The 55929-nt window shown below is 61.0% G+C and carries 55 protein-coding genes (1 of these 55 cut by a window edge); 22 read left to right on the forward strand and 33 right to left on the reverse strand.

The window, feature by feature from the left end:
• On the reverse strand, positions 1–277 hold the beginning of the coding sequence (locus N5D22_RS21350; protein ID WP_279657828.1) for an ABC transporter substrate-binding protein. The gene continues 1016 nt to the left of window position 1, outside the view; 277 of the gene's 1293 nt are visible here — the first part of the coding sequence; it begins with the start codon at positions 275–277; its stop codon lies beyond the left edge, outside the window.
• A 112-nt stretch (positions 278–389) separates the two neighbouring features.
• Here N5D22_RS21350 and N5D22_RS21355 point away from each other — a divergent pair, with 112 nt between their 5' ends.
• The 6 genes from N5D22_RS21355 to N5D22_RS21380 all read left to right on the forward strand — a co-directional run bounded on the left by N5D22_RS21355 (position 390) and on the right by N5D22_RS21380 (position 5948).
• Entirely contained in the window at positions 390–1454 is a 1065-nt protein-coding gene (locus N5D22_RS21355; protein ID WP_279657827.1) for a LacI family DNA-binding transcriptional regulator, read from the forward strand.
• The gene (locus N5D22_RS21360) at positions 1447–3324 is read left to right on the forward strand and encodes a DUF2264 domain-containing protein (RefSeq protein WP_279657826.1); all 1878 of its coding nucleotides are present in this window, start codon (positions 1447–1449) and stop codon (positions 3322–3324) included. Before N5D22_RS21355 ends, N5D22_RS21360 begins: the two co-directional genes overlap by 8 nt.
• Positions 3321–4337, forward strand: coding sequence for a hydroxyacid dehydrogenase (locus N5D22_RS21365; protein ID WP_279657825.1), 1017 nt, complete (start codon positions 3321–3323; stop codon positions 4335–4337). The genes N5D22_RS21360 and N5D22_RS21365 overlap by 4 nt, the downstream gene beginning before the upstream one ends.
• The gene (locus N5D22_RS21370) at positions 4334–5110 is read left to right on the forward strand and encodes a TIM barrel protein (RefSeq protein ID WP_279657824.1); all 777 of its coding nucleotides are present in this window, start codon (positions 4334–4336) and stop codon (positions 5108–5110) included. Before N5D22_RS21365 ends, N5D22_RS21370 begins: the two co-directional genes overlap by 4 nt.
• A 101-nt stretch (positions 5111–5211) precedes the next feature.
• On the forward strand, positions 5212–5472 hold the full coding sequence (locus N5D22_RS21375; RefSeq protein ID WP_279657823.1) for a DUF4160 domain-containing protein: 261 nt from the start codon (positions 5212–5214) through the stop codon (positions 5470–5472).
• Positions 5469–5948 (forward strand): hypothetical protein, encoded by a 480-nt coding sequence (locus N5D22_RS21380; RefSeq protein WP_279657822.1) that lies wholly within the window; start codon positions 5469–5471, stop codon positions 5946–5948. Before N5D22_RS21375 ends, N5D22_RS21380 begins: the two co-directional genes overlap by 4 nt.
• 18 nt (positions 5949–5966) lie before the next feature.
• On the opposite strand, the gene ugpC (N5D22_RS21385) is transcribed toward N5D22_RS21380, so the two are convergent.
• The 4 genes from ugpC (N5D22_RS21385) to N5D22_RS21400 all read right to left on the reverse strand — a co-directional run bounded on the left by ugpC (N5D22_RS21385) (position 5967) and on the right by N5D22_RS21400 (position 10244).
• Positions 5967–7040, reverse strand: coding sequence for a sn-glycerol-3-phosphate ABC transporter ATP-binding protein UgpC (gene ugpC / locus N5D22_RS21385; RefSeq protein WP_279657821.1), 1074 nt, complete (start codon positions 7038–7040; stop codon positions 5967–5969).
• 86 nt (positions 7041–7126) lie between these two features.
• Positions 7127–8002: a carbohydrate ABC transporter permease gene (locus tag N5D22_RS21390; RefSeq protein WP_035225589.1), complete on the reverse strand. Its 876-nt coding sequence runs from the start codon at positions 8000–8002 to the stop codon at positions 7127–7129.
• The gene (locus tag N5D22_RS21395; protein WP_077998606.1) at positions 7995–8882 is read right to left on the reverse strand and encodes a sugar ABC transporter permease; all 888 of its coding nucleotides are present in this window, start codon (positions 8880–8882) and stop codon (positions 7995–7997) included. Before N5D22_RS21395 ends, N5D22_RS21390 begins: the two co-directional genes overlap by 8 nt.
• A 72-nt stretch (positions 8883–8954) precedes the next feature.
• Positions 8955–10244, reverse strand: a complete 1290-nt coding sequence (locus N5D22_RS21400) for an ABC transporter substrate-binding protein (RefSeq protein WP_279657819.1) — start codon at positions 10242–10244, stop codon at positions 8955–8957.
• A gap of 117 nt (positions 10245–10361) precedes the next feature.
• On the opposite strand from N5D22_RS21400, the gene N5D22_RS21405 reads away from it, so the two are divergent.
• The 7 genes from N5D22_RS21405 to N5D22_RS21435 all read left to right on the forward strand — a co-directional run bounded on the left by N5D22_RS21405 (position 10362) and on the right by N5D22_RS21435 (position 17015).
• Positions 10362–11060, forward strand: coding sequence for a TetR/AcrR family transcriptional regulator (locus tag N5D22_RS21405; RefSeq protein WP_279657818.1), 699 nt, complete (start codon positions 10362–10364; stop codon positions 11058–11060).
• A gap of 245 nt (positions 11061–11305) precedes the next feature.
• Positions 11306–12448, forward strand: coding sequence for a Gfo/Idh/MocA family oxidoreductase (locus tag N5D22_RS21410; protein ID WP_279657817.1), 1143 nt, complete (start codon positions 11306–11308; stop codon positions 12446–12448).
• 10 nt (positions 12449–12458) lie between these two features.
• The gene (locus tag N5D22_RS21415) at positions 12459–13622 is read left to right on the forward strand and encodes a dihydrodipicolinate synthase family protein (protein WP_279657816.1); all 1164 of its coding nucleotides are present in this window, start codon (positions 12459–12461) and stop codon (positions 13620–13622) included.
• 24 nt (positions 13623–13646) lie between these two features.
• Complete coding sequence (locus N5D22_RS21420; RefSeq protein WP_279657815.1) at positions 13647–14468, forward strand: sugar phosphate isomerase/epimerase; 822 nt, start codon at positions 13647–13649, stop codon at positions 14466–14468.
• An 18-nt stretch (positions 14469–14486) separates the two neighbouring features.
• Positions 14487–15722 (forward strand): Gfo/Idh/MocA family oxidoreductase, encoded by a 1236-nt coding sequence (locus N5D22_RS21425; protein WP_279657814.1) that lies wholly within the window; start codon positions 14487–14489, stop codon positions 15720–15722.
• 329 nt (positions 15723–16051) lie between these two features.
• Complete coding sequence (locus N5D22_RS21430; protein WP_279657813.1) at positions 16052–16222, forward strand: hypothetical protein; 171 nt, start codon at positions 16052–16054, stop codon at positions 16220–16222.
• Between the two features lie 505 nt (positions 16223–16727).
• Complete coding sequence (locus N5D22_RS21435; RefSeq protein ID WP_279657812.1) at positions 16728–17015, forward strand: hypothetical protein; 288 nt, start codon at positions 16728–16730, stop codon at positions 17013–17015.
• 376 nt (positions 17016–17391) lie between these two features.
• Here the strand turns inward: N5D22_RS21435 and N5D22_RS21440 are convergent, their stop codons facing one another.
• Positions 17392–18489, reverse strand: coding sequence for an acyltransferase (locus tag N5D22_RS21440; protein WP_279657811.1), 1098 nt, complete (start codon positions 18487–18489; stop codon positions 17392–17394).
• Positions 18490–18797: 308 nt separating this feature from the next.
• Between N5D22_RS21440 and N5D22_RS21445 the strand changes: the two genes are divergently transcribed.
• A complete protein-coding gene (locus N5D22_RS21445) occupies positions 18798–19034 on the forward strand; it encodes an acyl carrier protein (RefSeq protein WP_279657810.1) in 237 nt (78 codons plus the stop codon).
• Positions 19035–19047: 13 nt separating this feature from the next.
• Here N5D22_RS21445 and N5D22_RS21450 read toward each other — a convergent pair whose 3' ends face one another.
• The 4 genes from N5D22_RS21450 to N5D22_RS21465 all read right to left on the reverse strand — a co-directional run bounded on the left by N5D22_RS21450 (position 19048) and on the right by N5D22_RS21465 (position 23321).
• A complete protein-coding gene (locus tag N5D22_RS21450; protein ID WP_279657809.1) occupies positions 19048–21006 on the reverse strand; it encodes a MacB family efflux pump subunit in 1959 nt (652 codons plus the stop codon).
• Positions 21007–21009: 3 nt separating this feature from the next.
• On the reverse strand, positions 21010–22233 hold the full coding sequence (locus tag N5D22_RS21455) for an efflux RND transporter periplasmic adaptor subunit (protein WP_279657808.1): 1224 nt from the start codon (positions 22231–22233) through the stop codon (positions 21010–21012).
• A 22-nt stretch (positions 22234–22255) separates the two neighbouring features.
• A complete protein-coding gene (locus N5D22_RS21460; protein ID WP_279657807.1) occupies positions 22256–22552 on the reverse strand; it encodes a hypothetical protein in 297 nt (98 codons plus the stop codon).
• Between the two features lie 127 nt (positions 22553–22679).
• Positions 22680–23321 (reverse strand): hypothetical protein, encoded by a 642-nt coding sequence (locus N5D22_RS21465; RefSeq protein ID WP_279657806.1) that lies wholly within the window; start codon positions 23319–23321, stop codon positions 22680–22682.
• 202 nt (positions 23322–23523) lie between these two features.
• Here N5D22_RS21465 and N5D22_RS21470 point away from each other — a divergent pair, with 202 nt between their 5' ends.
• Both N5D22_RS21470 and N5D22_RS21475 read left to right on the forward strand, forming a co-directional pair.
• Positions 23524–24255, forward strand: coding sequence for a response regulator transcription factor (locus N5D22_RS21470; RefSeq protein ID WP_279657805.1), 732 nt, complete (start codon positions 23524–23526; stop codon positions 24253–24255).
• On the forward strand, positions 24252–25514 hold the full coding sequence (locus tag N5D22_RS21475) for an ATP-binding protein (RefSeq protein WP_279657804.1): 1263 nt from the start codon (positions 24252–24254) through the stop codon (positions 25512–25514). The genes N5D22_RS21470 and N5D22_RS21475 overlap by 4 nt, the downstream gene beginning before the upstream one ends.
• Before the next feature lie 2 nt (positions 25515–25516).
• Here the strand turns inward: N5D22_RS21475 and N5D22_RS21480 are convergent, their stop codons facing one another.
• From N5D22_RS21480 to kduI, 9 genes are all read right to left on the reverse strand, one after another.
• Entirely contained in the window at positions 25517–26641 is a 1125-nt protein-coding gene (locus N5D22_RS21480; protein WP_279657803.1) for a glycoside hydrolase family 88 protein, read from the reverse strand.
• Between the two features lie 156 nt (positions 26642–26797).
• On the reverse strand, positions 26798–28078 hold the full coding sequence (locus tag N5D22_RS21485; RefSeq protein WP_279657802.1) for a TRAP transporter large permease: 1281 nt from the start codon (positions 28076–28078) through the stop codon (positions 26798–26800).
• Complete coding sequence (locus tag N5D22_RS21490; RefSeq protein ID WP_279657801.1) at positions 28079–28600, reverse strand: TRAP transporter small permease; 522 nt, start codon at positions 28598–28600, stop codon at positions 28079–28081. It lies immediately after the preceding gene.
• A 69-nt stretch (positions 28601–28669) separates the two neighbouring features.
• Positions 28670–29647 carry a TRAP transporter substrate-binding protein gene (locus tag N5D22_RS21495; protein WP_279657800.1) on the reverse strand — a complete coding sequence of 326 codons (978 nt, stop codon included), beginning with the start codon at positions 29645–29647 and terminating at the stop codon, positions 28670–28672.
• Positions 29648–29787: 140 nt separating this feature from the next.
• Positions 29788–30666, reverse strand: a complete 879-nt coding sequence (locus N5D22_RS21500; protein ID WP_279657799.1) for an amidohydrolase family protein — start codon at positions 30664–30666, stop codon at positions 29788–29790.
• Positions 30663–31799, reverse strand: a complete 1137-nt coding sequence (locus N5D22_RS21505) for a D-galactarolactone cycloisomerase (protein WP_279657798.1) — start codon at positions 31797–31799, stop codon at positions 30663–30665. Before N5D22_RS21505 ends, N5D22_RS21500 begins: the two co-directional genes overlap by 4 nt.
• Before the next feature lie 24 nt (positions 31800–31823).
• A complete protein-coding gene (kdgD, locus tag N5D22_RS21510) occupies positions 31824–32735 on the reverse strand; it encodes a 5-dehydro-4-deoxyglucarate dehydratase (RefSeq protein ID WP_279657797.1) in 912 nt (303 codons plus the stop codon).
• Between the two features lie 113 nt (positions 32736–32848).
• Entirely contained in the window at positions 32849–33592 is a 744-nt protein-coding gene (gene kduD / locus N5D22_RS21515; protein WP_279657796.1) for a 2-dehydro-3-deoxy-D-gluconate 5-dehydrogenase KduD, read from the reverse strand.
• Positions 33589–34413, reverse strand: coding sequence for a 5-dehydro-4-deoxy-D-glucuronate isomerase (kduI, locus tag N5D22_RS21520; protein ID WP_279657795.1), 825 nt, complete (start codon positions 34411–34413; stop codon positions 33589–33591). The genes kduD and kduI overlap by 4 nt, the downstream gene beginning before the upstream one ends.
• 138 nt (positions 34414–34551) lie before the next feature.
• Between kduI and N5D22_RS21525 the strand changes: the two genes are divergently transcribed.
• The 3 genes from N5D22_RS21525 (at position 34552) to N5D22_RS21535 (ending at position 36554) form a co-directional block, all read left to right on the forward strand.
• Positions 34552–35349 carry an NAD(P)-dependent oxidoreductase gene (locus N5D22_RS21525; RefSeq protein ID WP_279657794.1) on the forward strand — a complete coding sequence of 266 codons (798 nt, stop codon included), beginning with the start codon at positions 34552–34554 and terminating at the stop codon, positions 35347–35349.
• 107 nt (positions 35350–35456) lie between these two features.
• On the forward strand, positions 35457–36194 hold the full coding sequence (locus tag N5D22_RS21530) for a FadR/GntR family transcriptional regulator (RefSeq protein WP_279657793.1): 738 nt from the start codon (positions 35457–35459) through the stop codon (positions 36192–36194).
• 42 nt (positions 36195–36236) lie between these two features.
• Positions 36237–36554, forward strand: a complete 318-nt coding sequence (locus tag N5D22_RS21535; RefSeq protein ID WP_279657792.1) for a cupin domain-containing protein — start codon at positions 36237–36239, stop codon at positions 36552–36554.
• A gap of 8 nt (positions 36555–36562) precedes the next feature.
• Here the strand turns inward: N5D22_RS21535 and N5D22_RS21540 are convergent, their stop codons facing one another.
• The 6 genes from N5D22_RS21540 to N5D22_RS21565 all read right to left on the reverse strand — a co-directional run bounded on the left by N5D22_RS21540 (position 36563) and on the right by N5D22_RS21565 (position 44899).
• The gene (locus tag N5D22_RS21540) at positions 36563–37795 is read right to left on the reverse strand and encodes a Xaa-Pro peptidase family protein (RefSeq protein WP_279657791.1); all 1233 of its coding nucleotides are present in this window, start codon (positions 37793–37795) and stop codon (positions 36563–36565) included.
• A 485-nt stretch (positions 37796–38280) separates the two neighbouring features.
• Positions 38281–40284: an aldo/keto reductase gene (locus N5D22_RS21545; RefSeq protein WP_279657790.1), complete on the reverse strand. Its 2004-nt coding sequence runs from the start codon at positions 40282–40284 to the stop codon at positions 38281–38283.
• Between the two features lie 45 nt (positions 40285–40329).
• Complete coding sequence (gene ugpC / locus N5D22_RS21550; protein ID WP_279657789.1) at positions 40330–41415, reverse strand: sn-glycerol-3-phosphate ABC transporter ATP-binding protein UgpC; 1086 nt, start codon at positions 41413–41415, stop codon at positions 40330–40332.
• A 9-nt stretch (positions 41416–41424) separates the two neighbouring features.
• Positions 41425–42261: a carbohydrate ABC transporter permease gene (locus N5D22_RS21555; protein ID WP_137086249.1), complete on the reverse strand. Its 837-nt coding sequence runs from the start codon at positions 42259–42261 to the stop codon at positions 41425–41427.
• A complete protein-coding gene (locus tag N5D22_RS21560; RefSeq protein ID WP_080840201.1) occupies positions 42258–43118 on the reverse strand; it encodes a sugar ABC transporter permease in 861 nt (286 codons plus the stop codon). Before N5D22_RS21560 ends, N5D22_RS21555 begins: the two co-directional genes overlap by 4 nt.
• A gap of 509 nt (positions 43119–43627) precedes the next feature.
• A complete protein-coding gene (locus tag N5D22_RS21565; RefSeq protein ID WP_279657787.1) occupies positions 43628–44899 on the reverse strand; it encodes a sugar ABC transporter substrate-binding protein in 1272 nt (423 codons plus the stop codon).
• Positions 44900–44991: 92 nt separating this feature from the next.
• Between N5D22_RS21565 and N5D22_RS21570 the strand changes: the two genes are divergently transcribed.
• Positions 44992–45882 (forward strand): helix-turn-helix domain-containing protein, encoded by an 891-nt coding sequence (locus N5D22_RS21570; RefSeq protein ID WP_046800392.1) that lies wholly within the window; start codon positions 44992–44994, stop codon positions 45880–45882.
• A 49-nt stretch (positions 45883–45931) separates the two neighbouring features.
• On the opposite strand, the gene N5D22_RS21575 is transcribed toward N5D22_RS21570, so the two are convergent.
• Positions 45932–46786: a helix-turn-helix transcriptional regulator gene (locus N5D22_RS21575; protein WP_279657786.1), complete on the reverse strand. Its 855-nt coding sequence runs from the start codon at positions 46784–46786 to the stop codon at positions 45932–45934.
• Between the two features lie 123 nt (positions 46787–46909).
• Between N5D22_RS21575 and N5D22_RS21580 the strand changes: the two genes are divergently transcribed.
• Together N5D22_RS21580 and N5D22_RS21585 are read left to right on the forward strand one after the other, a co-directional pair.
• The gene (locus N5D22_RS21580) at positions 46910–48106 is read left to right on the forward strand and encodes an MFS transporter (protein WP_279657785.1); all 1197 of its coding nucleotides are present in this window, start codon (positions 46910–46912) and stop codon (positions 48104–48106) included.
• Between the two features lie 85 nt (positions 48107–48191).
• Positions 48192–49088 carry a LysR substrate-binding domain-containing protein gene (locus tag N5D22_RS21585; protein WP_279657784.1) on the forward strand — a complete coding sequence of 299 codons (897 nt, stop codon included), beginning with the start codon at positions 48192–48194 and terminating at the stop codon, positions 49086–49088.
• Between the two features lie 24 nt (positions 49089–49112).
• Here N5D22_RS21585 and N5D22_RS21590 read toward each other — a convergent pair whose 3' ends face one another.
• The 7 genes from N5D22_RS21590 to N5D22_RS21620 all read right to left on the reverse strand — a co-directional run bounded on the left by N5D22_RS21590 (position 49113) and on the right by N5D22_RS21620 (position 55881).
• Positions 49113–50393 (reverse strand): TRAP transporter large permease, encoded by a 1281-nt coding sequence (locus N5D22_RS21590; protein WP_279657783.1) that lies wholly within the window; start codon positions 50391–50393, stop codon positions 49113–49115.
• Positions 50390–50938 carry a TRAP transporter small permease gene (locus N5D22_RS21595; protein WP_279657782.1) on the reverse strand — a complete coding sequence of 183 codons (549 nt, stop codon included), beginning with the start codon at positions 50936–50938 and terminating at the stop codon, positions 50390–50392. Before N5D22_RS21595 ends, N5D22_RS21590 begins: the two co-directional genes overlap by 4 nt.
• 55 nt (positions 50939–50993) lie before the next feature.
• Positions 50994–51989: a DctP family TRAP transporter solute-binding subunit gene (locus N5D22_RS21600; RefSeq protein ID WP_279657781.1), complete on the reverse strand. Its 996-nt coding sequence runs from the start codon at positions 51987–51989 to the stop codon at positions 50994–50996.
• Between the two features lie 22 nt (positions 51990–52011).
• Positions 52012–52914: an NAD(P)-dependent oxidoreductase gene (locus N5D22_RS21605; RefSeq protein ID WP_279657780.1), complete on the reverse strand. Its 903-nt coding sequence runs from the start codon at positions 52912–52914 to the stop codon at positions 52012–52014.
• Positions 52915–52926: 12 nt separating this feature from the next.
• A complete protein-coding gene (locus tag N5D22_RS21610) occupies positions 52927–53229 on the reverse strand; it encodes a putative quinol monooxygenase (protein WP_279657778.1) in 303 nt (100 codons plus the stop codon).
• Between the two features lie 17 nt (positions 53230–53246).
• The gene (locus tag N5D22_RS21615) at positions 53247–54605 is read right to left on the reverse strand and encodes an NAD(P)H-dependent oxidoreductase (protein ID WP_279657777.1); all 1359 of its coding nucleotides are present in this window, start codon (positions 54603–54605) and stop codon (positions 53247–53249) included.
• 262 nt (positions 54606–54867) lie between these two features.
• Positions 54868–55881: a LacI family DNA-binding transcriptional regulator gene (locus tag N5D22_RS21620; RefSeq protein ID WP_279657879.1), complete on the reverse strand. Its 1014-nt coding sequence runs from the start codon at positions 55879–55881 to the stop codon at positions 54868–54870.
• Between the last annotated feature and the right edge of the window lie 48 nt (positions 55882–55929).

The following is a 55929-nucleotide window of genomic DNA, read 5'->3' on the forward strand; positions in this document are numbered from 1 at the left end:
GCTGGAAGATATCGGCGACATTGCGCCCTGCCATGGATGTCGCAAGCTTGGTCCAGTAATCGGAACCGGCGATCATCTCCCCGCTGACCACCGTTTGCGGATCGGCCTTCTGGTAAAGCGCGATCACCTCATTGGTGCGCTTGTTGCGGTCGGCCGAACCCCACCACACGCAGCGCAGCCGGGTTTCGGCCGCAACCGCGCGGAAACCGCCCGCCGCCGCACCGAGACCGGCCAACGCCGCCGTGACCAAAAATCCGCGCCTATCGATCGTTTGCATCTGCTCCTCCCGCGTTTTGCAAATTTTTCAGATACCACTTAAATTCTTGCAAATTTTCTTAGTTTGCAATATTTGCATCATATTATATTTTTTTGCAAGCGCAGGAGACGATATGAACGATACGCCCGACATCAGCCGCCCGCGCCAGTCGGATATCGCCCAGCGCGCCGGCGTTTCCATCAGCACCGTTTCGCGTGTTCTGGCCGGGGAAAAGGGCATCAGCGCGTCGATCCAGACCAAGGTTCTGGGCGTGGCGGCGGAGCTTGGCTATCCCCTGCGCCCGGTCACCAGCCAGGCTGGCGGCGTGCCGCTGGAGGGAAAGACGATCCTTGCGCTCATGTCGGCCGAACGGGCGACCGGCGATATCGGCGCTTTCTACCATGATATTTTCGACACGCTGCGCAGCCTCGCCCAGACGGACGGTTTCGAGCTGGATATCCGGCTCCTGCACCAGAAACAGATCGACGACGCGCTGACGCAGCGGGTCTGCGAGGTCGACGGCCTTCTCGCCATCGGCCTCGATCCCGAGGAGGAGATCATCCACCGCATCACCCAGGGTGTATTGCAGCCGGTTCTGGTCAACAGCGCCGATCCGTCAATGGCGCTCGACTGCGTTTCGCCTTCCAATTTTTACGGCGGCGCGCTGGCGGCGCGGCGGCTCCTGGACCTTGGCCACCGCAAGGTCGCCTATATCGGCCCCCACCACCGCCACACCATCAGGGAGCGCATGCGCGGCTTCCGCCACACGATCCTCGAGGAAGAGGGAACCACCTATGAGGAATTCCTGCTGTCAACGGCGGAGAGCGGCTTCGGGCAGGCGGGCGAGGCGGTTCGCCAGCTGCGCGCCAAGCACCCCGACATGACCGGCATTTTCTGCATGAATGACGCCATTGCGCTTGGCGCACTGGGTGCGGCGCAGGAGCTTGGCCTCGGCGTGCCGGACGATCTTTCCATCATCGGTTTCGATGACCTGCCTTTTGCCGAGCTGTCCACCCCGCGCCTCAGCACCATCCGCGTCGACCGCCGCGAGATCGCCCGCGAGGCCGTGGAATTGTTGCGGCGCCGGCTGACGGAGCCTTCCGCCAATGCCCGGCAGGTACAGCTCGGCGTGCAGCTGGTGGAAGGCCAGACCGCCGGCAAGGCAAAAAAGACGGGAAAGGCGACAGGCGATGCATGACACCATGAGCAAACTCAATATGGCCAGATTCAATCCGCTGCACGGCAATCCGCTCAAAAGCCGCGCCGATGTGCGGCGGGCGCTGGACGACAGCTTCGCGCCGCTTCTTCCCTATTTTTCGCAGGGCGGCGCCAGGGTGGCGCTCAGCGGGACCGCCGCGCATTTCGACAGGGCGGCGGCCGATCTGGAAGGTTTCGCCCGCCCTCTCTGGGGCATCGCACCGCTTGCGCTGAGCGGCGATCACTTCGACCATTGGCCGCTTCTGGCGCGGGGAATAGCCAATGGCACCGATCCTGCCCATCCCGACTACTGGGGTGACGTCCGCCAGAAGGATCAGCGGCTGGTGGAACTTGCCGCGCTTGGTTTTTCGCTGCGGCTTGCGCCGCAGCACCTCTGGGAGCCGCTGTCCGGCACCCAGAAGGACAATCTGCGCCACTATCTCCTGACGGCGCGCGAGCGTAATTACGCCGATAATAACTGGAAGTTCTTCCGGGTGATGGTCGATATGGCGCTCGATCACCTCGGCATCGACTTCGACCGCAGCCTGACGGAAACATTCAAAACGGAACTGGACGGGTTTTATATCGCCGACGGCTGGTATCGCGACGGCAATTATCGCCGCATCGACCATTACATCGCCTTCGCCATGCATTTTTACGGCCTGATCTACGCGAAGCTCAGCCAGCCTGACGATGCCTATGCCGCGCGCTACCGTGAGCGCGCCCGCCTCTTCGCCGCCGATTTCGCAAGCTGGTTCGACGAGGATGGCGGCGCGCTGGCGTTTGGCCGTTCCATGACCTACCGCTTCGCCTGCGGCGGTTTCTGGGCCGGCCTTGCCTTTGCCGATGAGGAGGCGTTGCCCTGGGGCGAAATCAAGGGGCTTTATCTGCAGCATCTGCGCTGGTGGGCGAAAAAGCCGATTGCCGACCGCGATGGCGTGCTCTCCATCGGTTACGCCTATCCGCAGCTCACCATGTCGGAAAGCTACAATTCCGCCGGTTCGCCCTATTGGGCCTTCAAGGCCTTTCTGCCGCTCGCCCTGCCGGAAAGCCATCCCTTCTGGCAGGCGGAGGAAAAGCTGCCCGCGCCTTCCGCAAAACCGCGTCCGCTCGTTCATCCCGGCATGGTGATGATAAAGGCCAAGGGCAATGTCACCGCGCTTTCCAGCGGACAGGAAAACCTTTCCATGCGCGGCGGTCCGGAAAAATATGCCAAATTCGCCTATTCCTCCCGTTACGGCTTCGGTGTCGAGGTGGACGAACGCGGCTTCAGGACCAATGGTTTCGACAATATGCTGGCCTTTTCCGAAGACGGCCTGCATTACCGCGTGCGCGAAACCAACGATGAGGTTCTGCTGGCGGGTGAAAACCTGCGGGCGACATGGAAGCCATTCCCGGATGTCGAAGTCGAAACCACGCTGGCCACAGCCGGCGACTGGCATGTCAGGCTGCACCGGATCACGGCCGCACGCCCCCTCTCGGTCACCGAAGGCGGGTTTGCGATCAACCGCAACGATGGCGACCGCGATGCCGTGCGCGAGGAGACCGGCCAGGCAACGGCCGATTGCGGCACCGACATATCCGCGATTGTCGATCTCGGCTCCAGCATATCGCGCCACGGCGTGGCGCTGAAGGCGCTGCCCAATACCAATCTCATCAACGCCAAGACCACCGTGCCGCAATTGCGGGGCGAAATTCCGGCCGGTGAAACCCTGCTCGCCTGTGCCGTCTTTGCCGGCGTGGCCGGGCCCGAAAGCGAAAGGGCGCTGGCGACCACACCCGCCTTCCCCGATATGGGCGCGCTCGACCGTCTGTTTGCGGAGCGCGGTGTTCCGGTCAGCAGCATGGCGGCGGCGGGAGAGCCGCAATGAAGAGCCCGCTTCCGCGTCTCAGCCTGGCCATGGACCCGGAACGGACCCAGCATGTGCTGACGGCGCAGGCGCTTGAGAGGCTGTCACAGAGCGTCGAGATTCTCGACACCGGGCGGATCTGCGATTTTCACGACCCCTCCCTGAAAGCGCAGCTCGCGCGGACGGATATTCTGCTGACCGGCTGGGGCTGCCCGGATGTAGGGGCGCGGGAACTCGCCCTGATGCCGCAGCTCAGGTTGATTTCCCATGCCGCCGGCACGGTGAAATATTTCCTGTCGCGGGCGGTGTTCGAACGCGGCATCATCGTCTGCAGCGCGGCGGAGGCAAATGCGCAGCCGGTCGCCGAATTTTCGCTGGCGATGATCCTGCTCGCCGGCAAGCGCGCCTTCGGCTTCCGGCGACTTTACCTGGAGCATCGCAACCGCGCGCCTGTCGAGCAATTGCAGTCGCAGGCCATCGGCAATCTTGGCCTCACGGTCGGCATCGTCGGCGCATCGCGCATCGGCCGACGCGTCATCAATCTGTTGCAGCCCTTCGATCTCAACCTCATCCTTTTCGATCCGCTTCTAAGCGCTGCGGAGGCGGAAAAGCTCGGCGTATCTCTTGTGTCGCTCGAGGAGCTGATGGCCGCCAGCGATGTCATCTCCCTGCATGCGCCCTCCCTGCCGCAGACCCGACATATGATCGGCGCGGCAGCACTTGCCCGTATGAAGGACGGCGCGACCCTGATCAACACGGCGCGCGGCGCGCTGGTGGATGAAGACGCGCTTCTGGCCGAACTGAAAACCGGTCGCATCGAAGCGGTCATCGACGTCACCGACCCGGAAGTGCCGCCGCCGGACTCTCCCTTCTACAGCCTGCCGAACGTCTTCCTCACACCGCATATCGCCGGCGCGACAGGCCTTGAACGCGCAAGGCTCGGTGACATGGCGATTGCCGAGATTGAGCGTTTTTGCCGGGGCTTTGCGCTGCAACAGCAGGTGCGGCCGGAACATCTGGAACTGATCGCATGAGATTTTTCGAGCCCGGCCTCTGCTCCGTCACCTTCCGCTCCCTGTCGCCACAGGCCGTCATCGACCTCGCCGCCGCAAACGGCATCAGGTCCATCGAATGGGGCGGTGATATCCATGTGCCGCCGGGCGATCTCGGCAATGCAAGGGATGTCGGCGAACGGACGGCAAAAGCGGGCCTGACCGTGTCTTCCTACGGTTCCTACATCTTTGCGCCGGATTTTGCGCCTGATGATGTGACCGCCGTACTCGAAACCGCAAGGGCGCTCGGCGCCGGGCATATCCGTATATGGCCCGGCAGCCGCAAACGCCCATCTGCCGATTACTCCCCCGGCGAACGCCGCGCAGCAACGGAGGCACTGGCGACAATCGCCCGCCTGGCGCACGACTATGGCATCACAATCGGCCTCGAATATCACCCCAACTCACTGACGGACACCCTGCCCTCGGCCCTGCAACTCATGCAGGATTTGCCGGTTCCCAACCTCTTTTTCTACTGGCAGCCCGCCCCCGGCCTGCCGCTGAATGACGCGCTGGCGGAAATATCCGCACTCGGTTCGCGCATCTGCCATCTCCACGTCTTCGCCTGGCTCGCCGACGCCAGCCGCCTGCCGCTTCACGAGCGCGCGGATTATTGGCGGGCGTGCGTGGGTGCATTGCCGGAAGGCGACTGGACGAAGACGGCTTATGCGATGCTGGAATTCGTCAAAGGCGACGATGTCGGGCAGTTCGCGGAAGATGCGGCAGTTCTCAGCAACATTCTTTATAGAACATAGAACCCGCCCTCTGAATGCCCACAGACCGGAAATATGCTTCTTTGCCTCCCTTCACATAGTGAAATTTATGCACTATGTTTTATTGGCGCCGTGGGGGCTGCATGGGCAAACTGGTTCAGATCGGAAACATCATCATACGCGTCTACGCGAACGATCATTTGCCGCCGCATTTTCACATCATAACACCGGATGCTGATGCCCTTGTCGACATCGAAACTCTGGAAATCCTGCGCGGCAAGCTATCCCGCAGGGCTGAAACCGAAGCTTTGGCATGGGCGAGAAGCAATGGGAAGCTGATTGCCAATGAATGGAATCGGACGAACCCGCGTTTTCCCATTGTAGGAAAGGGAAAGAAGTCATGACACCACGCATCAAAACCATCCTGCCCAATCCGCCTTGCACGCTCATCATCGACTGGGCGGACGGAAGCCAGTCGACCGCCGATCTGACCGGATGGATAGCGACCGGAGGAGAATTGCTCAATCCGCTCCGTTCGGCAGATATCTGGCAGACTGCGACAGTCGCCGATTATGGTGCGACTGTGGAATGGGACGGAGACGACCTGGCAATCGATGCCCATCACCTTTACCAGATCGCAGAGGACCAGCGGGACTTCGATGTGGAGGACCTGCGCAAATGGCAGGAGGAAATCGGCCTTTCCAATAATGAGGCGGCGGATTTTCTTGGCGTCACTTTACGGACGTGGAACAACTATCGTGCGGGCACGCCCGTAAGCCACGCGGTCAAGATGCTGCTGCGGGCCACCCAGCGCGACCCGCTTCTGATGCATGCGCATTTCCGTCCCCGCCGTCCCGGACGCCCTAAACACGCGGCGTAAGACGGCTGCCCGGCAGCGCTATATCCGTCGCCCATCCGCCCCGAACAGATGCGTCTGCGAAAGATCGAACGCAAAGGGAATGGTCTCGCCGATGCGGATCTGGCGCTGGCCGTCCAGCAGCACGGTGGCGGCTTGGCCGTCAGGCGTGGCGGTATAGACCACCGTTGAGCCGCCGAGATGTTCGACAAGCTGGATCGAAGCCTCACCCAGGGAGGCCGGCGCCTGCGGGTTCACGTGTTCCGGGCGCACGCCGAAGGTGAGCGGTTCACCCTGTTGCGCGGCGACCGGTTTTTCCAGCACGATGCGCTGACCGGCGACCTCGATGGTGCGGTTGGAACTGTCGCCGGAAGCCACTTTGGCGGAGAGGAAATTCATCTTCGGCGAGCCGATGAAACCCGCGACGAACTGGTTGGCCGGGTTGTTGTAGAGATCGAGCGGGCGGCCGACCTGCATGATGCGGCCGTCGCGCAGCACGACGATCTTGTCGGCCATCGTCATGGCTTCCACCTGGTCGTGCGTCACATAGATCATGGTGCTGCCGAGCGTCTGGTGCAGCTTGGCGATTTCGACGCGCATCTGCACGCGCAGTTCCGCATCGAGGTTGGACAAGGGCTCGTCGAACAGGAAGATCTTCGGTTCGCGCACGATGGCGCGGCCGATGGCGACGCGCTGGCGCTGGCCGCCCGAAAGCGCCTTCGGCTTGCGCTGCAAAAGCGGGCCGATCTGCAGGATATCGGCGGCTTTCTGCACCCGTGCCTGGACTTCCGGTTTCTTGTAACCCGCCGTTTCCAGACCGAAGGCGAGGTTCTTGTAGACGCTCATATGCGGATAAAGCGCATAGGACTGGAAGACCATGGCAATGCCGCGCTTGGAGGCGGCGGTTTCGTTGACCCTTTCGCCGTCGATACGCAGATCGCCTTCGGAGATTTCCTCAAGCCCCGCGATCATGCGCAGAAGCGTGGATTTTCCGCAGCCCGAGGGACCGACGAAAACGGTGAACTCGCCCGGTTCGATCTTGAGGTCGATGCCGTGAACGACCGGAAAAGCGCCGAACCGCTTGACGATTTTTTCGAGCGTAATGCTGCTTGCCATGCTGTTTCTCCCGACTGTCGCGCCGCATGCATGGCGGCAGCGACAGTGTTGATTGTCTTAAAATGCGTTCCCGATCCGGGTTCCGTTCAGCGTTTCATTCCGGTCGTGGCGATGCCTTCGATGAGCAGCCGCTGGAAGAACAGGAAGAACAGGAAGACCGGTACCAGCGACAGGTTGGACATGGCGAAAAGCGAGGTCCAGTCCGAGCTGCCGGTGGAATCCACGAAGGATCTGAGGCCGAGCTGCACGGTGTAGGTGTTGATGTCGTTCAGATAGATTAGCGGACCGAAGAAGTCGTCCCAGGTCCAGATGAAGGAAAAGATCGCGGCCGTCGCCAGCACTGGCAGCGACAAAGGCAGCATGATCTTCCAGTAGATGCGGAAGGGCGAGCAGCCGTCCATGACGGCCGCCTCGTCCAGCTCGCGCGGAATGCCGCGGAAGAACTGCACCATCAGGAAGATGAAGAAGGCATCCGTCGCCAGATATTTCGGCACGATCAGCGGCAGCGAGGTGTTCACCCAGCCCATTTCCAGAAACAGGATATATTGCGGGATGAGCACGACGTGATAGGGCAGCATCAAGGTGCCGAGCATCAGCGCGAACCAGAAATTGCGCCCGCCGAAACGCAGCCGGGCGAAAGCGAAGGCGGCGAGCGAGCAGCCGACCACGTTTCCTATGGTAGCGAGCACCGAAATGAAGAACGAGTTCCAGAAGAACTGCCCGAAACTCACCTGAAGCCCGGACCAGCCACGGATATAGCCGCCGAAATCGACCGACGAAGGAATGAGCGAGGAGGAGCCGAACAGCTCGTCCTGCGGCCGGAAGGAACCCGAGATCATCCACAGGATCGGATAGAGCATCGCAAAGGAAGCGATGATCAGGGCCGTGTGCAGCAATACCGATTTCAGCGGCGTGCGTTGCGGGCCTTGTCCCGGCCGAGGAGCGGTAACAGCGTCAGTCATCGTAATGCACCCAGTATTTCGCGCTGAGGAATGAGAAGGCCGTAAACAGCGAGATGATGATCACCAATATCCAGGCAAGCGCCGAGGCATATCCCATGCGGAAGAAACCGAAGGCTTCCTGGTAGAGGTAGAGCGTATAGAACAGCGTCGAATTGATCGGCCCGCCGGTGCCTTCGGAAATGATGAAGGCGGGGGTGAAGGCCTTGAAGGCATCGATCGTCTGGATCACCGCGTTGAAGAAGATCACCGGCGTCAAAAGCGGCAGGGTAATGCGGAAGAACTGCCGCACCTTGCTCGCACCGTCGATTTCGGCGGCCTCATACATGTCCTGCGGAATTTGTCTCAGACCCGCGAGGAAGATGATCATCGGCGAACCGAACTGCCAGACGGACAGGATGACCAGCGTATAGATCGAATAATCCGGATTGGAAATCCAGCTTGGCCCTTCGTAACCGAAGGCCTGCCAGAGGATCATGTTGACGAGACCATCGGAGGCGAAAAGCTGGCGCCAGAGCACGGCAATCGCGACGCTCGAACCCAATAGCGACGGCAGATAGAAGATCGCCCGATAGAGCGTCAGCCCCTTGATGCCGCGGTTGAAGGCGAGCGCGACCAGCAGCGCGAAGATCAGCTTCAGCGGCACCGACAGCAGCACATAGGTAAAGGTGACCTGCATGGCTGCGGCGAATTTGGGGTCGGCCGTGGCGATGCGCACATAGTTTGCCGCCCCCACCCAGTCCGGCGACTGCAACAGGTCGTAATTGGTGAAAGACAGGTAAAGCGACGCGAGCGCGGGACCGAGGGTGAGGCCAAAAAAGCCAATCAGCCAGGGCAGCAGAAACAGGTAGGCGTGAATGTTGCGGTCGAAAATCCGCTTCATGCCGCCCCGCTTCGGGAGAGCCGCGCCACGGCTCTCCTCCACAAGAGTTTCAGATCGAAAGGCCATATGCCATCACTTCCGTTTGATAACGGTTTCAGATTCCTTGACGAGGCGGTCACCGCCCTCTTCCGGCGTGATCTTGCCGAAGCCGATTTCCTCCGCCGTGCGTTTGAGGACGAAGGCGAATTCGCCCGCGCCAGGAGGGGGCGCCGGCGGCAGATCGCCGACACCGGGGGTAATCTCGGCAATATAGTCCACCATCGTCTTGCTGACCTCGTCGAGCTTGCTGCTCAACTGGCTACGCATGGATTCCGAGGCCGGAACGCCGCGCTCGACGCCGAGAATATCGATGCCCTGCGGCTCAGCCACGAGGAAGTTGATGAAGCCGACCGCCTGCTCGATGCCGGCGCTGCCATTGGCGACGCTGATGAGCATGGAAGGTTTCAGATAATGGCCGGAAGGGCCATCCTTCGTGCTCTTCGGATAGGAGCTTATGGCAAGCTTGGACTTGTTGAGCTTCTGATAACCGACGAACTGATTGGAATGGGCGAATGCGGTTGCCGCCTTGCCCGTCGTCAAGGGGTTGGTTTCGATGTTGAGCTGGTCGAGCGCCTGCACATCGGCCGGTACACAGGCACCGCTCTTGCGCAAATCCGCCCACAAGGTGAACCACTTGGTCGCATCGGCAGGATCGAACCCGATACCGCCATCCTGCGTGTAAAGCGACTTGCCGTTCTGGCGCAGCCAGTTTTCGAAGCTTGGCTCCACGCCGCTGGCATCGGCCGTGGCGTAATAACCGGGCTTCGGCTTGTTCTTGCTGAGCTTGGCGGCGTTTTCGGCAAACTCCTCCCAGGTCTGGCCGATCGCCGGCGGCGTCGCACCGGATTTTTCCCAGGCCGCCTTGTCGAAGAAGATGGCGCTTGAATTGACGCCGAGATTGATGCCGTAAAGCTTGCCATCGACCCGGCCGGAATCGATGTTCATCTTGCCGAAATCCTCGATCTTCAGGCTCTTGCCGATATAATCGTCCAGCGGCGCCAGCGCGCCGCGACGGCCATATTCGAAGATATAGCGATAATCCATCTGGATCAGGTCGGGCGCATTGCGGCCCGCAACCTGCGTGGCAAGGCGCGGCCAATAATCGCTCCAGCCTGCGAATTCACCGGCAATATCGAGATCCGGCTTGACCTGCTTATAGGCTGCTATCGCCTTGTTGGTGCGGTCGGCGCGCTCCTGCGAACCCCACCACAACATGCGAAGGCGCGCGGCCTGGGCCTGCGCCGAACCTCCTCCCAGCGCTGCAAGCGACAGGGCCGCAAGCCCCGCTGAAAGCACACTTCTCCTCTGAAGCATCACGGGCATTGGCAACTCCTCCCTATTGACTGCCAATTGATGATGAACGTAAACGGCACTTGCCGTTTTATAACTAATTGGTTACATGGGAACACTGATCGCCAACATTGTCAAGCGGGTGCTGAAATGGAAGAAACGACAAAAAACCAGCCACTCGATCCGGCTCCGGAAAAAGCGCCTGCCCCCAAGCGCAAGCGCGCCACCGCACAGGTGCGAAACCCTGAAAGAACCCGTGCCGCCATCCTGGAAGCCGCCCGCCGCGAGGTGGCCGCCAAGGGGTTGGCAGGGGCTCGAATCGATGTCGTCGCCCGGCGCGCCGGCACCAACAAGCGGATGATCTACCATTATTTCGGCGACAAGGATGCGCTTTATCTCGCCGTTCTGGAAGACGCCTACCGCCATATCCGCCACACCGAAAGACGGCTTGACCTGGCCCGCAAGGCCCCTTCGGAGGGCTTGCGCGAACTTGCGCTTTTCACCTGGCACTACTTCCTCGACCACCCTGAATTCCTGAGCATTCTCGCCACGGAAAACCTCAATAAAGCCCGCTATCTCAGGCAATCCCCGACGATCACGGCGATGCATTCGAATTTCATTTCGGAGCTTGAGGACGTGTTGCGGCGCGGCAGCGACGCCGGTGAATTCCGCGACGGTCTCGATCCGATCGACGTCTATCTGACCATCGCTTCGCTCGGCGCCTTTTATCTTTCGAACCGGTTCACGCTGTCGACGATCTTCCAGCGCGACCTGACCGACCCCGCCGAGCTGGAGCGCTGGGGCCAGCATATCGTCGATACCCTGCTTGCTGCAGTGCGGCCGGTCTGAACCGGCCAAACCGAATTCCTCTTTAACAACAGCGACGACGCGCCATTCGCACTCGCGAAGCGCGTCGTTTTCTTTTGCGGCGCGGTGGAAACACCAAAACCCAACCGTCGTCACGACTTGAATTTTTCCTGTTAAAAACACCTTGACAGATCGCATTCTTCACGACCACAAATAACCAAATGGTTACAAATTACCATGTTTGACGGAAGCGGCTTTCGGGAAGAGGCCGCCTTGGGAGGAAATTCATGAAACGTATCGGCGTCATCATGCACGGCATCACCGGCCGCATGGGTTACAACCAGCATCTCGTGCGCTCCGTTCTCGCCATTCGCGATCAGGGCGGCGTGCTTTTGAAGAATGGTGAAAGGGTCATGCTCGACCCCATTCTGGTCGGCCGCAACGGCGCGAAAATCGAGGAAATCGCGAAAAAGCACAATGTCGCGCGCTGGACGACCGACATCGACGCCGCATTGGCAAACCCTGATGATACGCTGTTCTTCGATGCCGGCACGACGCAGATGCGCGGCAGCCTGCTGGAGAAAGCCATCAAGGCGGGCAAGAATGTTTATTGCGAAAAGCCGATTTCCGACACGATGGAAGAGGCGCTGGCGATTGCGCGGCTCGCCGAAAGCGCCGGCATCAAGCACGGCGTGGTGCAGGACAAGCTTTTCCTTCCCGGCCTTCGCAAGCTCGCCATGCTGCGCGACAGCGGCTTCTTCGGGAAAATCCTCTCGGTGCGTGGCGAATTCGGTTACTGGGTTTTCGAGGGCGACTGGCAGCCGGCGCAGCGCCCCTCATGGAACTACCGTCTGAAAGATGGCGGCGGCATCATTCTCGATATGCTGTGCCACTGGCGTTATGTGCTCGACAATCTGTTCGGTCCGGTGAAATCCGTCAGCTGCCTCGGCGCGACCCATATTCCGGAACGTTTCGATGAGCAGGGCAAAGCCTATAAGGCGGATGCGGACGATGCCGCTTATGCCACCTTCGAGCTGGAAGGCGGCGCCATCGCCCATATCAACTCCTCATGGGCGGTGCGGGTGCGCCGCGACGACCTCGTGACCTTCCAGGTGGACGGCACCCATGGTTCGGCGGTGGCGGGCCTGACAAAATGCTTTACCCAGCACCGCACCAACACGCCGAAGCCGGTGTGGAACCCCGACCAGCCGCAGACCATCGATTTCTACAGGACCTGGCAGGAGGTGCCGGACAATGTCGTTTATGACAACGGCTTCAAGGCGCAGTGGGAAATGTTCGTGCGCCACCTCGTCGACAACGACCCGTGGCCCTATGGCCTCATGGAAGGCGTGAAGGGCGTGCAGCTTGCCGAGCTTGGACTGAAATCCTGGAAGGAACGCCGCTGGCTCGACGTTCCCGCCCTTTCCTGAGGAGGCGACGGTGAGCGAACTCAAGCTTCCGAAGGACGACCGCAGCATTGAAGTCTACAGACTATCAGGCACGCCGGTTGCGGTTGAAAAACGCAGTGCGGCGGATTTCAACCGTGTCGCCTTCGCCGCCGCCCATGTGGTGGCCGACCCCCTTGCCGATAACGATCCGTGGCTGACGCCCGCCATCGACTGGGACGCCACCCTGCGTTTCCGTCACCGCCTTTGGGACCTCGGCCTCGGTGTCGCCGAGGCGATGGATACGGCGCAGCGCGGCATGGGGCTGGCGTGGCCGCAGGCGCAGGAACTGATTTCCCGTTCGCTGAAGGAGGCGGCCAGCCGCAAGGATGCGCTGATTGCCTGCGGCGTCGGCACCGACCATCTGAATGGTGGCGGTTACGACCTGAACCAGATTGTCGACTCTTACCTGGAGCAGCTTGATTTTGTTCAGGGAGAAGGCGGACGCGTGATCCTGATGGCAAGCCGCGCTCTGGCCGCTGCCGCCCGTTCGCCGGATGATTATCTCAAGGCTTATGCCAGAGTTTTATCCCATGCCGACCAGAAAGTGGTGATCCACTGGCTGGGCGAAATGTTCGACCCCGCTCTCGAGGGTTACTGGGGTTCCGGTGACCACATGCAGGCCATGGAAACCTGCCTTGCCATGATCGAGGAGAATGCAGACAGGATCGGCGGCATCAAGATTTCGCTTCTCTCCAAGGAAAAGGAAATCGTCATGCGCCGCCGCCTGCCATCGGGCGTGCGGATGTATACTGGCGACGATTTCAACTATGCGGAACTGATCGCCGGTGACGAGAAGGGCCATTCGGATGCACTGCTCGGCATTTTCGACGCCATAGCACCGGCGGCATCCAAGGCGCTCGCCAGCCTGAAGCGCGGTGCGGACAACGAATTTTTCGATATTCTGGAGCCGACGGTGGCGCTCTCGCGCCATATCTTCAAGGCCCCGACCCGGTTCTACAAGACCGGCGTGGTGTTCCTCGCCTATTTGAACGGGTTGCAGGACCATTTCACCATGGTCGGCGGGCAGGAAAGCACCCGTTCCACCCAGCATTTCGCCGAGCTTTTCCGGCTGGCGGACAAGGCCAATGTGCTCGCCGAGCCGGATCTGGCGACGCAGCGCATGAAGGCGTTTCTGGCCGTCCGTGGCATCGGGTGAAGCAAAACAAGGGGAGATACCGAGATGAGCCTTGAAGGCCTTTCCATCAATTTCGCCACAGTGCGGCAGGGCGGAGACTTCGGCGCAATCGTCGATGCCTGCCTTGCCCATGGCATCACCGCCATCTCGCCCTGGCGCGAGCAGGTGCATGGCGTTGGTCTTACGGAAGCCGCGCGCATTGTCGAACGGAACGGGCTGCGCCTCAGCGGCTATTGCCGGGGCGGCTTTTTCCCCGCGCCCGATGCTGAAGGCCGCCGCCTCGCCATCGAGGACAATAAACGCGCCGTCGATGAGGCAGCCGCCATGAAGGCCGATTGCCTCGTGCTTGTTGTGGGCGGCCTGCCCGCCGGCTCGCGCGACCTGAAAGGCGCACGGCAGATGGTGGAGGACGGCATGGCCGAACTTCTGCCCTATGCGCGGGCTGCCGGCGTGCCGCTCGCCATCGAGCCGCTGCATCCTTTCTATGCTGCCGACCGCGCCTGCTTCAACACGCTGAAACAATCGCTCGATCTATGCGACAGGCTGGGTGCCGGCACCGGTGTCGCCATCGATGTCTATCATGTCTGGTGGGATCCGGAACTGGAGGAACAGGTGGCGCGTGCGGGCAGAAACGGGCAAATTCTCGCCCACCATATCTGCGACTGGCTGGTGCCGACCACCGATCCGCTCAATGATCGCGGCATGATGGGCGACGGTGTGATTGACCTGAAGGCATTTCGCGCCATGATCGAGGCCGCCGGCTTCCACGGCCCGCAGGAAGTGGAAATCTTTTCGCATCGCTGGCAGGCGCGGCCGATGGACGAGGTCCTCGCCACCGTGGTCGAGCGTTTCAAGACTGTTTGTTGATTATCCGGGAGAGAGACGATGCCTGAAAAGGTGAAACGCAAACGCTATGCGCTGGTCGGCACCGGCAATCGCGGCACCACCATGTGGGGCCGCGAACTGCTGGCCGGCTGGAGCGACTATGTAGAGCTGGTCGGCATTTGCGACCTGAACCTGATGCGCGCCGAGCGCGCCCGCGCCATGATGGGATCGAGCGCGCCGCTTTACGATGATTTCGACCGGATGATGCTGGAGCAACGCCCGGAACTGGTAATCGTCTGTACGCCTGACGACACCCATGACGACATCATCATCCGCGCGCTCGAAGGCGGCGCCGATGTCATCAGCGAAAAGCCTATGACCACCACCCCGGAAAAGATCGACCGCATTCGCGCGGCGGAGGCCAAAAGCGGCCGCCGCGTCGATGTTTCCTTCAATTACCGTTTTTCGCCGACGGCGGCACGCATCAAGGAGCTGATCGACGACGGCGCCATCGGCACCGTCACCTCGGTCGATTTCCACTGGTATCTCGACAACCAGCACGGCGCGGATTATTTCCGCCGCTGGCACGCCTTCACCGAGCATTCCGGCAGCCTCTTCGTGCACAAGGCCACGCACCATTTCGATCTGCTGAACTGGTATCTCGATTCCGATCCCGTCGAGGTGAAGGGTTTCGGGCAATTGCTGCATTATGGCAAGAACGGCCCGTTCCGGGGAACGCGCTGTCGCACCTGTCCGCACAAGGGCGAGTGCGATTATTTCATGGACCTCGGCGCCGATCCCTTCCTCGATGCGCTCTATGAAGACCCTTCGAGCATTGACGGCTATATGCGCGATGCCTGCGTCTTCCGCGAGGAGATCGACATACCCGATACGATGAGCGCCTCGATCCGTTATGCCAGCGGCGTGCAGGTCTCCTATTCGCTCAACACCTATATGCCGATCGAGGGCCACCACATCGCCTTCAACGGCCATAAGGGTCGCATCGAGATGCGCCAATATGAAAAGCAGCCGTGGACGGAGCCCCCGGCCGATGAAATCCTGCTGGTGAAAAGCTTCAGCGGCGGTGTCGAGCACATCTGGGTGCCGCATGAGCCGGGCGGCCATTATGGCGGCGACAACCGCATGCGCGACATGATCTTCAAGCCCGGCTCCAACGACCGGCTGCGGCAGCGCGCCGGTTCGCGCGCCGGCGCCATGTCCGTTCTGACAGGCGTGGCGGCGCTGAGAAGCGCCCGCGAAGGCGGCTCCCAGCCGGTAAAATCACTGCCCCTTTAGCTTATTCCGGCCCGTGGCCCATCGAAGCTCGGGCCGGCATTTGCCAAAAAAGAACGGACGATATTCCACAGATTACGCGCTTCTTCCATGCCGGTAAAATGATGGCCGGGGGAAGAAAGAGTGAGTCATGTCCAGTTTTGAATCCTTCGTTCCGCTCATCATCATCGGCGTCAGCCTTGTCATATTCTTCAAATGGGTAGGGCGGGACATGAACCGGGAAGAGAAAAAGCCGCGTTCCCGCCGTTGACGGCGGAAATGCGCCTCCACGCGGCGTGGAGACGGAACCCTTGCCTTTTCCGGAGCGTTTTCCCTACAAAGGAGGACGCGAGATGACAAAGAAAACAAAACCCAAGACGGCCGAAAAAGGACCTTCCAGTCCGAGTGACATTCCGCCCGCCGGCCCGCATGCCAAGCCTTCCCTCACCGACTATGAAAAGACGCCGGGCGCGGGTAGCCTGCCGGATGACGGCGCAAAAGACGTGTCTCCTGGCGGAGGTTGACGACATCTGAAATATCCGGTCGATCCGGACTTGTTTTGGCCACATTACTTTCCTATATGGCGTTCAAGGCAATCGCTGGTGAGCGCAAATGATATTGCACTCGCGGTTGTTTTCGCTTCGGACTTTTGACCACGGATGTACTGGCACTGGTGTTGAGAGCGATATGAGGAAGGTCGGTGCAATATTGCCCCGGCCTTTTTTGTTGCCTGCCACATCCTTCGCCGCCGTCAGCGGAATTAACTTGCCTATCCCCCTTAAACGGCGCACGCTTCCCATCGGTAATTAAAGGGTGTTGCCGCCGTCAGGCCCGTTGCACTCACAGCCCTGTTCCGCCTGCTGACCGGCGGGAACGATCCGGAATTCACGCGACATGCATGGCGGCACGGGCCGGGAGCGGTTTCCCTGGCGTTGCCCGCGTTTCTGGGCGCGAGAACGTCTCCACAGCCTCTCCGGCTGGCGGCGCGACGCATCGGCTTTTGTGGATCCCACAAGAAAGGAGGACGACATGTCTTCCGCATATGAAAATTGCATCATCACCTCCGATGACCTCAAAATGCTCCAGTCCGTGCTGGACGGCCTCGGTTATGATCGCCACACCATGGATGACGAAGTCATTCTCTATAACAATGCAGCCCGCAAGGTGATCCAGCTTTTTCAGGATGGCTTGACCGACCCCACCGATATTTCCGAGGAAATGCTGTTTCTGTTCGGTGTCCACAAGCATGAACGCGTAAAACCGTGGAAACCGCTGCCGCGCTACGCCATCCAGGGCCTGCCGCCACTTTACCGATGATGCGGTCGTCGCTTCCATGGAAAACACGCGAAGCGGCCTTCAAAATCACCGATGAAAATAACGGCTTGGCAAAAGCCGTATATCAGGCAACACTGAAATTGAGCCTTCCGTGCGCGATCAGGCGTACTGGCGGCTTGGGTATGGAATGGCGTGAAGCTGAATTGCGGAGACCGCGACCAGCCTGCGCCAAACCCGACTTGTTCCATACCGGCAAGTTTTGCGTCTGCGTGGAGGGTGAGTATGACGTATGACTGGAGCGGCCGCAAAATGCGCCGCATGCGAGCGGCGAAACTGACCATCATCAGCCTCGTCGCAGCTTTCGTGCTGACGGCCCCGATCTTCGCCCATTATTGAGGTTTGCGGATACGGAGCAGGATCATACCGGCTGGCGGATGTCATTCCGCTTTCTCAGCCGGTTCTTCAGCCATTTCTGAACGGGCTGGTCGTAATAGACCGTCAGCCACCATGACAGGCACGTCGTGCCGATGAGGAAAACAATGCCGGCCGGCAAAGCGAGGTTTTCCCGGTGTACCGCAGGGATCAGAAGCTCCGTCCAGGCCAGAAGCGGAATGTGCAGCACATAGACCGCGTAGGACGCCGTGCCGAGAAACACCGAGACCATTGCCACCCCGCGCCCCGGAACCGTCTTGCTGGCGACGAACAGCAGCAGCGGCCAGACAAGCAGGACAACGGCAAGATCGAAGAACGGCCGAAGCTCGCGCGAGATGGGCACGGCCAGAATGAGGCAGACCAACAGCAGACAAAGTGCGGCCTGCACGGGCTTCAGCGCCGGCACGCGGTTGCGGAAACGGTAAATCAGCACGCCGGCAAAAAACGAAAAGAACACCCGCCCCATGCCGGCATACATTTCATGCCAGCGGAAACCGGCATGCAGACGGCCGAACTCCGCAGCCGCCACCACCAGCACAATCGCGCTGACGGCCAGCACTGCGGCAATCTGTCTCGTCGTGGCCTTCACACCCCAGCGGGCATAAAATGCATTCACCACCAGTTCGTTGAAGAGCGACCATGCCGGACTGACGAGAAACAGCGCACCGTTCAGCGTGAGCGTGAAGGGTGCGGGCAAAAAGAGCAGCCCGGTCACGAGGGCGAAGACAAGCTCGCCGGGATCGACAAGGCGGTGCAGATCGTCAATCGGCGTCGGTAGACCGAGCGTATAAAGACAGATGAAATAGACCGCCATCAAGGCCAGCGCCAGCACATAGAGCGGGTAAAGGCGCGCGAAGCGCGCCTTCATGAAAAAGCCGGACGTGATCGCTCCTTCGCGCAGTTTCCGGCTATAGGCATGCGCCAGCACGAAACCGCTCAGCGCAAAAAACAGATCCACGGCAAGATAGCTCGAGGCCGGATCCCGGCCGAAAAACTGCTCGGCATGGCGATGTACGATGAACAGCGCAGCCACGCCCCTTATACCATCGAGCAATATGAAGCGTTCCGGGGACGACTGGATCATGACGTTGATGCTCGGCGAAATCTGGCTGATTGTTGACGGAAAACGAGCTTTACCGCGTCGCGGTCCATCGCTTCCAGTCACAAACTGGTTAGTGTGGCGAGCACCCGTCATTTTATGGGGCGCTTACTCATGGTCGACACCCTTTCGCAGCCGCGAAAGGCATGCTACGTCCGGGTGTCATCGATGTTCCGACCCTTTGACCCTGCCGCCCCGTCCTCGCAAAATCCAGTGTGATTTCGCAGGGATATCATCCGGCGAGGTTAGGATGGGGCGGATCCGGCGGCAGGCAACTTTCGCGGAGTCTCACCATGTCCACCATTGCAGAACGTATCAGAAAAATCATCGTGGACCAGCTTGGCGCAGACCCTGCCACCATCGTGGACGACGCCAGTTTTGCTGACGATCTCGGTGCGGATTCGCTCGAGACCGTTCAGATCGTCATGGAAATCGAAGAGGAATTCGGGGTGGAAATTCCAGATTCCGCCGCAAGCACGATCCTGACCGTTGGCGACGCCATCCGCTTCGTCGAAAAAAACAAGGCGTGACCGGCGGGGGGATTTACCCCGCAGACAAAGCCGCGACGGGATCGAGCTTCGACGCATTGCGCGCCGGCAGATAACCGAAGACAACACCGATCAGCGTCGAGCAGACGAAGGCGGCGATGATCGACGCCGTGGAATAGACCATGGCGAAATTGCTGCTGAAGGCGGAGAAAAGCGCGCCGAAGCCGAGGCTGCCCAGCACGCCCAGCGTGCCGCCGATGATGCAGACCAGCACCGCTTCGATGAGGAACTGCCGCAGAATATCGGTGCGACGTGCGCCCACCGCCATGCGCACGCCGATTTCCGATACACGTTCGGACACCGAAACGAGCATGATGTTCATCACCCCGATGCCGCCGACCAGCAGCGAAATCACCGCAATGGCGGCAATCAGAAGGGTCAGCGTCTGCGTGGTGCTGGTGATGGTCTGGCGAATATCGTCGGTGTTGAGAATGTAGAAATCCCGTGTGCCGTGCCGCTGGGTCAGAAGCGTCGTCACCGCCTGTTCGGCGATTGAGGCATCGACATCGTCGGCCACCTGCACCGTGATGCTGCGCAGCGACAGGCTGCCGAGAAAGCGTGACTGGACAGCGGTATAGGGCAAATAAAGCGACAGGTTCTGGCTTGAGCCAAAACCGCCCTGCTGCGCCTGCGTGACGCCGACGATGCGGGCCGGCACCTTGCCGATGAGAATGACCTGGCCGACGGGATTGCCATCGAAATCCGCAAACAGCGATTTGCGGGTATTTTCGTCGATCACCACTTCCTGCGCCTTCTGCGCGACGCTTCCGCCATCGAAAAAGCGGCCCTGCGACAGCTTGGTGCCCTTGGCGACGAAATAGCGCTCGCTGACGCCGTTCACCAGCGCATTCGCTTCCTTCGCACCGAAACGCACCGTGCTGGAGGTCGAGACCGTCGGCGTCACCGCCGCGACATAGGATTGTTTGGCAAGCGCTTCGGCATCGGAAATGACGAGCGTAGTGATCTTGCCCGACCTTATGTCGCCGAAATCCTTGCCCGCGAAGATTTCCAGCGTGTTGGTGCCAAGACTCGATATGTTCTGCAGCACCCGCTGCTGCGACCCCTGCCCCAGCGCCACGACGCTGATGACCGAGGCAATGCCGATGATGATGCCGAGCATGGTGAGAAAGGTGCGCAGCTTGTGCGCCCGCATCGACAGAAGCGCCATGCGCAACGCCTCGCGCAGGGAGGAAACGAGACCCGCAAGACTGGAAGACCCGCCGGAAACGGCAGCGGGTTTGGCGTCGTCCTGCGGTACGGGCGTTGCATCCGTCCTGCGGTCGGAAATGATCGCGCCGTCGCTGATTTCGATGATCCGCCCGGCGCGTCTGGCAATCGTCATGTCATGGGTGACGATGATGACGGTGCGGCCTTCGGCATGCAGCTCACCGAGGATGCGCAGCACCTCGTCGCCGCTGGCGCTGTCGAGCGCGCCGGTCGGCTCGTCGGCAAGAATGATCTCGGCATCGTTCATCAGGGCGCGGGCGATGGAAACGCGCTGCTGCTGGCCGCCGGAAAGCTGGCCGGGACGGTGATCGAGGCGTTCCGCCATGCCGAGGCGGCCGAGCAGCCTTGCGGCATTGTGCCTGCGGTCGCCCTGCGTCTTGCCGGCATAGATCGCCGGTATCTCGACATTGCCGAGCGCCGTCAGTTCGGCCAGCAGATGGTAACGTTGGAAGATGAAGCCGAGATTTTCACGCCTGAGCGCCGAAAGCGCGTCGGCATCGAGATTGCCCGTTTCCCGGCCCCTGATGCTGTAGCTACCCGATGTCGGGCGGTCGAGGCAGCCGAGAATATTCATCAGCGTCGACTTGCCCGACCCGGACGCGCCGACGATCGCCACCATCTCACCGGCCTCGATGGTGAGGTCGATATTCTTCAGCACGCTGATCGTGCCTTCGCCGGAGGGATAATCCCGCCGCACGGATTTGAGCGAAATCAAAGGTTCAGCCATGGTTCAAAGCCCCATCGGCGGGCCGCCCGGCCCCCGCATGGCGTTTGCGGTGGTGTCGGTGGAACGCTCGCCGGTCACCACCCGCTCGTTTTCGGCAAGGCCGGAACGCACTTCCGCCGTGACCTTGTTGTTCAATCCGATTTCGACCTTGCGCTCGGAAACCCTGCCATCGGCGCCGGCCACACGCACGGCATAGCTGCCATCGCTGTCCATGCTGCCAAGGGCCGCCGAGGGGACGGTCAGCACGTCCTTCGCTTCGCCGAGAACGATATGAACCTCCGCCGTCATGTAGGTGCGCAGCTTGCCGTCCGGGTTCGGCACTTCGAACACGCCATTATAATAGATCGCCTCGGAGGACGACGTGCTGGAAGAGGACGAGCTGGAGGATGAAGAGGTCGAGGAGCTGAAGCTGGAATCGCTGCGCACCGATTCCGGCGCGGGCTCTATCGAGGCGAGCATCGCGTCGTAACGCTGCTGCGGCTCGCCGAGCACCGTGAAATAGACCGGCAGGTCCGGCCTGACCCGCGTCACATCCGCCTCGGAAATTTCCGTGCGCACCGTCATCCGGTCGAGCTGGCCGAGAATGACGATGGTTGGCGCGGACTGCGTGGCGTTGACGGTCTGCCCTTCCTGGCTGACGATCGACAGAACCGTGCCTTCGATGGGCGCGGTGATCTTCGTATAGCCAAGATTGGCCTCGGCCGTTTCCACCGCGACCTGCGCTTCCTCGATCTGGGCGTCGATGGCTTCGATCTGCGCCTCGGTGACGGCAAGGGCTGCGGTGGCGCTTTCGAAATCGGCGCGGGAGGCGGCGTTCTTCGACACCATCTCCTGCTGACGGGCAAGGCTCTGGCGGTTGAGAACCAGCGTCGCCTGCTTCTCCACCCGCTGCGCCTTCATGTTCGCAAGGGCCGCCTGCGCCGTGCGCAGGCTGTTCGTCTGGGTAACGGAATCGATTTCGGCGATCAGATCTCCCGCCTTGACCGTATCGCCGAGCGCCACCTTGACGGCGGTGATGCGGCCGGAGGCCTGCGCGCCGACGGCGACGAGGCGAACGGGTTTCAGCGTTCCCGTCGCCAGCACCGTCTGCTCGATATCGCCGCGCGTCACCGGTGCGGTGATATAGCCGGGTGTGGCCGCCCGCGTATATTGCGAGGACAGCCAGTAGCCGCCCACAGCGAGAGCGACAACCGCCAGCAATGCGCCTGCCTTGCGTGCCGTTTTCATATTGATGTCCTGTCCAGCCGGTTCACTCGAAGGAAGAAACCGGCGTCATCTCGTGTTTCACGAGGATGAAACCCCTGTCCGCTTCGATCCATTCATAGGCAGAGGCGGATTTTCGCGCCGCGGCCTTGCGGCAGGTGCTGCGAAGATGTCTGGAATCCGTCTTTTCGCGCTGATCCTTCGCGCAGGCGGGCTGACGCCGCTGTTCATCCTGCCGGGATTTGGCCGCCGGCTGTTGCACGGGCTTGTCCTTTGCCACGGCCACCGACCAGGCAAAGCTCAAACCAAAAGCCGTTGCCAGCACCAGATAAAAATATCTCATCATCGTCTTCCTGCTTGAAAATCACGCGGGGGATCGCAGGCGTGCGATCCCCCGGCTCCAGCCGTTGCCGGCTGATTTCCTCCTTTACTGGGGGGCAGATTAAAGGAGGAAACTTCGAAAGGTTGCCTCAGCCTCGTTCCGCCTCGGGAACCGGCGGCCTCATATCGCCATGCGGTGGAGCAAAGCCGCCGCGCGCTGCGGGGCCATGACGCGGGCCGGGAGGCGGAGGCGGCATCAGCGCACGCTCGAGTTCGGCAAGCTTCAGCACCTGCTGCGGCGAAAGCTTCGGTTTCAGCGCCGCAACCGCGTCCTGCAGGGCTTTGGCCTTTTCCGCCTTCTGAACGATGATGCCTGCCAGCTCCTCTCCCGCAAGACGCGGCTCGGGCCTGGCTTTGCCTTCACCCGCCACCGGCGGCGGCGGATTGCGCTCCGGACCGGGGGAAACGAGATCGATCAGCGCCGTGGTATAGGCGCGCCATGGACCAAGCTGTTCCGGCGTGACGCCGAGATAGATTTCGGCCGCCGAAAGCTTCGTCGCCAGCCCGAGAACATCCGGGCCGGGCATTCTGCGCATATGCGGCGGCAGCGGCCTTCCATCCGGACCACGATCCGGGCCGATGTCCGGGCCGAGATCGAGATTGGCGGGCGGCGGCGCAGCCTGTTCGGTCGCCTGGGGTGCGGGCGCATTCTCTTCCGCTGCCTGCGCGGCGGCGGAAACGCCGATAATTGCTGTCGCGATGACGGCGGTGGCCAGTAGCGAGTTTCTCATCTTACCTTCCTTCCGTTTTCCAACATGAAGGGACGATAGGGGCATTGCGTTTCCGGCTTTGGTCCGAATGTTTCCGGGCTGCTTCCGCAAACCGCCTATTTGTAACCGAATGTTGCCAGAGCGGTCCCGGAAAGCTTTCGTTGCAAAAATCCGCCGTTTCTTTTCAGCGCTTATGTATAGTGGCATCAAAAGGTTGGACGATATGACGACAGTTTCGGTGACACATATATTGATCGTCGATGACGATCCGGAAATACGCACATTGCTCGCGAAATATCTCGGCTCGCAGGGGTTCCGCGTGTCGATGGCCGCCGACCGACGTGAGTTCGAGGAAAAGATCGTAAGCTCCGATCCCGATCTCATCGTGCTCGACGTGATGCTGCCCGATGGCTCCGGCCTCGATATCTGCCGCGATCTGCAGGGCCGCCGGCCGCGCACGCCGGTCATTCTCCTGACTGCGTTGAAGGAAGATGTCGACCGGATCGTCGGGCTGGAAATCGGCGCCGACGACTATCTCGGCAAACCCTTCAATCCGCGCGAACTGACCGCGCGCATCAAGGCCGTGCTGCGCCGCGCCACACCGCAGGAGGCCCCCCGCCCCTCATCCGCCGCCTATGGTTTTGCGGATTTCACGGCCGATCCGGAACAACGCTCCGTCATCCGCGCCAGCGGTGAAAAGATAGATTTGACGGGAGCGGAATTCGATCTTCTGAAAGTCTTTCTCGACAGGCCCGGACGGCTGCTTTCCCGCGATCAGCTTCTCGATCTCACGCAGGGCAAGGATCGCGGCCCGTTCGACCGCTCCATCGACGTGCTGATGAGCCGGTTGCGAAAGAAGCTGGACGCCGACACGCAAACGCCGATCTTCAAGACCGTGCGCAATGGCGGTTACCAGATGACGGTTCAGGTCAAAACCCTGCCGGTGCAGCGATGAGCTCGCTTAGAAACCGCATCACGGCGCTGATGATCGTCTCCATCATCGCGGTCATCGCGCTTGCGACTGTCGTGGCCGACCGGACATTGCAGCCGCCGCCGCCCGACGCCACCATCGAGCCGCTGGCCCGCAGCCTCGCCTTTGCCGTGACCATGGCCGAGCGTGACCCCTCCCTGCGGCAGCCCGGTTATTTCCAGATCAAACAGAAACCGCCGGAAGGCGACCTCGACGGCATGCTTTCGGAATTTCTGGAAAAGGCGCTGGCCCGTGTCGGAGAGCCGCGCACCGCCATGGTCATCCGCTCGCCGGGAAACCCTGCCCCCATGGCGGCTATCGCGCTGGAAAAAGGCGGCTGGCTGGTCGCGGAAATTCCGCATATGGGTCCGCCGCCGGGCGGCTGGAAGATTTTCGGCATGTGGATCGGGCTGATCATTCTCGGCAGCGCCGCCGTTTCCATCTTTGCCGCCAGCAAGATCACCCGCCCGCTCGACATGCTGGAAAATGCCGCCGCCAGCATCGGGCCTGACGGTTCGCTGCCGCACCTGCCGGAAACCGGACCGGGCGAAATCCGCGCCACGGCGCGGGCGCTGAACGAACTCGCCACCCGCCTGAAGGCGGCGATGGAAAGCCGCATGCGCCTGGTCGCCGCCGCCGGCCACGATCTCAGAACCCCGATGACCCGCATGCGGCTGAGGGCGGAATTCATCGAAAACGACGAGGAACGGGCCAAGTGGCTTGTTGACCTCGAGGAGCTGGACGCCATTGCCGACAGCGCCATTCTTCTGGTGCGGGAAGAGGTCAGCCAGGACAGCGTCAAGACGATCGACATCGGCACGCTTCTCAGCGAAATCGTCAGTGATATCTCCGATCTCGGTCATGCCGGCGCGCTCGACTTCATCGAGCCGGAAGCCGCCATGACCATCAAGGCGGCCCCGCTGGCGCTGAAGAGAGCCTTGCGCAACCTCATCCTGAACGCCGTCACCCATGGCAAGAAGGCGCATATCGATCTGACCGGAGACGAGAGCGAAATCGTCGTGACCATCAGGGATGAAGGCCCCGGCATTCCGCAGGAACTGATCGGACGGGTTTTCGAACCCTTCTTCCGGGTGGATCTCGCGCGGCGCAAATCAATCCCCGGCGTGGGGTTGGGTCTTGCCATCGCCAGGGAAATCATCGAGCGCTTCGGCGGCACGATCACCATTGCCAACCACAAGAAACAGGGCCTGATCCAGACCGTGATCTTCGCAAGGGCGGCGTGACGTCACGCCACTGAAACAGCCTGCGCCTGCGGCTTGGCCAGAAGCAGGCTTTCGGCATGGGCCATCATCAGCGGCCCGACGCCCTTGGCATCGTCGGACACCACCGGCTCGGTCAGATAATATTCCGGTGTTCCATCGCGATAATTGCCCTCAAAGCCGCCAAGGCCGGCGACATGCACGATGCCTGTGAGGCGCATCACGCCCTTTTCATCGGCTTTCAGCCGCGTTTCAAGAAGCGCCTCAAGCGCGCGGCGACCCGCCGAAAGGGCGGCATTCGCCTCTTCGCCCTGCACGAGCTTCAGTCGCACTGCATGCAGCAAGGCGTAGGCAAACATGGCGGAGGCGGATGTTTCCTCGTAATTACTCGCAAGGCCCGGATTGTCGAGAACCTGCATCCAGAGCCCCGTCTCGGTCTGCCGCGCGATGATGCCGGCCAGAAGCGACTGCGTCTTGTTGCGAAGCCCCGCCGTCGCGCCGTCCTTCGGCAGTATGGCGAGCGCATCCACCAGCGCCATGGCAAGCCAGCCCACCGCGCGCGCCCATATGGCGGGAGACCTACCGCTTTGAGGATCGGCCCAGCGCTGGCTACGGCTGTCGTCGTAACCATGGACATAGAGCCCGCCGGCATCGTCCGTGAGCGCAAGCGCGGTTGAGAATTGCCGAAGCGCATCGTCGATCAGCCCGGCGTGACCCGTCGCCTGCGCATATTCGATCTGGAAAGGCAGCCCCATATAAAGCCCGTCCAGCCAGACCTGATGCGGATAACGTTTCTTGTGCCAATAATTGCCCGCAGCGATGCGCGGATGGGTGGCGAGCTGCCCTGCCAGATGTTGCGCGGCGGCGAGATAACGTCGGTCGCCGGTTTCCACCGCCAGGGGAAAGAGGATACGGCCGGCAAGGATGTGGTCGATATTATATTCCTGCGGATCGTAACCGGCGAGCGTTCCATCCGCCGCTATCTGGGCATCGGCCAGCCGGTGGAGATAATCGTTCCAGCGTCCATCGCCCGTGGCCTGAAACAGAAGCTGCAGACCCCGATAGACACAACCATCCTCGTAACACCAGCTACCGCCCTTGTAATGCCTATAGCGGCTGGAGAATTGATGAAAATAATCAGTGGCTTGCATTGGCTTTCTCAATAGTTTTCGACCGGATGGAAGGCGATGCTCCCAGCCGGTCGATGATGCGGACGGCGTGTGAAACTGGATTGGCCGGAAGAGACCCGGTTTTCACGCCAAGGCCCCGCCAAACGGCGAGGCCCGTCTTCGATGCCCCTGTCGCGCTCACCGGAACAGTGACGGCAGCCAGAGTGAAAGCGACGGGATATAGGTGACGGCGAGCAGCACGGCGACGCTGGCGCCGAAGAATGGCCAGATCGTTCGCATCGCTTCCCGTATCGTTATGCCACCGACCGCGCAGCCGACAAAAAGCACCGTTCCGACTGGCGGCGTGTTGAGCCCGATACCGGCATTGAGGATCATCACGACGCCGAAATGCACGGGGTCGATGCCGAAGGCCTTCACGACAGGCAGAAGCACCGGCGTGGAGATGATGACCATCGGCGCCATGTCCATGAAGGTGCCGAGCAGCAGCAGGATGATGTTGATGACCAGCAGCACGATGATCGGATTGTCCGAATTCGCGCTGATCGCGGCAATCATCAGCGTCTGCACCTGCAGGAAAGCCATCAGCCAGCCGAAGGACGCCGCCGTGCCGATGACCAGCAGAACCATGGCCGTTGTCCGCACAGCACCCATTACCGCTTCCACGAAACCGCTCCAGTCGAGTTCGCGATAGACCAGCATGGCGACGAGGAAGGCGTAGAGAACGGCAATGCAGGAGCTTTCCGTCGCCGTGAAGACGCCTGAACGCACGCCGCCGAAGATGATGCCGATCAGCAGTATGCCGGGGAACGAGGCCAACAGATAATACATCAGCTTCGAGAAGCCGGGGAACGGCTCGGATGGATAACCCTTGCGCCGGGCGACGATATAGGCCGTCACCATCAGCGCGCCGGCCAGCAGCAGGCCGGGAATGATGCCGGCGGTGAAGAGATCGGCCACCGAGACATTGCCGCCCGCCGCAATCGAATAAAGGATCATGTTATGCGACGGCGGGATCATCAGCGCGATGATGGCGGCATTGACCGTGACATTGACGGCATAGTCCCTGTCGTAACCGCGCTTGGCCATTTGCGGGATCATCAGCCCGCCGACGGCTGACGCATCGGCCACGGCCGAACCGGAAATACCGCCGAACAGCGTCGAGGCCACGATATTGACCTGTCCGAGACCGCCGCGCAGATGGCCTACGAGACCGGCCGCGAAGCGGATGAGGCGATGGGCGATGCCGCCGCGCACCATCAGGTCGCCGGCAAAGATGAAGAACGGTATCGCCATCATCGCAAACACGTTCATGCCGGAATTCATCTGCTGGAACACCACGATCGGCGGCAGGCCGAGATAGAGAACCGTGGCGAAAGAGGCAATGCCGAGGCAGAAGGCTATCGGCGTGCCGATCAGCATCAGCAGGGTGAAGACCCCGAAGAGAATGGTGTAAGCCATTTACGCCGCCTCCTGCACGATCACATCGGCCGCGATCTCCTCGCCGATGGCGAGATCGACGAAACGTTCAGCCGCAAACAGCGCGATGAGGAAACCGCCGCCGATCAGCGGGAAGAAATCCGTGCCGCCGGGCCAGCCGAGAACCGGGATCGTCGCCGTCCAGGTGCCCATGGAAAGCGAGGTGCCATACCAGGCCATGCCGGCCCCGAAGAAGAAGATCAGCGCAAGGCTGGTCATGTCCATTGCCTTCTGTATGCGTGGCGGCATCATGTAGCGCAGGATATCGAGCCCCAGATGCACGCTCTCGCGCACGCCGACAGCCGCCCCCAGCATGATGAACCATGACATGAGATGCAGCGACAGCGGCTCCGACCAGCTGGGGGAATCATTCAGGATGTAACGGGCGAAGACCTGCCAGCCGACGATAAGCGTCATGGCGACCATGCCGATGCCGGCGATATAAAGCGAGGCCTGGCTGAGCCCGCCGAGAAAAGGGCGGATCGCCCGCATGAAATTTCGCATTGCCTGTTCCTCCGCGTCAACGGCGACAAAAGAAAACCGGCCCCGTTCCCAGGGCCGGTTTTCCGCGCATTACTTGACCGCTTTCACCCGTTCCAGAAGGTCCTTCATCTTCGGGTCGGTGACGAACTTGTCGTAGACCGGACCCATCGCGGCAGCGAATTCCTCCTTGTTGACCTTGATGACATTAACGCCGGCCGCGCGGACCTTGTCTTCCGACGCCTTTTCGCGGGCGCTCCAGAGTTCCCGCATCTTGCCGACGGAATCCTTGGCCGCCTGACGCAGCAGCTTCTGGTCCTCCGGCGAGAGCTTGTCATAGGAAATCTTGGAAATGACGAGGATTTCCGGGTTCAGCGAATGTTCCGTCAGCGAGTAATTCTTCGCGACTTCGTAGTGCCGGGCGGATTCGTAAGACGGCCAGTTGTTTTCCGCACCGTCGACGACACCGGTTTCAAGCGAGGAGTAAACTTCGCCCATCGGCATCGGCGTCGGGTTGGCGCCGAAAGCCTGCATCATCGAAATCCACAGATCCGACTGCTGCACGCGGATTTTCAGACCCTTCAGGTCCGCCAGTTTCTCGATGGGCTTTTTGGTGGTGTAGAAGGAGCGCGCGCCGGAATCGTAAAAGGCAAGGCCGATAAGGCCGTGCGGTTCGAAAGCGGCCAGAACCTCATCGCCGATAGGCCCGTCAACCGTGTTGTGCATGTGCTCCGTCGAGCGGAACAGGAAAGGCAGGCCGAGAACGGTGGTTTCCTTGACCAGATTGTTGAAAGGCGCGGCATTGACACGATTCATGTCGATGACGCCGAAGCGGGTCTGTTCGATGGTGTCCTTCTCGCCGCCGAGAACGGAATTGTTCATGACCTGGATCTTGATGCGGCCATTGGTGCGCTCTGCCAGCAGCTCGCCCATATATTTCACGGCCTCGACCGTCGGATAACCGTCCGGGTGAATATCCGCCGAACGCAGGGTGATTTCCTGCGCCTGGGCGGACACGCCAGCGAGCGCCATCCCCATCGCGACGCACATCATGCTTGCAATCTTCTTCATGCTTTCCTCCTCCATTGTTGAAACGGCCCAGCCCCTCCAAGGCTATCGGACCGGTTTTTCACGCCCATCCGGGCCGGCATGCAAAGACCTTTCACCTGAAAGGATGATGGGGACCTCCCTTCCCCGACATCCGGATTAGATTACGCCGCCGCGAATGGTGGCAGCTTGAACAGGGCCTCCGGGTTCTCCACCAGCACCCGGCGGCGGGCCGCCTCATCCGGCAGCCAGCCGAGCGTGAGTTCCGCAAGGCGGGCATCGTCGGGATAGGCGGCCGTTTCTCGGATGGAATTATGCGGCCAGTTGGTGCCCCAGACGACGCGCTCCGGCGCATGGGCGGCGACCACCCGCGAAAAGGCGGCGACGTCCTCATAGGGCCAGCTCTCACGCGAACTTTCGTAGACGCCGGCGAACTTGAACCAGAGATTGCCGCGATCGATAAGCTTCAGAAGCGCCGCCATTTCCGGGCCATTCGTATCGATGCCCCTGAAAAACTTGCCGTGGTGATCGAACACCCAGCGCGAACGGATTTTCTGAAGGCGCGGCAGATGGTCGAGAATCCCATTGCCGTCGAACTGCACCGCCACCATCCAGTCGGCGGCATAGGCCCTTTCATCCACTGCTTCCAGTTCGGAAAGGTTCACGGCGCCGCCCGGCAAATCCATGATACGCACACCGACGACGCCGGCGCCGGCAAGCTTTTCCATGTCTTTTTCGGTCGTGCCCGCATCGATGATAACCACCGCGCGCGCCGCCTCGCCCATTTCAGCCACGCAGGCGAGCGTGTTGCCATTGTCACGCTGATGGGCATTGCCCTGCGTGATGATGACCCGGTCGATGCCGAGCCATCGCATGAGCCTGCGATAGTCATCGGGCCCCGGCAGAGCGCCCGGCGGCAGCCCCGGTCCGCCCGGCAGGGCAGGAAAACCGGGCAGATACAGATGCATCTGCGTGTCGACGGCGCCCTTCGGGAAAGCGGGATTAGGCGCTGCGCCGCTCAGTTTTCTGACAAGTTCGCTCATGGGTCTGGCATCCTGAATTCTGTGAGCGCTTCGCGATTGATCTCGATGCCGAGACCCGGGCCGTCCGGAATGGCGACAACGCCGTTCACCGCCTCGATCGGCTCGTTCAGCACGGCCTGCCGGAACGGATTATACGTGCGGTCGAATTCCATGATCGGTTCGACGGGATTGACGCGCACCGGATCGGGCGTCATCGCCGCCATGAATTGCAGGGCGGCGGCGATCTGCACGCCGGTGCCCCAGACATGCGGCACGATGCGCACGCCGTGCAGCGTGGCGAGCGCGGCGATCTTCTGCGTTTCGGAAAAACCGCCGCAGCCGCAGAGATCGGGCTGGAGAATGTCCACCGCACCGGCGGAAAGCGCCTGCCACATGCCATAGCGCCCGTGCCAGGTTTCGCCGCCTGCAACCGGGATCGGCTGGCCCTCTCGCACACGCTTGTAGGCATCGAGCTGTTCGGGAACCACCGGCTCCTCAAACCAGTCGATGCCATAATCCGCGGCGCGGTTGCCGAGCGCAATGGCTTCGGTAACGGTATAACCGTGATTGGCGTCGATCATCAGCCGCATATCCGGCCCGATCGCCTCGCGCACCGCGGCGATGACCCGCAGGTCCTCCTCGATCCCGAAACCGATCTTGATCTTGCAGGCGTGAAAGCCTTCCGCCCGGCGCTCCGCCATCTCGGAGGCATTGTCGGAAACACGGTCGACGCCATCCCGCTTGAAGCTGCCGGTGGCATAGGCGCGCACGCTTTCGCGCCAGCGCCCGCCAAGCAGCATCGAGATGGAAGCCCCGTAATGTTTACCCTTGATGTCCCACAGCGCGATATCGATGCCGGAAAGGGCCGTGAGGCTGAGGCCGCGCTGGCCCTGATCGCGCAGGGCATTATAAAGCACGGCCCAGATCTTCTCCGTCTCGCGCGGGTCCTGGCCGATAAGCCAGCCGGAATAGGCCCGAACCACGGCGGCGTTCGGCCGCGCGGGGCCGAGGCATTCGCCCCAGCCGACGGTTCCGTCATCGCATTCGATTTCCACCAGAATATGGGCGCGCCGATCAAAGCGCATGGATGCGCTTTCAAACGGCGTATCCAGGCAATGTTCGAGCAGATGCGTTCGCACCGCCGTGATTTTCATCGCTCCCCTCCCGTTCTGTTTCGATCAGGCCTTGCGCTTATGTGTGCCGATCAGGGCATCGAGCATTCCGATTTCCTCATTGGTCAGATCCTTCAGCGGCGCACGCACCGGACCGGCGTTGAAGCCCTGCAGGCGGACGCCGGCCTTGATGGCGGAGACGGCGTAACCCTTGGCGCGGTTGCGGATCGCCATGAACGGATAGAAGAACTCCGTCAGGATACGTTCGCAGGTGGCGCGCTCGCCAGCGCGCAGCGCCGCGTAGAACTCATTGGCAAGACCCGGCACGAAGTTGAAGACAGCAGAGGAATAGGTGGTGAAACCGGCGCCGAGATAGGCTTCGGCAAACAGCTCCGCCGTCGGCATGCCGCCGAGATACATCAGGCGATCACCCATCTTGGCGGTGATCTGGCGCACGAGGCCGATATCGCCGGTACCGTCCTTGAAGCCGACGAGGTTCGGGCATTCGTCGCAGAGACGCGCCAGCGTATCGGCCTGCAGCACGGAATTGTCGCGGTTATAAACCATGACGCCGATGCCGACCGACTGGCACACCTTCTTGATATGGGCGTAAAGGCCTTCCTGCGGCGCATCGATGAGGTAATGCGGCAGGAGCAGGATACCATCGGCACCGACCTTCTCCACCGAACGGGCGATATCGACGGCGACCTCGGTGCCATAACCGCAGCCGGAAACGATGGCCGTTTCGCCGGCCACGTCCTTGGCGGCGGAAACGATGGTGGGGATTTCATCCGGCTTGAGCGAGAAGAATTCGCCCGTACCGCCGGCGGCAAACAGCACCGGCGCCTTGTAACCGGCAAGCCACTCGACATGCGCCCTGTAGCTATCGGCGGCGAAACGGCCCTCGGAATCGAAATGGGTGACCGGGAAGGACAACAGGCCGGAGCCAAGCGCCGTCTTGATTTGTTCAGGGTTCATATTCGGTATTCCTCTGCAAGTTCATGGACTGAACGCCACCTAAACCGCTTGCCGTATATTTGTCAACAAGTCATCATACAAGTTATATGATGAATTTTAGAAGCTGGCGCAGGTCAGCGCGCCAGCCAGCCGCCATCAACATTAAGTATGGCGCCATGCACGTAATCCGCCGCTGGCGACGCCAGAAAAACGGCCGCCCCGGCGATATCGTCGGAATGGCCCCATCGCCCTGCCGGAATACGCTCGAGAATGGCCTTGTTGCGAGCAGCATCCGCACGCAACGCCTCGGTATTGTTGGTTTCGATATAACCGGGCGCGATGGCGTTCACATTGATGCCCTTCGCCGCCCACTCATTCGCCAGGAGCTTGGTGAGACCGGCCACGCCATGTTTCGCCGCCGTATAGGACGGCACACGAATGCCGCCCTGAAACGACAGCAGCGAGGCGATATTGACCACCTTGCCGGGGCGGCCTTTCGCCAGCAACTCCTTTGCGAAGGCCTGGGTGGTGAAAAACAGCGCCTTCAGATTGACGTCCATCACCTCATCCCAGTCGAGTTCGGAAAATTCGACGGAATCGGCGCGGCGGATAATGCCGGCATTGTTGACGAGAATATCGAAACCGGCATCGCTAAAGCTGTCCCTGGCGGCGAGCGGATCGGCAAAATCGATCGACAGGGCGCTGGCCTTGCCGCCGTCCCTGGCGATCATGTCAAGCGTTTCATCCGGTGCACGGCGGGCGGCGCAGATCACTTCCGCACCGGCGGCGGCGAGCCCCACCGCAATCGCCTGGCCGAGACCCGTATTCGCGCCCGTCACCAGCGCCTTGCTCCCCACAAGCGAGAAGGGATTCTTCATTTCATATCCCCCGGCTGGATGAAGTCCATGTCGGTATAATCGACATTGTCGCCCGCCATCGCCCAGATGAAGGTGTAAGAACCGATACCGGCGCCCGAATGGATCGACCAGGGCGGCGAAATCGCCCCCTCTTCGTTGGAAATGAACAGGTGGCGGGTCTCCTGCGGCTCACCCATCAGATGCAGAACGCGCGACTTTTCATCCATGCCGAAATAGAGATAGGCTTCCATGCGGCGATCATGAATGTGGGAAGGAATGGTGTTCCAGACGGAACCGTCCTCCAGCGTCGTATACCCTAGCACCAGCTGGCAGCTTTCCATGACAAGCGGATGGATGAACTGGTTGATGGTACGCTTGTTGGAGGTCTCGGTCGCGCCGAGCTTGACCTCCTTGCTGCTCCCCAGAGTAACGAGCCTTGCCGGCAGGCTGCGATGCGCCGGGCAGGAGGTGATGTAGAATCGTCCAGCCCCGCCAAAGGTCACCGCACCGCTGCCTGCACCGAGATAAAGCACGTCGCCGCGATTGAGCGTATAGGTCTCGCCGCCGGCGCTGACCGTGCCGGCCTCACCGATATTAACGATGCCCATTTCGCGCCGGTCGAGGAAAGACGGCGTTTTCGTCTCCTCCACCTTGTCCAGCGTCAGCGGCGCGCCATTTGGCACCGCACCGCCCATGACGAAGCGGTCGTAGTGGGTGTAGATCAGCCTGATTTCACCGGAGCGGAACATGTCGTTCGCGAGGAAATGCCGGCGCAGCCCTTCGGTATCCAGCGTCTTTGCATAGTCCGGATTTACGGCCTGCCTCGTTTCGACGGTCAACATCAAACTCATCCCTCATGATTATTGCGTATGGCACATAATATATGTTATCCGCTTTTTGTACGATATGTATGACAAGGTCAAGAGGTGACGATGCTTCTGACCACAGCACAGATGCAGAAGCGGCGTGGGAGAACGGCAATGAAACGGCTTCTTGTTACCGGTGCGGCGGGCCAGCTTGGTCGCGTGATGCGCAAGCGTCTCGCACCGATGGCCCAGAGCCTGCGCCTTGCCGATCTCTCGCCGCTCGATCCGGCAGGGCCGAACGAGGAATGTGTGCAATGCGACCTTGCCGACGCGGCCGCCGTCAACGCCATGGTTGCCGGTTGCGACGGGATCGTGCATCTCGGCGGCATTTCGGTGGAGCGGCCCTTCGAGCAGATTTTGCAGGGCAATATCATCGGGCTTTATAATCTCTACGAGGCCGCCCGCGCCCATGGCCAGCCACGCATCGTTTTCGCCAGTTCCAACCATACGATCGGTTATTATCCCCAGACCGAGCGGCTCGGCCCCGACGTTCCCTTCCGTCCGGACGGGCTTTATGGCGTGTCCAAATGTTTCGGCGAAAACCTTGCGCGTATGTATTTCGAGAAATTCGGTCAGGAGACGGCGCTGGTGCGCATCGGCTCCTGCACGCCGGAACCCATCAATCACCGCATGTTGTCGACCTGGCTCTCGCAGGACGATTTCGTGTCGCTGATCGAAGCGGTATTTCGCGCGCCGGTGCTGGGTTGCCCGGTTGTCTGGGGCGCATCGGCCAACGATGCCGGCTGGTGGGACAATTCGCATCTCGGTTATCTCGGATGGAGGCCGAAGGACAATGCCGAGGCTTTCCGGGAACACATCGTCCGGACAGTACCAAGACCGGAGCCGAACGACGCGGTCGTCCGCTTTCAGGGCGGCGTGTTCGTGGAAAATCCGATCTTCACGGAGACATAAGATGCCGTACGGAGCTTCCCGTGTCAGCGGCGGGATTGCAAGCCGGGCGGCGAATGACGTATCGAGGAACGGTGCACCCAACCGACATTTTTAGAACGGCGACCAAGATGACAAAAGCGACGACCTCCGAACCGACGGCTCCACAGGGCAGAACCCTTGTGGTGAAGGTTTCGGAGGAACTCCGCAGCCAGATCGCCAAGGGCCGCTACAAGACGGGCGACCGCCTGCCCTCCGAGGCGCAGATGACACAGGAATTCGGCGTGAGCCGCACCGTGGTGCGCGAGGCCATCGCCTCGCTGCGCTCCGACGGCCTGGTCGAGCCGCGGCAGGGCGCCGGTGTCTTCGTGCTCGAACCCGCGCCGGTGGAACGGCGTCCCTTCCACAATGTCGACCTCGCGCGGGTTTCCTCGCTGATCGAGATGCTGGAACTGCGCACCGCCGTGGAAGGTGATGCCGCCGGGCTTGCCGCCATTCGCCGTTCGCCGGCGCAGGAAGAAAAGATCATCGAGGCCTTCGATGCCTTCCGCGCCAGCGCCGCCAGGGGCATTCCGACGGCCGGGGCCGATTTCGCCTTTCATATCGCCGTTGCCGAGGCGACCAATAATCCCCGCTTCAGCGAGTTTCTGCAGGTGCTTGGCCCCACCGTCATTCCGCGCCGCGCCGTGGCTGAAAACGGCGCGGAAACCGTGCTTTCATCCGCCGATCTCGCCCGTCTCGTGGGCGAGCATGAGGCCATCCTGATCGCGATACAGGACGGCGACGAGGAGGCGGCGCGAAGCGCCATGCGCACCCATCTGAAAAACAGCCAGACGCGGTATCGCGCCATGCTGCGCGCGCCGCGCTGATATCAACCGCCTGGACCGCATTGCCTGACTGAGGAGAACCACATGCAGCAGCTTCCGACATTCCCCACCGTTTCGCCCGACGACGGCGTCGAACGCACCGTGCTTTCCGAAGCGCCGGAACTGATGGTCGTGTCCTTCCGCTTCAAGACCGGCGCCGAAGGCAAGTTGCACAGCCACCCGCATGTGCAATCCACCTATGTCGCCAGCGGCAGCTTCCGCTTTTACCGCGACGGTGACGCCTACGATCTTCAGAAAGGCGACAGCCTCATCGTTCCCGGCCATGTCGAGCATGGCTGCCTGTGTCTGGAAGAGGGCGAGCTGATCGACTGCTTCACCCCGCGCCGTGACGATTTCCTCTGATCCGGCGCTCAGTTCGCGGATAAATCCCGCAGGGTGCGCGGCAGGCTGTTCATGCACTCTGTCCCTGCCGAGGTGACGAGGAACTGGTCCTCGATCATCAGCGCCCCCAGCCCTTCGCCATAAAACGGCGCTTCGAGCGCCACGACCATGCCGGGCAGAATGATTTCCGGATTGTCATTGGAAAAGAACGGCCATTCCTCGATGCCGACGCCGCCGCCGACGGAATGGCCGAAATGGCCGCGATAATATTCACTGAAACCTTGGCCGCGCATCGAAGCCAGCATGGCGGCGTGCACAGCACCGAATGTATTGCCCGGACGAAGCGCTTCCAGCCCACGGGCGAAGGCCGCTTCCAGTGCCTTGAAGATATCGGACGCCAGCGGTGAAACCGGTCCCCACGAGAAGGTTCTCGCACCGTCCGATGAATAGCCGTCGACCAGCGTGCCAACATCGGCCTTGATAAGTGCGCCCGGCGTGACAACCGCCGCCATATCCGACAAAGCGGGCCCGACGGAGATGTAGTCCCAATGGCCGCTCAGCGAAAACCCGGATTTCGCGGCATGGGCCTGTGCGCCGGCCTTCCAGGCGGCGGAAAGCCCGCCGAGCGCCGCGCCAGGCCTGACGGCAGCGGCCATCGCGACCAGCCCGGCCTCAGCCACCGCTGCCGCACGCCTCAGAAGCTCGATCTCACGCTCGGACTTCACGGCGCGCAGGCGGCGCAGCACGGGCGATCCGTCAACCCAGTCGACATCGGGCAGCGCCTGACGCAGCGCCAGAAAATCGGCGGCGGGCATGAATTCGAGGTCAACGCCAATACGCGCCGCCGACAGCCCACGCTCCCGCAGCAAATCGGTCAGCAGGCCGAAACAGGCGGCGCGATCGAACGTCTCCGGCCTCGTGCCACCGGAATTGTCGCGGCGATAGGCATCGTCCACCTGCGCGATGGTTTCGGCGCCCGACAGATCGACCATATCGATCCAGATGCGATGGCAGCGCAGATCGACATCAGGCGCGGCCCTCCTGACAAGCGGGGCGGCATGATCGCTGACGACAGCGGCAAGCCGCGCCCCGGCATCGGCCGGCACCAGCGCAATTGCCGAACCCGCCCTGCCCCACATGGTCGCGACACCGGCATGGGCGCCGACGGCATAACGGAAGGCTTCGGGCTGGAAAAGCACCAGCGCATCGATGCTCGCTTCCCGCATCAGCTGCTGGGCACGGATTCGGTCGATATCGCTCATGGGAACCCCGGTGATTGTTTGGCTGCAATGCCAGGCCGCACGGTTTATGAACTTACGCTTTAGCAGTCGCCATGAGAGGAATGAAGGTAGAAGATGACATCTCCACCCCGAAAGATCGCCAGTTGGAGCGAGCGGTTACCGCCTGTTTCTTCTCCCCGCCGGGGAGAAGTCCGCGGCAGCGGGATGAGGGGGCAAGCGTCGATATATGCGGAGAGCTAGCTCCCTCATCCGACCCTTCGGGCCACCTTCTCCCCGGCGGGGAGAAGAAACGGGCGGCAACGTCGCGCCCTGCCCTATTGCCTTCAAAGGCCGTGGAAAATTCACGGCAGAGATGGCTTACAGATATTCCCACAGCCGCAACGTCATCCTCGGGCCCGACCCGAGGATCCATTGAATTTCGGCGATTTGTGGATCCTCGGATCAAGCTCGAGGATGACAGGGGTTTTAGCAATTTCCCCAACGGCCCCCGGATAATCCGCTGCCGCTCACGCCTCCAGCCATTTCACTTGTTCATCCGTCAGTCTGATATCCAACGCCGAAAGACTATCCTCCAGCTCCGCAATCGTGCGCGGCCCAATCAGCGGAATGACCGGGAAAGGCTGGGCGATGACATAAGCGAGCGCGATATGGATCGGGTGGCGGCCGAGTTTCTGCGCAAGCTCGATCGCCCGGTCGCGGCGGACGAAGTTGCGGTCGGAATACCAGACGCGGACGATTTCTTCATCGTCATGCTTGTCGCGCCCTGCCCTGTCCGTGAAAAATCCGCGCCCCTGGCTGGACCAGGCGAAATTGGGAATCTGGCGGGATTGCAGCCATTCTTTCCACTCGTCATCCGATGCCGCGACGCAGCCCGCCCAGATGGGATCGAGCATTTCCGCCAGCGAGAAATTGTTGGAAAGCGCCGCTGGAGCCTGCTTGCCGTTCTTCCCGGCATAGGCGGCCGCCTCATCCATCCGCTCGCGCGTCCAGTTGGAACCGCCGAAAATGCCGCGAATACGGCCGCGCCGGATTTCGGCATCCATGACATCGACGAACTCGCCGACCGGAACGTCCAGATTATCGCGATGCATGAAATAGGCATCGACATAATCCGTCTTCAGCCGTTCAAGCGACTGATCGAGCTGCTTTGTGATCATGTCAGGATAGCAGAGCGGCGAATGTGCGCCCTTGCCGATCAGCACGATCTCTTCGCGCGGCACGTTGCGGCTGGTGTGCCAGTCGCCGAAAATCGCCTCCGTCCTGCCTGCGCCATAGACATAGGCTGTATCGAAGAGATTGCCGCCCGCCTCGTAAAAGGCATCCAGCGTCAGGGATGCAGAAGCGAAATTGGGGAAGAATTCGAAACCGAGCGCGACCACGGACGCGGACTTGGCAAGGCCCGGTATCTGCCGCTTGGGAACCGAATTTCCGGCAACGACCTTGCCACCGGCGATATTTCCGATGCGCGATGTCGCCTTTTCGACGCTGTATTCCAGTCCGACGGAAGCCCGCCACTGGTCCATGACACGCAGATTGCCGAGACTATCGGCCCATGCCATGCCGGGTGCCGCGAATTCATGTCTGCCCTGGCGAATTGCCTCACCCGCCGCATCGACTTCGAAGGAATAAAGCCAGCGATCCTCCGGCAACTCGATGGTTTCGACCTTGTCGCCCCTGATGATATCGATCCGGCCGGTGCCGCCCTTGTGGCCGGCGGCGAACCAGAAATCCTTGACCTCGATACGGCCTTCCGAGCCGATGATGCGCAGCACATTGTCCTGCGCCGCCATGATCGAGCACGAGACTTCGGCGACGATGCCGTTTGCGAATTTCAGCACGGCCGAGGCCCATTCATCGACGCCCGACTGACCGAGATGGGCGGCGCCCGCCACTTTTTCGGGTTCGGCGAAAGGTTTTCCCTCCACGGCGCCGGCGATCATCCGCACCATGGAAACCGGATACCCCCCGACATCGAGAATGCCGCCGCCCGCCGTTTCATTGGCGAAAAGCCGGTGATCGGCCCGGAACGAGCCCATGTTGAAACCGAAGCTGGAGCGTATGATGCGGATATCGCCGACGGCGCGGGCTTTCACCAGTTCCAGCAATTTCGCCATCTGCGGGTGCAGGCGATACATATAGGCCTCGCCCGCGAAGACGCCGGCCTTTTTCGCCTCGTGGAAAATGGCGTCGGCATCATAGGCGGAAAGCGCGATGGGCTTTTCCACCAGCACGTTTTTACCCGCCCGGATCGCCTTGATCGCCCATTCGGCATGGCCGGTATGGGGTGTGGCGATATAGACCGCATCGATATCGGGATCGGCAAGCAGCGCATCGTAACCCTTGATAATGCGCGCACCGGCAAAGGCCTCGGCAAGGCCGGGCTTGTCCGGATTGCGGGTGGCGATGGCCTCTAACCTGCCGGTGCGGGAATGGGCGATACCGTCAGCAAAGGTTCTGGCAATGGTGCCCGGGCCGATGATGCCCCAGCGGATCGGTTGTTCGGTCGTCATGAAATCCTCGTCTTTCATATCAGTCTTGGGTGCTTGGGAAAGGGTTCAGCGCAGGCGTTCGCCTTTGCTGTCGAAAAGGAAAGCCCTGCGGGCGGAAAGGCCGACCGTCAACCGATCGCGATTGCCAACATCGCGCGATTCCGGCCGCTCGATGATGAGCTGTTCGCCGCCTTCCGTCCGGGCATAGACATAGCTGGTATTGCCGAGATGTTCGGCGACATCGACATGAACGGTGAGATCGGCATCGCCCGCGCCCGCATCGGCAAAATGTTCGGGCCGGATGCCGAGCGAAACCCTGGCTCCATCATTCAAACCGGCCGTGACCGGCAGGTTCAGCCGCACCGCAGGGTCGCTGTCGAGCGAGAGCGTAACGCCCTCCGCGCTGCTGCCGATGATGGTCGCTTCGAGGAAGTTCATCTTCGGTGAACCGACGAAACCGGCAACGAAGCGATTGGAGGGGTCGTCATAGAGATCGAGCGGCGCGCCGACCTGTTCGATATTGCCGGCCCGCAGCACCACGATCTTGTCTGCCAGCGTCATCGCCTCGGTCTGGTCATGCGTGACATAGATCATCGTGGTGCCGAGCTGCTTGTGCAGGCGCGAGATTTCCACGCGCATCTGCACCCGCAATTCGGCATCGAGATTGGACAGCGGCTCATCGAACAGGAAGACCTGCGGTTCGCGCACGATGGCGCGACCGATGGCGACGCGCTGGCGCTGGCCGCCGGAAAGCTGTTTCGGTCGGCGCTGCATCAGCTCGTTGATCTGCAGGATTTCGGCGGCGCGGTTGACCCGCTTTTGCGTATCGGCCTTGGGGTTGCCGTTCATTCTGAGACCGAAAGAGAGGTTTTCGGCCACCGTCATATGCGGATAAAGCGCATAGGACTGGAACACCATGGCAATGCCGCGATCGGCCGGATCGGCATCGCTGACCGTCTTGCCGCCGATCACGATATCGCCGCCGGAAATATCCTCCAGCCCGGCGATCATTCTGAGAAGGGTGGATTTGCCACAGCCGGACGGGCCGACGAAAACGACGAATTCCCCGTCTTTCACCTCGAGATTTGCGCCATGGATCACTTCCAGCGCGCCATAACGCTTCACGACGTTTTTGAGCGAAAGTTCCGCCATGCGGCCCCCTTACTTGACTGCCCCGGCGGAAATGCCGGCGATGAAGTGGCGCTGCAAAGCCACGAAAACCACGAGGATGGGTGCGGTGAGCAGCACCGCGCCGGCCATGATGCCGCCCCATGACACTTTGGTGAGCCCGATGAGGGTGCCAAGCGCCACGGGTGCGGTCATCATTCCTGGGCGGGAATTGATGAGAAGCGGCCAGAGATAATTGTTCCACGAGGCCAGGAAGAGAATGATCGACAGCGCCGCCATGGTGGGACGCGCCAATGGCAGGGCGATGCGCAGGAATATCTGCCACTCCTTGACGCCCTCCACACGTGCCGCATCGAAAAGCTCGGTCGGCATCATCGAGAAGGATTGCCGCATGAACAGCACGCCGAGCGAGTTGAACAGCGGTGGCACGATCAGCGCCACCCATGTGTTGGCGAGCTTGAACTCACGCGCCACCATGATGAATTGCGGAATGACGACGACTGCAAAAGGCAAAGTGATGGTGCCGAGAATGATGGCGATCACCACCCCGCGTCCGGCAAAGCGGTAACGCGCCAGCGCCCAGCCCGCCATCGATGTCAGGAACACCGAAAGCACGGTGTAAATGACGGCGACGGTGATCGAGATGAACATGGCCCGCAGGAAATTGGTATCCGCCTGCAGATTGTTGAAATTCTCGATGAAATTGGTGGAGGGCACCAGCACGATATCCGGGCTGAAAATGCCGTAATCCGGCATGGTCGAGAACACGAACATCATCCACAGCGGAAACAGCCAGATGATGGCAAGCGGCGTCAGCGCCGCATGCAATGCGATCTTCTGCCAGAAAAGCGATCTCGATTTCGATCTCATTTCGGCTCCCTCCCGACCCAGAGATTGAGGAGTGAAATGGCGATGGCGAGCGCCGCCATGGTGTAGGCAATGGCCGAGGCATAACCGAAATTGAGCGACGTGAAGCCCTGGCGATAAAGGAACAGCCCCAGCGTTTCCGTACCGCCGCCCGGCCCGCCCCTGTTGGTGATGAGGAAGGGTTCGGCAAACAGCTGCATGGTGCCGATGACCGAGAGCACGACGCAGAACAGGATGATGGGTTTGAGGAGCGGCAGGGTGATGTGGAAGAACTGCTGCCGCTTGCTCACCTTGTCCAGCGTCGCCGCTTCATAGACGTCGCCGGGGATGGATTGTAGCCCGGCCAGAATGATGATGGCGTTATACCCCGCCCAGCGCCATGTCACGGCAATGATGACCAGCGCCATGGCCGCATTGGCATTGTCGAACCACGAGATGGGCGAAAGGCCGACTGAGGTGATGAGCTTGTTGATGATGCCGAAATCGGCGCTGAACATCAGCCGGAACACCGCCGCATAGGCCACCTCGCCGACGACGACAGGCGCAAAAAAGGCAAAACGATAAAGCGGCCGCGCCTTCAGGAGCGGCGAATTCAACAGCACCGCCATGACGGTGGCGAGCGCGATCATCACGGGCACCTGGATGACCAGAATGATCAGCGTATTATAAAGCGCATTATAAAAGGCCGGATCGGAAACGAGCCGCCCCCAGTTCATGGAAGGCGCAAACCGCCACGGATTGATCCGCGTGTTCTGGAACGACAACATGAACGAGCTGATGATCGGCCAGACCCAGAAGGTGGCGAAAATCAGGAGATAGGGCGCAAGGAACGCATAAGCGATCCTGTTCCTAGACGGCATGACGACCTCCAGATGCCGGACGATGGCCGGATAAATGGAAAAGCTTCAGAAAGAGCGCGCCCCTATGAGGGGAATGCCTTTGCAAAACGGCGCGGCCTATTTCTTCTCCCCGAGGGGGAGAAGGTGGCCCGAAGGGTCGGATGAGGGGGCTAGCTCTCCGGATATCTCTACCCTCGCCCCCTCAACCCGCTGCCGCGGACTTCTCCCCCTCGGGGAGAAGAAACTCGTGGCACCCGCTCGGCCCTAACCGCTGGCTTACTCCGCGACGGGCAGCCCCGTCGCCGTTTCGATCTGCTTTGCGGCAAGCCCGGCCCCGCTTCTGGGGAAGTGCCGTCGCAAAACAGTGCGGCATATTTCTTCTCCCCGAGGGGGAGAAGGTGGCCCGAAGGGTCGGATGAGGGGGCTGGCTCTCCGGATAGCTCTACCCTCGCCCCCTCATCCCGCTGCCGCGGACTTCTCCCCCTCGGGGAGAAGAAACTTGTGGCACCCGCTCGGTCCTAACCACCGGCTTACTGCGCGACGGGGAGCCCCGTGGCCGTTTCGATCTGCTTGGCCGCATCATCAAGCGCTGCTTTCGCATCGGGATACCCGCCGGCGAAATATTTCGTCTGAGTCGCCTTGTAGATCGCATCCGCATCCGACTGGAACGCCGTGCCGCGGCTCGGCACGATCTTCGGCAGGGTGGCCAGAATATCGGTCCACACCGCCTGCCCGCCCCAATAGGCCTGCTTCTCCTTGACGAAAGGATCGTCGATGGCGGACAGCAGCGAGGGAACGAGGCCGAAGGATTTCAGCATCGTCACCTGGCCTTCATTGGTGGTCAGCGCGTAGTCGATATATTTCCACGCCGCCTCCTTGTGCTCGGATGTCGAGCTGATCGCCAGCGACGAGCCGCCGAGATTGGCCGCATGCGGGCCATCCGCCGTCAGGCTCGGCATCAGATAGACGCCCCATTTGCCGGAAAGATCAGGAGAGCCGGAACGAACCGTGCCTTCATACCAGGCGCCATACATCTGGCTGGCGGCCTTGCCGGCCGTATTCGCCTGGATTTTTTCATCCCAGATCGCCGCCGTGATGATGCCGGCGTCCTTCATTTCCTTGACCTTTTCAAGGGTCGCGACACAGGCGGGCTGGTTGATGGTGATGTTCTGGCCATCGGTCGAAAAGTAACCGCATCCCTGCTCATTGGCGATCATGCGAAACCATTCGCTATCGCCGTTAAAATCGGCCTGCGCCAGGACGGTGCCGGGATTGGCGGCCATGACCTTCTTGCCGGCGGCGATGAAATCATCCCAGCTTTTGATGGTGGCCGGATCGACGCCTGCCTTCTCATAGAAGTCGCGGCGATAAAATACCGCTACCGGACCGGAATCCCACGGAACCGCATAGGCGACGCCGTCAACTTCCAGTTCCGTGCGCTTGAAATCAGGGAAAAGCGCCTGTTTCTCAGGCGTATAGCCAAGCTCGGTCAGATTGGCGAAACAATCGGGAAAACGGCTCCAGAACAGCTCCGCCTCGAAATTTTCAATGGTGACGATATCAGGAAGCCCATCGCCGCCGGCTGCGCAGGCGGCCAGCGTCTTGTCAAAAACCTGATTGTTTCCAAGGTCTTCAACGACGATCTTGATATCCGGATTCTGTTTGTTGAAGCCCTCTACCGTGGATTTCAGCGCGGAAGCCGCGACATTCCAGCTCCAGATGGTAACGGTTTCTGTTTGCGCGAAAGCCGGGGCTGCGAGAAGCAGCATGGCCGTAGACGCGCCAAGAAATTTCAAGCACATTGAAAACCTCCCTTTTTCAATTGCCGTTCTTCAGCGAACATGGGCACATTAGCGGGGACAGGAAATCTGTCTCGTAAAAAGGGAACATCGATTTGGCGGAAAGTAAGATTGCCGAAAGAGCCTTCTACCAGCCGGGTGCGAGCAGCATCGAAGGCATGCCGACGACGCTTCAGCTTTTTCACAACCATCCGCCCATCATGCTCAGGCCTCACTGGCACGCGCAGGTGGAAGTGAATTATGTGATGTCGGGATCGGTGCATTATCGCATGGGCGATCACGACCTGACGCTCGATGCCGGCCAGATGTGCATTTTCTGGGGCGGTCAGCCGCACCAGATGGACCATTCCTCTGACGATTCCTTTTACGCCGGCGCGCATCTGCCGCTCGTGCATTTCTTCCGCATGCGGCTGCCCGCCGCCGTTTCCAGCCTGCTGATGGGTGGTGCTACGATGGTGAGTGCTGAGACCGACCGGGCGGATGCGGAAAATTTTGGCCGCTGGTTCCGCTACGTCACTTCGGGGGATCCGGCGAAAGCCCAGCACGCGGTAGAAGAACTGCTGCTGCGGGTGGAGCGGATGTTCCTTGAACCCTACTCCGTCATGTCATCCGCCGCCGATGGCAAACGCAGGGAGGATGACGAGGGCATGGCGCCCTCCATCGGCGTGGTGCGCATGTGCGACTTCATCGCCGCCAATTTTCTCGACGATATCGACGCGACTGAAATTGCCCGCGCCGCATCGCTTCACCCGAAATATGCGATGAACCTGTTCCGCAAATCCACCGGCATGACGCTGATCAAATATCTGACCCTGCTCCGGCTCTCGCGTGCGCAGGCGATGCTGATGACCGGCAAGGACAATATCCTGCAGATCGCCATGGAAAGCGGCTTCGGCTCCGTCAGCGCCTTCAACAAGGCGTTTCGCCAGATATCAGGCATGTCGCCTTCCGATTTCCGCCGCGACATGCGGGCGACGGCGGCTTAGCGCAACTCCTTCATTCCTGTGACAAGCACAGGGATGAGGAGCGTGAAACCTAGTCCCCTATATCTTCCTGGTCGGAAAAAGCTCCCCCGCGCTGCCGCGCCGCCTGCCGGTAGGCCCGCGGCGAACTGCCGAGCATCCGCCGGAACATGGTGGTGAAGGCCGGGATGTTTTCATAACCCGCATCCAGCGCGACATTGGTCACCGCCTCACCCGCAGCGAGCCGCGGCAATGAGGCAAAAATGCAGGCCTGCTGGCGCCATGTCACAAAACTTACCCCAAGCTCCCGGCGGAACAGGCGTGTGAAGGACCGGCGGCTGATGCCCATGGCTGCGGCCCAGTCGTCGATCTCCACCCGTGCGACGGGTTTGTTGAGGAAATCGCGGCAGAGCGCCGCCAGCCGTTGATTGTCCGGAAAAGGCAAACCCAAAGGGCGTTCCGGCAGGCGGTTCACCTCATCCAGCAACAGCGCACGCACGAGACCCTGCCGGTGAAATGCCGACGGCTGGTGTTCTTCGGCCAACAATTCGGAGATAAGGCTTGAGGCCAGATCGGTTATCTCCACCACCCTTGGAGAGGTCGCCTGGAAGAGATCGGGATGAACGTAGATCGAGTACATCTCGACGGTGGATATGACGTCAGCCTCGTGTTGCAGGCCCGCGGGAATGAGGAGCCCGTGACCGGGCGGTATCATCCAGCGCCCGTCCGCCGTGCTGACAAGCACCACACCCCGGCGCGCGCACCATATCTGCACACGGCTATGGTCATGGGGCGGTGTACGATGCCCGGTCGGATAAATGCGATGAAGCGCCAGCACCGGCTCATTGGTGCCGTCGATCAATTTCAGGCTACGCTCATGCTCTTCAAGCGTCACGCCCACTATCTGTCGCGACTTGATTTTTGCCATTTGGCCCACTCACAAAGAAACTCGTCCAGAACACAAATGCAGGCCAGAAACAATATGAATAAAAGCGGGAAGAAATAAAGACATGTTTCCCGCCTTCCGCCGGGGATCCGAGAGGACTTACTCATGGCCACCGTCACCAGCACCGGGTTCAACCCGCAACGCACGGCGTTTTCGATCATCGCCGCCGCCAGCTTCTGCCACATGCTGAACGACATCATGCAATCGCTGCTGACGTCGCTTTACCCGCTGCTGAAAGCGAATTACGCGCTCGATTTCATGCAGATCGGCCTGCTCACCTTCGCCTTTCAGGTCACCGCATCGCTGCTGCAACCGGTCGTCGGCATGGTGACGGACCGCTGGCCGATGCCGTTCTCCCTGCCGGTCGCCATGCTGTCCACCTGCGCCGGCCTCATCACGCTCGCCTTTGCCCATAGTTTCGAAGTTCTGGTGATCGGCGCCTGCCTCATCGGTATCGGCTCGGCGATCTTCCATCCCGAAGCCTCGCGCGTGGCGCGCCTCGCATCCGGCGGCCGCCATGGCCTTGCGCAGTCATTCTTCCAGGTGGGCGGCAATACCGGCACGGCCATCGGCCCACTGCTCGCCGCCTTCATCGTCATCCCGCTCGGCCAGGCGAGCCTCAGCTGGTTCTCGCTGATCGCACTCCTCGGCTTCGGCGTGCTTTCGTGGGTCGGCGTCTGGTACACCCGCCACCGCCGCGCAACCGTCGGCAAGGCGCCAGCCAGCCGCACCCTGCCGCTCTCACGCGGCACGGTGATGATGACACTTCTGGTGCTGGTGGTTCTGACCGCCACCAAGAACGCCTATCTCGCCAGCCTGTCCAGCTACTTCACCTTCTACACCATCGACAAGTTCGATCTTGGCGTACAGGATGCGCAGGTTCTGCTGTTCCTCTTCCTCGGGGCTTCGGCGCTCGGCGTGTTCTTCGGTGGCCCGATCGGCGACCGTTTCGGCTCGCGCGTCGTCATCTGGTTCTCGATCCTCGGCGTCATCCCCTTCGCGCTGCTGCTGCCCTATGCCAACCTGTTCTGGACGGCGGTTCTGGTCGTCGTCATCGGCTTCGTTTTCTCCTCCGCCTTCTCGGCCATTGTCGTCTTCGCGCAGGAACTGGTGCCGGGCCGCGTCGGCCTCATCGCCGGCATGTTCTTCGGTTTCGCCTTCGGTTTCGGCGGTATCGGGGCTGCAGTTCTGGGCGTCTATGCGGATAAGGAAGGCATCGAATTCGTTTACCGCATCTGCTCCTACATGCCGCTGCTCGGCCTGCTCACGGTGTTCCTGCCGAAACTGCCGAGCCACCGCTGAAAGCTTAGCGTTCAACGCTTTTCATCACGGCGGTCACCTGTGATACTCAGGTGACCGCCGTGATCCGTTTAGCGAAGACTGAGCCATGCAAATCCCGATAAAATCGATCCTCGTTTTCCACGCCGCGGCAAGGGCGGGCAGCATTTCCCGGGCGGCGGAGGAACTGAGCGTCACGCCTTCGGCCGTTTCCCAGCAGATCCAGTTGCTGGAAGGTCAGCTCGGCACGACCCTGATGGCGCGAACCGGCCGCAAGGTGACGCTGACCGAAGCGGGCGAGCGGTACTTCTCGATGATAACCGCCCAGATCGAGCAGATTGCCGACGCCACCGACAGCATTCGCGGTTTCCGCTCGGTCACGACGCTGACGATCCGGGCGACGCCGACCATATCAAACAAATGGCTGCTGCCGCGCCTCGGCTCGTTTCTGGAGGAGCATCCCGAACTGGAAGTGCGTCTCGACGGCACCAATGAGCCGACCGATTTTTCGCAGGAACTCGTCGATATAGAGCTGCGCCACGGCGACGGGCGTTGGCCGGGCCTCTTCGTGGAAGGGCTGGTGGAGGAGGAATTCCTGCCGGTGTCCTCCCCGGATTACGCCGCCGCCGGAAGCCTTCAGGCTGCCGATCTGCTGGATCTGCGGCTCATCCATTCGGTGAAGGCGCAGGCGCAGTGGACGCACTGGTTTCCGATGGCGGGCGTGCATTCCGACAGGAGATGGCGGCGTGTGCTGTTCGACCGCAGCCATATGGCCATCGACGCGGCGGCCGGCGGCCTGGGCGTCGCGCTGGAAAGCACGCTGATGATGGAACGGGAACTCGGCACCGGTGCGCTCGTCTGCCCGGTCGTCGACGCGCCGCGTATCAAGCTCGTCACCCAATGGATCGTTTGCCCGCATTCCCATCTGCGGCAGAGGAAGGTGACGCTGTTTCTGGAGTGGATGCGAAAACAACGCGACGAGTGGCGTGACCGTCGCGTTGTCTGATTTTTCAGGCCTTCATGCCCGGCCTTAATAGAGACCCATAAGCCGGATGGGCGCAAGCGTCAGATCCGGGAACAGGACCAGGGCGAAGATCGCGGCGACAAGGATAGACATTGGCGCAAGCGAACCCTTGATCACATCCTCGATTGACATTTTCGCCACTTGAGCCACGGCGAACAGGCACACACCGACCGGCGGCGTCACAAGCCCGAGCGTCAGGGTGATGACCATGACGATCAGAAAATGGATCGGATCGACCCCAAGCGACACGGCCGGCGGCAGAAGCACGGGTATGAGAATGAACATCGCCGCGATCGCATCCATGAACATGCCGACGATGATGAGGAACAGGAATATCAGCACCATCGCCATGGTCGGGCCGGTGCTGATATGGCCGAGGAAAACCGCCACCTGAGCCGGCAGGCCGTCAAAGGTGAAGACCCAGGCCGCCAGTTTCGCTGTCGCCGCGATGAAGAGGATCGAGCCCGATGTGCGCGCGGTTTCCATGAAGATGCCGAGCAGCGCCGAAAACGGGATCGTGCGGTAAAGGATGACGGCCAGAAACAGCGTATAGACAACGGCGATGCCAGCCGCTTCCGTCGGCGTGAAATAACCGTCGACAATGCCGATCAAAAGGATCACCGGCGTCAGCATCGGCAGGATGGCCGCAAGGCCGGTCGTTACCACGCGCCGCACATTAAACGGCGTCGGCGGGTTGAAGCCGTTGCGCACCGCATAAATATGATTGAACACCATGAAAACGAAGGCGAGGAACAGTCCCGGCACCAGCCCCGCCACGAGCAGCGTTCCGATGGAGGCATTCGCAACCGACCCGGCAATGACGATGAGGATGGACGGCGGAATGATGGAGGAAAGCGTGGAGGTGCAGAGCGTCAGGCCGACGGCATAACCCTTCGGGAAACCATGACGCTCCATGGCCTTGATCTCGATTGCGCCGATGGAGGCGATATCGGCGACGGAGGAACCGGAAACACCGCCGAAAATCACCGAGGAGGCGACGTTGACATGGCCAAGACCGCCCGGAAGCCAGCCGACGATCGCCTCGGCGAAATCGAACAGCCGTTCGGCCACTCTGCCCCGCTCCATCAGGACACCGACGAGAATGAAAAGCGGCACGGCCACGAGAAGGAAGGAATTCATGCCCGAGAACATGGTCTGCGCCAGAAGGTCCATCGGCATCGACGTATAGAGCGCGATGGAGGCGAGGCTTGCGAGGCCGAGCGCGACGGCCAGCGGAACGCCGAAGGCGCTCATGAGAAGGAAAAGTCCAAGCAGCGTCAGGCTCATGGCCGTTTCTCCAGATTTCCGACGATCAGATCGGCCTCCGGCAGAGGCTGAGACGCCTCCGGCAGCTCGATACGGTCGCGATGTTGACGCAGGGATTCCACGATGGCGGCAATGCCCAGGGCGGCGCTGAGCGGAATGATGATGCCGATCATCCACATCGGTGTGGCAAGCGTGGCGGCGGCTTCGTTCATGACATATTGCTGGCGCACCAGCGTCCAGCCGGTCCAGATCATCAAGCCGAAAAAGACGACCGACGACACAATGTAGATGGGCAGCGCGAGACGCCGCACAAAGGCCGGCATCAAGGCAATGAATACCGTTACCCGCGCCATGTCGGCGGTCCGGAAACTGCCGGCAACCCCCAGGAACACCATCCATATGAAAAGATAGCGTGTCGCCTCTTCGGTCCAGGAGACCGGGGTGCCCCAGATACGGGTCGACACCTGCAAGAGCACGACGGCAAGAACACCGACGGCGGCCAGACCGGCCAGCACGTCGGTCGACAATCTGATGACCCTGCCGAAAAATGATGACGTTTCGTCCATAAACCTGTCCTCCCGACCGGACCGGCCGTAAACCGGTCCGGCAGATATCAATGCCTCATTTCTTGCCGACGGCGGCAATCGTCCTGTCGAAGAAGGCCTGATCCTTCACAAGCCCTGCAAAGACCGGATAGAGGCCCTTCGATACCTCGACGAAAGCCTTCTGCTGTTCAGGCGTCAGGCGATTGACCTCCATGCCGTGTTTCTGCAATTCGGCAATCGTCACTTCCGCGCTCGAAGCGTCATTCTGCACCTTCCATGCCTCCGCCTCCTTCGCCGCCGCCTCGACAGCCGCCTTGTGCGCATCGCTCAGGGCGTTGAACTTGGCGGGGCTGATACCCAGAACCCAGCCATCACCCATGTGGTTGGTGATCGAAACGTATTTCTGCACCTCGTAGAATTTTGCCGACAGCGGAACGTTGATCGGGTTTTCCTGCCCGTCGACGACCTTCAGCTGCAGGGCATTATAGACCTCGGCAAAGGCGAGCGGTGTCGGTGCTGCGCCCATTTTCTTGAAGAACTCCACCCAGAGCGGATTGTTGGGGACCCGGAACTTCAACCCGCGCAGGTCATCCGGCGAGGTTATCGGGCGTTTGGAATTGGTCATCTGGCGGAAGGGGCGCGGCCACAGATCCACTGCCTTGATGCCGATCTTTTCCAGTCCCGCGATCAGTTCCTTGCCCTGCTCACCCTCCAGATAGGTGCGAAGCTGCTCTTCGTCGTCAAAAAGATAGGGAATGGAAATCGCCGAAAAACGCGGGTCGAAATTCGCATAAAGCGATGTCGCCAGAAGCAGCATGTCGAGCGATCCGCCCGCCAGCTGCTTGACGGCCCCCGACGGGTCGCCGCCATAAAGCGAGCCGTTCGGGAAGACCTTGACCGTGACTTCGCCATTCGTCTTGGCGGAAACCAGTTCGGCGAACTTGTTGGCGGCGAGCGTGATTTCGGAATTGTCCGGATCAGGCGTCGAAAGTGTCAGCGTTTCCGCCTGTGCGATGGATGCAACCAGCATGGTGGCGGCGAGAGCCAGCCCGTAAAGTCTTGAAATTTTCATGTGTTCCTCCCTTTGTTGTGTCTCAAACAGTTTCGAGCGTTCCTCCGAACGCATTCATGCGCTTAATTTCAAGGATCACACCGCTGTGATCAAGCTCGCCCGCGCCATGCTCGACCATGGAGCGGAACAGCCGGTCAACCTCCTCGCCGACCGGTAGTCTGAGGCCCCGGCTTCTGGCGAAGGCCAGCGCCGTGGACGTATCCTTCACCTGATATTTCGCCGGCCCGCCGGGACGGAAATCGCCCTCCACCATGCGTTTTCCGTGCTGGCGGAAGACGGTGGAATCGGCAAAGCCGCCAAGTAAAGCGTGGCGCACCTGCGCCGGGTCTGCTCCCCCCGCTTCAACCAGCGTCAAAGCTTCCGCAACGGCGCAGATTGTCGAGGCGACGATCAGCTGGTTGGCGAGCTTGGCCAGAGAACCGCAGCCCACCGGACCCACATGGGTGACGCGGCCAAGGCAATTGAGGAGTGGCCGCAGCGCATCCACATCCTGCTGTTCGCCGCCGGCCATGATGGCGAGCGTTCCTTCGATCGCTCCCTTTTCACCGCCGGATACGGGCGCATCGACATATTTGAGGCCGCAAGCCCTGGCTGCCTCCGCCTGTTCCATTGCGATTTCGACGGGAATGGAACTCATGACCAACAGAACCGCGCCGGACCTCATGGCTGAAACGACACCCGAGGAGCCGAGCAGAACTTCGTTGCAGACCGGCCCCGAACTCAGCATGCAGAGCACGGCATCCGCTTCGGACGCGGCCTCGGCAGCCGTTGCCGCGAGCTGCATGCCCTTCTCCGCCAGAACCGCAGCTTTTTCAGCGCTGCGGTTCCAGACCTTGACGGAAAACCCGGCCTCCGCCAGACGCGCCGCCATGGGAGCACCCATGATACCCGTTCCAATAACGGCAATCCGGCGAATGTCAGCCATCGTTTCCATCTTTCAAAGCCACTGCCGGTTCAGAAACCGCACCGGCAGTTCTTCTTCGATGAGGGCGGGAAACGCCTCGCGAAACCGGTCGAGATGCGGTGTCTTCAGATGGTCATCGAAAGCCTGCCTGTCGTCATAGACCTCATAGAACACCACATTATTCCCCGTTTCCGGCCGCACCACGTCGAATTGCCGGCAACCCGGTTCATCCTGAACCGAATGCCTGGCGTCATCGCGCGCGGCGTCGAGAAAGGCATCCATCGAGTCGGGCTTCACCCGAAATTCCGCGATCACCACGAAAGCTCCCTTCAACATGTCCCGTTCTCCGTCCATCACGCGGCTGCGTCTTTTTGCGGACGGAAGCGGTTTTCCATGTCCTGACGCAACTTCACCACGTCAAGGTCGTTCACCAGCTCCACATCGTCGAAGCTGACGATCTGGTCCTTCTTGATGGCGCGCTTCAGCTTGACATTATGGGCAAGGCCAATCGGCAGCGCCTTCATATCAAGGCTGCGGGTAGCGGGAATGGCATTCGCCCAGACCGCGTAACCGCCCTCGCCGTCCAGCATCTCGCCGGGCTGCATGTCCTTCTTCGCGGTCGCAACCGCATCGCCGCGAAATTCTTTCGAGCAACCGGTGGCCTCGTTGCGCAGCACGGCGGAGAGAACGCTGATCGAGGTTTCCAGCCCGATGATGTGGAACGGACGCCACATGGAGGCGTACCAGCCGGACGGGTCGGTTAGGAGGCCATATTGTTTGAAGCAGGCGCGGGCATATTCATTATGGGCCTTGAAGGTGACGAAAACACCGTAGCGGATGTTGTTGAACACCTCGCGTCCATCCGGCTCCTGGCTTGCGGCAATATCGACCAGACCGGAGCGCGCCATGCGGCCGCCATCGGCAGCGGGGCGGAAGACGCGGGCGAGATCGTGCAGGCCGGCCGGCGGGAAGGCCAGACCGTCATCCGGGCAGTCCAGCCCCGTACCGTTGGCGACGGCCGCCATTTCAATGGCCGCCTTGGTGCCGTCGGTGAAGGAATTGTACATTTTCGGATTGAAGTCGCCCTTGGCCACTTCCTCGTCCGTCCAGCCGAAATAACCCCAGACCGTATCAGGCGTCGAATAACGGTAACGCGGCTCGAAATTCATGCCCTTGCCGGCGGAGACGACCTCGAAACCGGTGGCGCGCGCCCAGTCGACCAGTTCGCAGATCAGCGCCGGCTGGTCGCCGTAAGCCATGGAATAGATCAGGCCCTTGGCCCGGGCCTTTTCGGCAAGGATCGGCCCGACCATGACATCGGCTTCGACATTGACCATGACGACGTGCTTGTTGTGATCGATGGCGCCCAGCGCATGGCGCGCGCCGGCCAGCGGATGGCCGGTCGCTTCGATCACGCATTCGATCTCGCCGCAGGCGAAAAGCTCGTTCACGTCGTCGGTCACATAGGTCTTGCCGCTCTTCAGCGCCTCGGCGCAGCTCTTCGCATCGTAACGCTCCTTCGGCCAGCCGACGCGATCAAACGATTCCCTTGCCTTGCCGACATTGATATCTGCGACGGCGACCATATGGAAACCGGCAATGCGCTGCGCCTGCGCCAGCACCATGGAACCGAACTTGCCGGCACCGATGAGACCGACCCGCACAGGCCTGCCGCCGGCTGCACGCGCTGACAGAAGAGAATAGAGATTCATGTTTTGACATCCTTCGCTGGGGAAATTGCTGGCGAGAATGTCCAGTCAGCCCGGCAAAGGCCATGCGATACCGAGGCTGCGAAGGCTCTTCCCTCGCGGCACCGACGGCATGACGATCCAACGTTCCTCCCGGATACCGGCACGCCTTTGCGCCGGCTCTCGCGGTCGCCTCCCAAAGCAACCTTGAAAACAGAGTAGGAGCGTTCAAATATTAGTTCTATTTAGAAAATCAGATTCTTTGTTTAGCTTATCTAACAAATCATCAGGCCGATTTGCGCAGCATCAGATCGGCGCTGAGGAGAATTCGCTCGCGCATCCGCGTCGTGTCATCCGCCTCCTCGTCCAGCTTCTGCAACAGAAGCTCGATCGACAGCCTGCCGATCTCGTTATAATTCTGCGCTACCGTGGTAATCGGCGGGCAGGCGTAACGCGACAGCGGATGATCGTCATGGCCGGCGACCCTGAGGTCATAATCCGCACCATGGCCGACCCTGATGCCCTTCTGGAAAGCGGCGGCGATGACACCGAAGGCGATACGGTCGTTGGCGCACAAAATAGTGCGCGATGGCAGAGACCCCGCCCCTTCCAGCAACCGGCCCGCCTCATCGAAAGCGAAACGCTCGAAATCCCAGGTGACAATGTCTGGAACGTTGATCACCTGCGGCTCGAAACCGAGGCGCTGCATGGCCTCCACGTATGCCGTGCGGCGCGTGGCGGCATTGGTATTGACCTGCGGCATGTCGAAGAAACAGGGCGGCTCGCCCGAGCGGCAGAGATAATCCACCATCAGCCCGACGCTCTGGCGATTGTCGGTGCCGACAAAGGCCGAGGTCTCGTCGAGCGGCGAATCGACATAAACGATGGGAATGCTGGCCGCGAGCTGCTCCAGCGTGGCACGATGGGATTTGACCCCGAGCGGCGCGATGATCGCGCCGGCCACATTCATCGACTTGAAGGTGCGGATGGCGCGGTCTTCGATTTCCGCCTTGCCGTCCGATGACAGCACGAAGGCAAGAAACCCCGCCTCGTTGGCGATGAGCTCGATGCGGCTCGTCAGCGCCATATAGAAGGGATCGGTGGAATTCGGGATGATGATGCCGATGATATTGGAACGGCGGCGATTGAGATTGACGGCGAAAATATTGGGCCTGAAGCCCGATTTCTTCAGCGCATCCTCGATGGCGTCCCGGGTCTTCTTGCGGACCGAGGCCGGATCATTGAAGTATTTCGAAACAGTCGGGCGGGAAAGGCCGACGAATTCCGAAAACTCTTCCATCGTCCTGATAGATTTGGCCAAAGTGCTTGCCCCCATGAACTATTACAT

It is taken from the genome of Agrobacterium sp. GD03872, from assembly GCF_029840625.1.
GTDB lineage: Bacteria > Pseudomonadota > Alphaproteobacteria > Rhizobiales > Rhizobiaceae > Agrobacterium > Agrobacterium fabrum_A.

What these genes read in the sequence shown, in the direction of transcription:
- N5D22_RS21355 (WP_279657827.1), top strand. Translation starts at nt 390, where the DNA reads ATGAACGATACGCCCGACATCAGCCGCCCGCGCCAGTCGGATATCGCC.
- N5D22_RS21360 (WP_279657826.1), top strand. Translation starts at nt 1,447, where the DNA reads ATGCATGACACCATGAGCAAACTCAATATGGCCAGATTCAATCCGCTG.
- N5D22_RS21365 (WP_279657825.1), top strand. Translation starts at nt 3,321, where the DNA reads ATGAAGAGCCCGCTTCCGCGTCTCAGCCTGGCCATGGACCCGGAACGG.
- N5D22_RS21370 (WP_279657824.1), top strand. Translation starts at nt 4,334, where the DNA reads ATGAGATTTTTCGAGCCCGGCCTCTGCTCCGTCACCTTCCGCTCCCTG.
- N5D22_RS21375 (WP_279657823.1), top strand. Translation starts at nt 5,212, where the DNA reads ATGGGCAAACTGGTTCAGATCGGAAACATCATCATACGCGTCTACGCG.
- N5D22_RS21380 (WP_279657822.1), top strand. Translation starts at nt 5,469, where the DNA reads ATGACACCACGCATCAAAACCATCCTGCCCAATCCGCCTTGCACGCTC.
- ugpC (WP_279657821.1), bottom strand. Translation starts at nt 7,040, where the DNA reads ATGGCAAGCAGCATTACGCTCGAAAAAATCGTCAAGCGGTTCGGCGCT.
- N5D22_RS21390 (WP_035225589.1), bottom strand. Translation starts at nt 8,002, where the DNA reads ATGACTGACGCTGTTACCGCTCCTCGGCCGGGACAAGGCCCGCAACGC.
- N5D22_RS21395 (WP_077998606.1), bottom strand. Translation starts at nt 8,882, where the DNA reads ATGAAGCGGATTTTCGACCGCAACATTCACGCCTACCTGTTTCTGCTG.
- N5D22_RS21400 (WP_279657819.1), bottom strand. Translation starts at nt 10,244, where the DNA reads ATGCCCGTGATGCTTCAGAGGAGAAGTGTGCTTTCAGCGGGGCTTGCG.
- N5D22_RS21405 (WP_279657818.1), top strand. Translation starts at nt 10,362, where the DNA reads ATGGAAGAAACGACAAAAAACCAGCCACTCGATCCGGCTCCGGAAAAA.
- N5D22_RS21410 (WP_279657817.1), top strand. Translation starts at nt 11,306, where the DNA reads ATGAAACGTATCGGCGTCATCATGCACGGCATCACCGGCCGCATGGGT.
- N5D22_RS21420 (WP_279657815.1), top strand. Translation starts at nt 13,647, where the DNA reads ATGAGCCTTGAAGGCCTTTCCATCAATTTCGCCACAGTGCGGCAGGGC.
- N5D22_RS21425 (WP_279657814.1), top strand. Translation starts at nt 14,487, where the DNA reads ATGCCTGAAAAGGTGAAACGCAAACGCTATGCGCTGGTCGGCACCGGC.
- N5D22_RS21430 (WP_279657813.1), top strand. Translation starts at nt 16,052, where the DNA reads ATGACAAAGAAAACAAAACCCAAGACGGCCGAAAAAGGACCTTCCAGT.
- N5D22_RS21435 (WP_279657812.1), top strand. Translation starts at nt 16,728, where the DNA reads ATGTCTTCCGCATATGAAAATTGCATCATCACCTCCGATGACCTCAAA.
- N5D22_RS21440 (WP_279657811.1), bottom strand. Translation starts at nt 18,489, where the DNA reads ATGATCCAGTCGTCCCCGGAACGCTTCATATTGCTCGATGGTATAAGG.
- N5D22_RS21445 (WP_279657810.1), top strand. Translation starts at nt 18,798, where the DNA reads ATGTCCACCATTGCAGAACGTATCAGAAAAATCATCGTGGACCAGCTT.
- N5D22_RS21450 (WP_279657809.1), bottom strand. Translation starts at nt 21,006, where the DNA reads ATGGCTGAACCTTTGATTTCGCTCAAATCCGTGCGGCGGGATTATCCC.
- N5D22_RS21455 (WP_279657808.1), bottom strand. Translation starts at nt 22,233, where the DNA reads ATGAAAACGGCACGCAAGGCAGGCGCATTGCTGGCGGTTGTCGCTCTC.
- N5D22_RS21460 (WP_279657807.1), bottom strand. Translation starts at nt 22,552, where the DNA reads ATGAGATATTTTTATCTGGTGCTGGCAACGGCTTTTGGTTTGAGCTTT.
- N5D22_RS21465 (WP_279657806.1), bottom strand. Translation starts at nt 23,321, where the DNA reads ATGAGAAACTCGCTACTGGCCACCGCCGTCATCGCGACAGCAATTATC.
- N5D22_RS21470 (WP_279657805.1), top strand. Translation starts at nt 23,524, where the DNA reads ATGACGACAGTTTCGGTGACACATATATTGATCGTCGATGACGATCCG.
- N5D22_RS21475 (WP_279657804.1), top strand. Translation starts at nt 24,252, where the DNA reads ATGAGCTCGCTTAGAAACCGCATCACGGCGCTGATGATCGTCTCCATC.
- N5D22_RS21480 (WP_279657803.1), bottom strand. Translation starts at nt 26,641, where the DNA reads ATGCAAGCCACTGATTATTTTCATCAATTCTCCAGCCGCTATAGGCAT.
- N5D22_RS21485 (WP_279657802.1), bottom strand. Translation starts at nt 28,078, where the DNA reads ATGGCTTACACCATTCTCTTCGGGGTCTTCACCCTGCTGATGCTGATC.
- N5D22_RS21490 (WP_279657801.1), bottom strand. Translation starts at nt 28,600, where the DNA reads ATGCGAAATTTCATGCGGGCGATCCGCCCTTTTCTCGGCGGGCTCAGC.
- N5D22_RS21495 (WP_279657800.1), bottom strand. Translation starts at nt 29,647, where the DNA reads ATGAAGAAGATTGCAAGCATGATGTGCGTCGCGATGGGGATGGCGCTC.
- N5D22_RS21500 (WP_279657799.1), bottom strand. Translation starts at nt 30,666, where the DNA reads ATGAGCGAACTTGTCAGAAAACTGAGCGGCGCAGCGCCTAATCCCGCT.
- N5D22_RS21505 (WP_279657798.1), bottom strand. Translation starts at nt 31,799, where the DNA reads ATGAAAATCACGGCGGTGCGAACGCATCTGCTCGAACATTGCCTGGAT.
- kdgD (WP_279657797.1), bottom strand. Translation starts at nt 32,735, where the DNA reads ATGAACCCTGAACAAATCAAGACGGCGCTTGGCTCCGGCCTGTTGTCC.
- kduD (WP_279657796.1), bottom strand. Translation starts at nt 33,592, where the DNA reads ATGAAGAATCCCTTCTCGCTTGTGGGGAGCAAGGCGCTGGTGACGGGC.
- kduI (WP_279657795.1), bottom strand. Translation starts at nt 34,413, where the DNA reads ATGTTGACCGTCGAAACGAGGCAGGCCGTAAATCCGGACTATGCAAAG.
- N5D22_RS21525 (WP_279657794.1), top strand. Translation starts at nt 34,552, where the DNA reads ATGAAACGGCTTCTTGTTACCGGTGCGGCGGGCCAGCTTGGTCGCGTG.
- N5D22_RS21530 (WP_279657793.1), top strand. Translation starts at nt 35,457, where the DNA reads ATGACAAAAGCGACGACCTCCGAACCGACGGCTCCACAGGGCAGAACC.
- N5D22_RS21535 (WP_279657792.1), top strand. Translation starts at nt 36,237, where the DNA reads ATGCAGCAGCTTCCGACATTCCCCACCGTTTCGCCCGACGACGGCGTC.
- N5D22_RS21540 (WP_279657791.1), bottom strand. Translation starts at nt 37,795, where the DNA reads ATGAGCGATATCGACCGAATCCGTGCCCAGCAGCTGATGCGGGAAGCG.
- N5D22_RS21545 (WP_279657790.1), bottom strand. Translation starts at nt 40,284, where the DNA reads ATGACGACCGAACAACCGATCCGCTGGGGCATCATCGGCCCGGGCACC.
- ugpC (WP_279657789.1), bottom strand. Translation starts at nt 41,415, where the DNA reads ATGGCGGAACTTTCGCTCAAAAACGTCGTGAAGCGTTATGGCGCGCTG.
- N5D22_RS21555 (WP_137086249.1), bottom strand. Translation starts at nt 42,261, where the DNA reads ATGAGATCGAAATCGAGATCGCTTTTCTGGCAGAAGATCGCATTGCAT.
- N5D22_RS21560 (WP_080840201.1), bottom strand. Translation starts at nt 43,118, where the DNA reads ATGCCGTCTAGGAACAGGATCGCTTATGCGTTCCTTGCGCCCTATCTC.
- N5D22_RS21565 (WP_279657787.1), bottom strand. Translation starts at nt 44,899, where the DNA reads ATGTGCTTGAAATTTCTTGGCGCGTCTACGGCCATGCTGCTTCTCGCA.
- N5D22_RS21575 (WP_279657786.1), bottom strand. Translation starts at nt 46,786, where the DNA reads ATGGCAAAAATCAAGTCGCGACAGATAGTGGGCGTGACGCTTGAAGAG.
- N5D22_RS21580 (WP_279657785.1), top strand. Translation starts at nt 46,910, where the DNA reads ATGGCCACCGTCACCAGCACCGGGTTCAACCCGCAACGCACGGCGTTT.
- N5D22_RS21585 (WP_279657784.1), top strand. Translation starts at nt 48,192, where the DNA reads ATGCAAATCCCGATAAAATCGATCCTCGTTTTCCACGCCGCGGCAAGG.
- N5D22_RS21590 (WP_279657783.1), bottom strand. Translation starts at nt 50,393, where the DNA reads ATGAGCCTGACGCTGCTTGGACTTTTCCTTCTCATGAGCGCCTTCGGC.
- N5D22_RS21595 (WP_279657782.1), bottom strand. Translation starts at nt 50,938, where the DNA reads ATGGACGAAACGTCATCATTTTTCGGCAGGGTCATCAGATTGTCGACC.
- N5D22_RS21600 (WP_279657781.1), bottom strand. Translation starts at nt 51,989, where the DNA reads ATGAAAATTTCAAGACTTTACGGGCTGGCTCTCGCCGCCACCATGCTG.
- N5D22_RS21605 (WP_279657780.1), bottom strand. Translation starts at nt 52,914, where the DNA reads ATGGCTGACATTCGCCGGATTGCCGTTATTGGAACGGGTATCATGGGT.
- N5D22_RS21610 (WP_279657778.1), bottom strand. Translation starts at nt 53,229, where the DNA reads ATGTTGAAGGGAGCTTTCGTGGTGATCGCGGAATTTCGGGTGAAGCCC.
- N5D22_RS21615 (WP_279657777.1), bottom strand. Translation starts at nt 54,605, where the DNA reads ATGAATCTCTATTCTCTTCTGTCAGCGCGTGCAGCCGGCGGCAGGCCT.
- N5D22_RS21620 (WP_279657879.1), bottom strand. Translation starts at nt 55,881, where the DNA reads ATGGAAGAGTTTTCGGAATTCGTCGGCCTTTCCCGCCCGACTGTTTCG.